The sequence below is a fragment of the Sphaerisporangium rufum genome, assembly GCF_016863395.1.
GTDB classification, from domain to species: domain Bacteria; phylum Actinomycetota; class Actinomycetes; order Streptosporangiales; family Streptosporangiaceae; genus Sphaerisporangium; species Sphaerisporangium rufum.
The window spans coordinates 1-55,252 of the sequence record NZ_BOOU01000025.1; the positions used below are offsets into that span (position 1 = coordinate 1).

Annotated in this window: 46 protein-coding genes; 22 read left to right on the forward strand and 24 right to left on the reverse strand. The window is 73.5% G+C overall.

The window, feature by feature from the left end:
* A partial coding sequence (locus Sru01_RS08435) for a glycoside hydrolase family 65 protein (protein ID WP_203983335.1) occupies positions 1-2,019 on the reverse strand: 2,019 nt, incomplete at its 3' end.
* The gene (locus tag Sru01_RS08440) at positions 2,016-2,765 is read right to left on the reverse strand and encodes an HAD family hydrolase (RefSeq protein WP_239137127.1); all 750 of its coding nucleotides are present in this window, start codon (positions 2,763-2,765) and stop codon (positions 2,016-2,018) included. The genes Sru01_RS08435 and Sru01_RS08440, both read right to left, overlap by 4 nt.
* Positions 2,766-3,111: 346 nt before the next feature.
* Here Sru01_RS08440 and Sru01_RS08445 point away from each other — a divergent pair, with 346 nt between their 5' ends.
* The 3 genes from Sru01_RS08445 (at position 3,112) to Sru01_RS08455 (ending at position 7,362) form a co-directional block, all read left to right on the forward strand.
* Complete coding sequence (locus Sru01_RS08445; RefSeq protein WP_203983337.1) at positions 3,112-5,769, forward strand: bifunctional acetate--CoA ligase family protein/GNAT family N-acetyltransferase; 2,658 nt, start codon at positions 3,112-3,114, stop codon at positions 5,767-5,769.
* A gap of 41 nt (positions 5,770-5,810) precedes the next feature.
* The gene (locus tag Sru01_RS08450; RefSeq protein ID WP_203983338.1) at positions 5,811-6,242 is read left to right on the forward strand and encodes a pyridoxamine 5'-phosphate oxidase family protein; all 432 of its coding nucleotides are present in this window, start codon (positions 5,811-5,813) and stop codon (positions 6,240-6,242) included.
* 265 nt (positions 6,243-6,507) lie between these two features.
* Positions 6,508-7,362 carry a universal stress protein gene (locus tag Sru01_RS08455; RefSeq protein WP_203983339.1) on the forward strand — a complete coding sequence of 285 codons (855 nt, stop codon included), beginning with the start codon at positions 6,508-6,510 and terminating at the stop codon, positions 7,360-7,362.
* Positions 7,363-7,666: 304 nt separating this feature from the next.
* On the opposite strand, the gene Sru01_RS08460 is transcribed toward Sru01_RS08455, so the two are convergent.
* The 5 genes from Sru01_RS08460 to Sru01_RS08480 all read right to left on the reverse strand — a co-directional run bounded on the left by Sru01_RS08460 (position 7,667) and on the right by Sru01_RS08480 (position 12,053).
* Positions 7,667-8,530 carry a universal stress protein gene (locus tag Sru01_RS08460; protein WP_203983340.1) on the reverse strand — a complete coding sequence of 288 codons (864 nt, stop codon included), beginning with the start codon at positions 8,528-8,530 and terminating at the stop codon, positions 7,667-7,669.
* A gap of 137 nt (positions 8,531-8,667) precedes the next feature.
* Positions 8,668-9,156: a universal stress protein gene (locus Sru01_RS08465; RefSeq protein ID WP_203983341.1), complete on the reverse strand. Its 489-nt coding sequence runs from the start codon at positions 9,154-9,156 to the stop codon at positions 8,668-8,670.
* 100 nt (positions 9,157-9,256) lie between these two features.
* A complete protein-coding gene (locus tag Sru01_RS08470; protein ID WP_203983342.1) occupies positions 9,257-9,802 on the reverse strand; it encodes a flavodoxin domain-containing protein in 546 nt (181 codons plus the stop codon).
* Between the two features lie 220 nt (positions 9,803-10,022).
* Positions 10,023-10,958, reverse strand: a complete 936-nt coding sequence (locus tag Sru01_RS08475; RefSeq protein ID WP_203983343.1) for an oxidoreductase — start codon at positions 10,956-10,958, stop codon at positions 10,023-10,025.
* Between the two features lie 105 nt (positions 10,959-11,063).
* Entirely contained in the window at positions 11,064-12,053 is a 990-nt protein-coding gene (locus Sru01_RS08480; RefSeq protein ID WP_203983344.1) for a hypothetical protein, read from the reverse strand.
* Positions 12,054-12,257: 204 nt separating this feature from the next.
* Between Sru01_RS08480 and Sru01_RS08485 the strand changes: the two genes are divergently transcribed.
* From Sru01_RS08485 to Sru01_RS08495, 3 genes are all read left to right on the forward strand, one after another.
* Positions 12,258-12,590: a cupin domain-containing protein gene (locus Sru01_RS08485; protein WP_203983345.1), complete on the forward strand. Its 333-nt coding sequence runs from the start codon at positions 12,258-12,260 to the stop codon at positions 12,588-12,590.
* A gap of 75 nt (positions 12,591-12,665) precedes the next feature.
* On the forward strand, positions 12,666-13,952 hold the full coding sequence (locus Sru01_RS08490; protein WP_203983346.1) for an ArsB/NhaD family transporter: 1,287 nt from the start codon (positions 12,666-12,668) through the stop codon (positions 13,950-13,952).
* 31 nt (positions 13,953-13,983) lie between these two features.
* Positions 13,984-14,430 (forward strand): CBS domain-containing protein, encoded by a 447-nt coding sequence (locus Sru01_RS08495; protein WP_203983347.1) that lies wholly within the window; start codon positions 13,984-13,986, stop codon positions 14,428-14,430.
* 68 nt (positions 14,431-14,498) lie between these two features.
* On the opposite strand, the gene Sru01_RS08500 is transcribed toward Sru01_RS08495, so the two are convergent.
* Complete coding sequence (locus Sru01_RS08500) at positions 14,499-15,602, reverse strand: Gfo/Idh/MocA family protein (RefSeq protein WP_203983348.1); 1,104 nt, start codon at positions 15,600-15,602, stop codon at positions 14,499-14,501.
* The gene (locus tag Sru01_RS08505) at positions 15,599-16,342 is read right to left on the reverse strand and encodes a sugar phosphate isomerase/epimerase family protein (RefSeq protein WP_203983349.1); all 744 of its coding nucleotides are present in this window, start codon (positions 16,340-16,342) and stop codon (positions 15,599-15,601) included. Before Sru01_RS08505 ends, Sru01_RS08500 begins: the two co-directional genes overlap by 4 nt.
* Positions 16,343-16,692: 350 nt before the next feature.
* Here Sru01_RS08505 and Sru01_RS08510 point away from each other — a divergent pair, with 350 nt between their 5' ends.
* Positions 16,693-17,583, forward strand: coding sequence for a methyltransferase domain-containing protein (locus Sru01_RS08510; RefSeq protein WP_203983350.1), 891 nt, complete (start codon positions 16,693-16,695; stop codon positions 17,581-17,583).
* Positions 17,584-17,747: 164 nt separating this feature from the next.
* On the opposite strand, the gene Sru01_RS08515 is transcribed toward Sru01_RS08510, so the two are convergent.
* The 3 genes from Sru01_RS08515 to Sru01_RS08525 all read right to left on the reverse strand — a co-directional run bounded on the left by Sru01_RS08515 (position 17,748) and on the right by Sru01_RS08525 (position 23,164).
* Entirely contained in the window at positions 17,748-21,011 is a 3,264-nt protein-coding gene (locus Sru01_RS08515) for an efflux RND transporter permease subunit (RefSeq protein WP_203983351.1), read from the reverse strand.
* A gap of 279 nt (positions 21,012-21,290) precedes the next feature.
* Complete coding sequence (locus Sru01_RS08520) at positions 21,291-21,983, reverse strand: response regulator transcription factor (RefSeq protein WP_203983352.1); 693 nt, start codon at positions 21,981-21,983, stop codon at positions 21,291-21,293.
* Positions 21,983-23,164 carry a sensor histidine kinase gene (locus Sru01_RS08525; RefSeq protein ID WP_203983353.1) on the reverse strand — a complete coding sequence of 394 codons (1,182 nt, stop codon included), beginning with the start codon at positions 23,162-23,164 and terminating at the stop codon, positions 21,983-21,985. Before Sru01_RS08525 ends, Sru01_RS08520 begins: the two co-directional genes overlap by 1 nt.
* A gap of 329 nt (positions 23,165-23,493) precedes the next feature.
* On the opposite strand from Sru01_RS08525, the gene Sru01_RS08530 reads away from it, so the two are divergent.
* The 5 genes from Sru01_RS08530 (at position 23,494) to Sru01_RS08550 (ending at position 29,370) form a co-directional block, all read left to right on the forward strand.
* On the forward strand, positions 23,494-24,351 hold the full coding sequence (locus Sru01_RS08530) for an MIP/aquaporin family protein (RefSeq protein ID WP_203983354.1): 858 nt from the start codon (positions 23,494-23,496) through the stop codon (positions 24,349-24,351).
* Positions 24,344-25,861 (forward strand): glycerol kinase GlpK, encoded by a 1,518-nt coding sequence (glpK, locus tag Sru01_RS08535; protein ID WP_203983355.1) that lies wholly within the window; start codon positions 24,344-24,346, stop codon positions 25,859-25,861. Before Sru01_RS08530 ends, glpK begins: the two co-directional genes overlap by 8 nt.
* 391 nt (positions 25,862-26,252) lie before the next feature.
* Positions 26,253-26,885 (forward strand): HNH endonuclease family protein, encoded by a 633-nt coding sequence (locus tag Sru01_RS08540; protein WP_203983356.1) that lies wholly within the window; start codon positions 26,253-26,255, stop codon positions 26,883-26,885.
* A gap of 125 nt (positions 26,886-27,010) precedes the next feature.
* Positions 27,011-28,336 carry an MFS transporter gene (locus Sru01_RS08545; protein ID WP_239137128.1) on the forward strand — a complete coding sequence of 442 codons (1,326 nt, stop codon included), beginning with the start codon at positions 27,011-27,013 and terminating at the stop codon, positions 28,334-28,336.
* Positions 28,337-28,542: 206 nt separating this feature from the next.
* Positions 28,543-29,370 carry a DUF4253 domain-containing protein gene (locus Sru01_RS08550; RefSeq protein WP_203983357.1) on the forward strand — a complete coding sequence of 276 codons (828 nt, stop codon included), beginning with the start codon at positions 28,543-28,545 and terminating at the stop codon, positions 29,368-29,370.
* Positions 29,371-29,381: 11 nt separating this feature from the next.
* On the opposite strand, the gene Sru01_RS08555 is transcribed toward Sru01_RS08550, so the two are convergent.
* Positions 29,382-29,690, reverse strand: coding sequence for a hypothetical protein (locus Sru01_RS08555; protein WP_203983358.1), 309 nt, complete (start codon positions 29,688-29,690; stop codon positions 29,382-29,384).
* The gene (locus tag Sru01_RS08560) at positions 29,687-30,226 is read right to left on the reverse strand and encodes an ATP-binding protein (protein ID WP_203983359.1); all 540 of its coding nucleotides are present in this window, start codon (positions 30,224-30,226) and stop codon (positions 29,687-29,689) included. Before Sru01_RS08560 ends, Sru01_RS08555 begins: the two co-directional genes overlap by 4 nt.
* Positions 30,227-30,476: 250 nt before the next feature.
* On the opposite strand from Sru01_RS08560, the gene Sru01_RS08565 reads away from it, so the two are divergent.
* A complete protein-coding gene (locus Sru01_RS08565) occupies positions 30,477-31,298 on the forward strand; it encodes a helix-turn-helix domain-containing protein (RefSeq protein ID WP_239137130.1) in 822 nt (273 codons plus the stop codon).
* Positions 31,288-31,527: a DUF397 domain-containing protein gene (locus Sru01_RS08570; protein WP_203983361.1), complete on the forward strand. Its 240-nt coding sequence runs from the start codon at positions 31,288-31,290 to the stop codon at positions 31,525-31,527. The genes Sru01_RS08565 and Sru01_RS08570 overlap by 11 nt, the downstream gene beginning before the upstream one ends.
* A gap of 143 nt (positions 31,528-31,670) precedes the next feature.
* On the opposite strand, the gene Sru01_RS08575 is transcribed toward Sru01_RS08570, so the two are convergent.
* Positions 31,671-32,975, reverse strand: coding sequence for a hypothetical protein (locus Sru01_RS08575; protein WP_203983362.1), 1,305 nt, complete (start codon positions 32,973-32,975; stop codon positions 31,671-31,673).
* Positions 32,976-33,589: 614 nt separating this feature from the next.
* On the opposite strand from Sru01_RS08575, the gene Sru01_RS08580 reads away from it, so the two are divergent.
* Positions 33,590-33,790, forward strand: a complete 201-nt coding sequence (locus Sru01_RS08580; protein ID WP_203983363.1) for a DUF5302 domain-containing protein — start codon at positions 33,590-33,592, stop codon at positions 33,788-33,790.
* Between the two features lie 132 nt (positions 33,791-33,922).
* On the opposite strand, the gene Sru01_RS08585 is transcribed toward Sru01_RS08580, so the two are convergent.
* On the reverse strand, positions 33,923-34,774 hold the full coding sequence (locus Sru01_RS08585) for an MOSC domain-containing protein (protein ID WP_203983364.1): 852 nt from the start codon (positions 34,772-34,774) through the stop codon (positions 33,923-33,925).
* Between the two features lie 223 nt (positions 34,775-34,997).
* Here Sru01_RS08585 and Sru01_RS08590 point away from each other — a divergent pair, with 223 nt between their 5' ends.
* Positions 34,998-35,441 carry an ATP-binding protein gene (locus Sru01_RS08590; protein ID WP_203983365.1) on the forward strand — a complete coding sequence of 148 codons (444 nt, stop codon included), beginning with the start codon at positions 34,998-35,000 and terminating at the stop codon, positions 35,439-35,441.
* A 201-nt stretch (positions 35,442-35,642) separates the two neighbouring features.
* Here the strand turns inward: Sru01_RS08590 and Sru01_RS08595 are convergent, their stop codons facing one another.
* From Sru01_RS08595 to Sru01_RS08605, 3 genes are all read right to left on the reverse strand, one after another.
* Positions 35,643-36,806: an acyl-CoA dehydrogenase family protein gene (locus tag Sru01_RS08595; protein WP_203983366.1), complete on the reverse strand. Its 1,164-nt coding sequence runs from the start codon at positions 36,804-36,806 to the stop codon at positions 35,643-35,645.
* A 176-nt stretch (positions 36,807-36,982) separates the two neighbouring features.
* Complete coding sequence (gene secA2 / locus Sru01_RS08600; protein WP_203983378.1) at positions 36,983-39,238, reverse strand: accessory Sec system translocase SecA2; 2,256 nt, start codon at positions 39,236-39,238, stop codon at positions 36,983-36,985.
* Between the two features lie 59 nt (positions 39,239-39,297).
* On the reverse strand, positions 39,298-40,827 hold the full coding sequence (locus tag Sru01_RS08605) for an MDR family MFS transporter (protein WP_239137132.1): 1,530 nt from the start codon (positions 40,825-40,827) through the stop codon (positions 39,298-39,300).
* A 235-nt stretch (positions 40,828-41,062) separates the two neighbouring features.
* On the opposite strand from Sru01_RS08605, the gene Sru01_RS08610 reads away from it, so the two are divergent.
* Complete coding sequence (locus Sru01_RS08610; RefSeq protein ID WP_203983367.1) at positions 41,063-41,941, forward strand: alpha/beta fold hydrolase; 879 nt, start codon at positions 41,063-41,065, stop codon at positions 41,939-41,941.
* Here the strand turns inward: Sru01_RS08610 and fxsT are convergent, their stop codons facing one another.
* The 4 genes from fxsT to Sru01_RS08630 form a co-directional block, all read right to left on the reverse strand.
* Positions 41,942-45,862 (reverse strand): FxSxx-COOH system tetratricopeptide repeat protein, encoded by a 3,921-nt coding sequence (gene fxsT / locus Sru01_RS08615; RefSeq protein WP_203983368.1) that lies wholly within the window; start codon positions 45,860-45,862, stop codon positions 41,942-41,944.
* Complete coding sequence (locus tag Sru01_RS08620) at positions 45,859-47,118, reverse strand: TIR-like protein FxsC (protein WP_203983369.1); 1,260 nt, start codon at positions 47,116-47,118, stop codon at positions 45,859-45,861. The genes fxsT and Sru01_RS08620 overlap by 4 nt, the downstream gene beginning before the upstream one ends.
* Positions 47,119-47,365: 247 nt before the next feature.
* On the reverse strand, positions 47,366-49,747 hold the full coding sequence (locus tag Sru01_RS08625; RefSeq protein ID WP_239137134.1) for an FxsB family cyclophane-forming radical SAM/SPASM peptide maturase: 2,382 nt from the start codon (positions 49,745-49,747) through the stop codon (positions 47,366-47,368).
* A 10-nt stretch (positions 49,748-49,757) separates the two neighbouring features.
* A complete protein-coding gene (locus tag Sru01_RS08630) occupies positions 49,758-49,925 on the reverse strand; it encodes a hypothetical protein (protein ID WP_203983371.1) in 168 nt (55 codons plus the stop codon).
* A 616-nt stretch (positions 49,926-50,541) separates the two neighbouring features.
* Here Sru01_RS08630 and Sru01_RS08635 point away from each other — a divergent pair.
* The 4 genes from Sru01_RS08635 to Sru01_RS08650 all read left to right on the forward strand — a co-directional run bounded on the left by Sru01_RS08635 (position 50,542) and on the right by Sru01_RS08650 (position 53,650).
* Positions 50,542-51,423, forward strand: a complete 882-nt coding sequence (locus tag Sru01_RS08635) for a DUF4231 domain-containing protein (protein ID WP_203983372.1) — start codon at positions 50,542-50,544, stop codon at positions 51,421-51,423.
* A 16-nt stretch (positions 51,424-51,439) separates the two neighbouring features.
* On the forward strand, positions 51,440-51,907 hold the full coding sequence (locus tag Sru01_RS08640; RefSeq protein ID WP_203983373.1) for a hypothetical protein: 468 nt from the start codon (positions 51,440-51,442) through the stop codon (positions 51,905-51,907).
* Between the two features lie 153 nt (positions 51,908-52,060).
* Positions 52,061-52,423 carry a VOC family protein gene (locus tag Sru01_RS08645; RefSeq protein ID WP_203983374.1) on the forward strand — a complete coding sequence of 121 codons (363 nt, stop codon included), beginning with the start codon at positions 52,061-52,063 and terminating at the stop codon, positions 52,421-52,423.
* A gap of 333 nt (positions 52,424-52,756) precedes the next feature.
* Positions 52,757-53,650, forward strand: coding sequence for a DMT family transporter (locus Sru01_RS08650; protein ID WP_203983375.1), 894 nt, complete (start codon positions 52,757-52,759; stop codon positions 53,648-53,650).
* Here the strand turns inward: Sru01_RS08650 and Sru01_RS08655 are convergent.
* Positions 53,625-54,782, reverse strand: coding sequence for an FAD-dependent monooxygenase (locus Sru01_RS08655; protein ID WP_203983376.1), 1,158 nt, complete (start codon positions 54,780-54,782; stop codon positions 53,625-53,627). The two genes, Sru01_RS08650 and Sru01_RS08655, sit on opposite strands and share 26 nt — an antisense overlap.
* A 54-nt stretch (positions 54,783-54,836) precedes the next feature.
* On the opposite strand from Sru01_RS08655, the gene Sru01_RS08660 reads away from it, so the two are divergent.
* On the forward strand, positions 54,837-55,252 hold a 416-nt coding region (locus Sru01_RS08660; RefSeq protein ID WP_239137135.1), incomplete at its 3' end, for a TetR/AcrR family transcriptional regulator.

Below are 55,252 nucleotides of genomic sequence, written 5' to 3' on the forward strand. Positions count from 1 at the left end.
GGTGAAGAACCGCCACGAGCCGGCCCGGTCGGAGCGGGACAGCACCCAGGCGTGCACCACCGCGCTCAGCGTGGAGCCGTGGCAGGTGCGGCGCAGGTAGTGGTGCACGGTCCGCGGGATGATCTCCGGGCCGCACGGGTAGCCGAGCCCGGCCAGGATGTCACGCAGCTCGTCCGCGGTGAGCAGGTAGAACAGCATGAGCACGTCGGCCTGCTTGGAGGCCTGGTACCGATTGGGGCTGTCACCGGCCGGTTCCATGGCCCGGTCCAGCCGCCGCACTCCCCGGTAGCGGTCCCAGTCCAGCTCCGGCAGGTCCGCGTACCCGGTGAACTGGCTGATCACCCCGTCATGGAAGTCCACCCGCATCCGGCGGGTGATCTCCGTCCAGCGGGCCGGCTCGTCGTCGCCGAGCGCCAGCCGCGCGGTCAGCTCGGCCCGGTCCCGGGTGGGCAGCCGGCCCAGCGCGTCGCGGGCGCGCATCAGCAGCCACACCGTCATGACGTTGGTGTAGGCGTTGTTGTCCAGGCCGGGGGACGCGGCGCCCGGGTAGGCGTCGTGGTACTCGTCCGGCCCCATCACCCCGCGGATCTCGTACCGCCCGGAGACCGGGTCCGGGCGGGCCAGCGCGGCGAAGCAACGGGCGATCTCCACCAGCAACTCCGCCCCCATCTCGGCCAGGAACGCCTGGTCGCCGGTGGCGACGTAGTACTGCCACACGTTGTAGGCGATGGCCAGCCCCACGTGCCGCTGCAGCCGGGAGTTGTCCGGCAGCCAGTGCCCCGAGGACGGGTTGAGGTGCAGCGACTGGCTCGTCTCCCGCCCGTCGCTGCCGCTCTGCCAGGGGAACAGCGCGCCGGGCAGGCCGAGGGCGGCGGCGGCCGCCCGCGCCTCGGGCAGCCGCCGGTACCGGTACCGCAGCAGGGCCCGGGAGATCTCCGGGAACCGCACGTCCAGCCAGGGCAGCACGAACAGCTCGTCCCAGAACACGTGCCCCCGGTACGCCTCGCCGTGCAGCCCGCGGGCCGGGACGCCCACGTCCAGGTCGGCGGTGTGCGGGGAGAGCGTCTGCAGCAGGTGGAAGGTGTGCAGGTGGATGATCCGGGCCCCGGCGGGGTCGTCCACGTCCAGCCGGGCGCGGGCCCACAGCCGGTCCCAGGCGAGCCGGTGCCGGGCCAGCAGCCCGGCGAAGCCCGGGGCCAGCCGCACCTGGCGCAGCGCGGCCGACCGCGGGTCGGCGATGGCGTGGTCGAGGGACGTGGCCAGCGCGACGATCTTCGTCACCGTCACCGGGCGGCCCTGCCGCAGGTCGACGACGTGGACGGAGACGATCCGCCCGGCCTCGGGCACGACCTCCGAGGCTTCCCCGCCCGTGCCGAGCAGCCGGGCGGCCAGCGCGACGGTGATCTGCGAGGACCGGGTACGGGCGGTCAGCCAGGTGATCTCGCCGTCCCGCCCGGTGGCGTGGCCGGTCAGGTGGTCGCCGCGCAGCCCCCGGTACCGGGCCACCCCCTGGTTGACGACCCGCCCGTCCAGCGCCGCGCGCACCCGCAGCGGCCCGGACCAGTTCTCCGCGGTGAAGGTGGTCTCCAGCGCGGCCAGGTGCGGGTCGGCCATCGAGACCAGCCGGCGCTGCCGCACGGCGGTGACCCGGCCGGCGGCGTCCCGGTAGCGGAGCGTCCGGTGCAGCACGCCATGACGCATGTCGAGCACCTGCCGGTACTCCAGCAGGCCGGCGTCGTCGGGCTGGAACGGGCGCACGCCGGGGGTGGCGAAGTCCAGCGGCAGCCAGTCCGGCAGGTTGACCAGCTCTTCGTTGGTCACCGCGTGCCCGGCCACCTCGGAGGTCAGCCGGTCGTAGCAGCCCGCCGCGTAGGTGCCGGGGTAGTGGACGTCGCCGGCCCGGGTCTCCGGGGCCGCGCCCCGGGTGGCGAAGCGGCCGTTGCCGAGGGTGCACAGCGCTTCGCGGCGTCCCTCCTCGGCGGGGTCGTAGCCGTCGTAGACCAGCGTCCAGGGGTTCATGAGGTGCCGACCGGCACCCGGCCGGTGACCGAGAGCTCGCCGAGGTCGGCGACGACCAGGTCGGCGCCCCGCTCCAGCAGCGCCGCGCCGCCGGCGCCGGAGCGGTCGACCGCCACGACCAGCCCGAAGCCGCCGCGCCGGCCGGCCTCGATGCCGGGCAGCGCGTCCTCGATGACGGCGGTGACCGCCGGGGAACCGCCGAGCCGCCGGGCCGCCTCCAGGAACAGCGCCGGGTCCGGCTTGCCGGGCAGCCCGAGCCGGGCGGCGTCCTCCCCGTCCACCACCGTGTCGAACATGTGGATCACCCCGGCCGCGGCGACCAGCCGGCGGCAGTTGCGGCTGGCCGACACCAGGCCGGAGCGGCAGCCGCGCCGGCGCAGCTCGCGCAGCAGCGCCACGGTGCCCGGGTAGGCGGCCACCCCGTGCCGCTCCACCTCGGTGAGGAAGAACCGGTCCTTGGCCGCCGCCAGCCCGCGCACGGTGGGCGCGCCGGGCGCGTCCCCTGGATGGCCCTCGGGCAGGGTGATGCCGCGCGAGGCGAGGAAGACGCGCACGCCGTCCAGCCGGGGCCGGCCGTCCACGTAGGCCAGGTAGTCGTCGCGGATGTCGAACGGGGCGGCGCGGCCCCGCAGGAAGGTGTCGAAGACGCGCTTCCAGGCCGCCGCGTGCACGCGCGCGGTGTCGGTGACGACGCCGTCGGTGTCGAAGACGACGGCGCGGATCCTGGTGAGGTCGATGACGGGCACCTCGGCACCTCCGACCTCGCACGTTATCGGCGGCGGCCGGCCGGCGGCAGGGACGTCCGGTCCAGCTGCGGCCGCCGAAAGACCTGTTTTCGCCAGACCGGAACCGGTTCCAGCGGCCGGTGCCGCAGGGGGACGGTCCCCGGGGCGTCCCTGGAACCCTTCCGGGACCTCCGCTCCCGGACCTGCCACCGATGCCGCCGCACGGACGGCACCCCCGGCGTGCCGCCGCCGGAAAGGGCGCCGGGACCGCCGCCCGGACGCCGAGAAGCCCGGCGGGGACGAGGGTCCCGGGCGGAAGGGGACTTCGGCCCTGCCCGCGCCGGCCGGCCGGGAGGACCGTGGAGGCATGACACGATCACTGCCCGAGGAGTGCGACGTCCTGCTGCGCGACGGGGGCATCGCCCACATCAGAGCCCTGCGCCGCGCCGACCGGGCGGCGCTGCACGAGCTGGTCGACGCCTCGTCCGAACGGTCGGTCTACCTGCGCTTCTGCACCGGCGGCTCCGGCACGGCCCACGGGCACATGGACCGGATGACCGGGCCGGGCTACCCGGGCCGGGCGATCGTGGCGCTGGTGCGCGGCCGGCCCGCCGGGGTGGCCGAGTACATCCCGGACGGCACCGGCGAGCGCGCCGAGCTCGGCATCCTGCTGGCCGACCGGTCCCACGGCCACGGCCTGGGCACCGTCATGCTGGAGCACCTGGCCGTGCACGCCGCCGACGAGGGCGTCCAGGAGCTGGTGGCCGAGGTGCTGCCGGAGAACCGGACGATGCTTCGGGTGCTGGACGACGTCGGGCTGCCGGCCGAGCGGCGGTACGCCGGCGGCCTGGTCGAGGTGCGCCTGTCCACCGGCCCGACGCCCGAGCTGCTGGACCGGATCGACGCGCGCGACCACGAGGCCGACCGAGGCTCGCTGGCGACGGTGTTCGCCCCCCGCTCGGTGGCGGTGGTCGGGGCCGGCCGCGAGCCCGGCGGGGTCGGCCACCGGGTGCTGGCCAACCTGGTCGAGGGCGGCTTCCCGGGCCCGGTGTACCCGGTCAACCCTAAGGCGGCCGAGGTCCGCGGGCTGCCCGCCTACCCCGACCTGGCGGCCCTCCCCGGGCCCGCCGACCTGGCGGTGGTCGCCACCCCGGCCGCCGCGGTGCTGGACGTCGCCCGGGACTGCGCCGCGCACGGAGTACGCGGCCTGGTCGTGGTGAGCGCCGGATTCGCCGAGGCCGGCCACGGCGGCGACGAGGCCGAGCTGCTGAGGATCTGCCGGGAGGCGGGGATGCGGCTGGTCGGCCCCAACTGCCTGGGCATCGTCAACACCGCCGCCGCGCTCAACGCCAGCTTCCTGCCCGCCGCGCCGGCGCCCGGCCGCCTCGGGCTGATGTCCCAGTCCGGCGCGGTGGCGGTCGCCGTCATCGACCGCGCCGAGCAGGTGGGGCTGGGCATCTCCTCCTTCGCCTCGGTCGGCAACAAGGCCGACGTGAGCGGCAACGACCTGCTGCAGTTCTGGGAGGACGACCCGGCCACCGACGTGATCGCGCTCTACCTGGAGTCGTTCGGCAACCCGCGCCGGTTCGGCCGCATCGCGCGGCGGGTCGGCGCCAAGAAGCCGATCATCGTGGTGAAGAGCGGGCGCAGCGCCGCCGGCGACCGCGCGGTGCGCTCGCACACCGCTGCGGCGGCCACCCCGGACGCGGCCGTCGACGCGCTGCTGCGCTCGGCCGGGGTGATCCGCGAGGACAGCGTCCAGGACATGCTGGACACCGCCCGGCTGCTGGCCTTCCAGCCGCCGCCGGCCGGCCGGCGGGTCGCCATCGTGGGGAACTCCGGCGGCCCGCAGGCCATGACCGCGGACGCCTGCGAGCAGGCCGGGCTGGCCGTCCCCGAACTGTCGCCGGCGACCCGGGAGGTGCTGCGCGGCCGGCTGCGCCCGGCCGCCGCGGTGGGCAACCCGGTCGACCTCACCGCCGACGGCACCGCCGAGGAGATGGCGCACGCCGTGCGCGCGGTGCTCGCCGACCCGGTCGTCGACGCGGTGCTGGTCGTCTACACCCCGCCGTTCGGCTCCGGCCTGGACCGGACCCGCGCCGCGATCGCCGGCGCCGCCGCCGGGTCGGGCAAGACCGTGCTGGCCTGCGTGGCCGGGCACGACGGGATGGTCGGGGAGCGGGTCCCGGGCTACGCCTTCCCCGAGCAGGCGGTGCACGCCCTCGGCCGGGCGGTGGCGCACGCCGAGTGGCGGGCCCGGCCGGCCGAGCCGCCGGTCGCGGTGCCGGCCGCCGACGCCGCCGCCGCCCGGGGCATCGTCCAGGCCGAACTGGCGGCGTGCCCGGCGGGCCGGTGGCTGGACCACCCGACTGCCGCCCGGCTGCTCGGCTGCTACGGCGTGCGGGTGGCCGAGACCGTCGCGGTACGCGACGCCGGCGCCGCGGCCCAGGCCGCCGCGCAGGTCGGGCTGCCCGCGGTGCTCAAGGCGACCGGCCCGGAGCTGGTGCACAAGAGCGACGTGGGCGGCGTCCGGGTCGGGCTGCGCGACGCCGAGGAGGTGCGGCGCGCCTACGCCGAGATGGCCGCCCGGATCGGCGACGCCATGACCGGCGCGCTCGTCCAGCACCAGGCCGGCCCCGGCGTCGAGATGATCGTCGGCGGTGTCGCACACGAGGCCTTCGGCCCGCTGGTGATGGCCGGCCTCGGCGGGGTGACCGCCGAACTGCTCGCCGACCGCGCGTTCCGGGTGCCGCCCATCGGCCGGGCGGACGCCGCCCGCATGCTGGCCGAGCTGCGCTGCGCGCCGCTGCTGCACGGCTACCGGGGCGCCCCGCCGGTGAACACCGCGGAGTTGGCGGCGTACATCATCGGGGTAGGGCGTCTGATGGACGACCTCCCCGAGGTCGCGGAACTGGACCTCAACCCGGTGATCGTCACGCCGGACGGCGCGGTGGCCGTGGACGTGCGGGTGCGGCTGGCGCCGGCCCCGCGGCGTCCCTCGCCCTACCTTCGCCGGCTGCGCTGACGCCCGCCCGGCCCCTGAACGACCTTTCGGAAAGGACCCTGATGAACGACCCCGACGGCCGCCCCGTACTGGAAGACCTGGCGGCGGAGGAGTGCCTGAAGCTCATCTCCGACGGCGGCATCGGCCGGGTCGGCTTCGCCACCCCCTCCGGGCCGATGGTGCTGCCGGTCAACTACACGATGCACGACGGGACGGTGCTGTTCCGGACCGCGTTCGGCGGGCCGATGGACCAGGACCTCAGCACCGGCGTGCCCGGCGTTGAATTCAAGATCGCCTTCGAGGTGGACAGCCTGGACGCCGCGGCCCGCGAGGGCTGGAGCGTCCTGGTGCAGGGCGCGGCGCACCGGGTCACCTCCGAGGAGGAGCTGGCCGCGGTCCAGGGCACCCCGGTCGAGCCGTGGGCCGGCGGCGAGCGCCGGCTGTACATCCGGGTGACCCCCACCCAGATCACCGGCCGCCGCATCACCCGCTGACCGGCCTCCCGCCCCGCGACGGCGCCCGCCCCGGCCCGGGGCGGGCGCCGTCGCCGTCTCCGGGCCCCGCCGGCGGGCGCCACCGGCCCGGTCCGGCCCCCTCGTGCGGCCGCCCGGATGGTCCAAGGTCCGCCCGGGCCGGGGCCGACGGTCCCGGGCGGGCGAGCCGTAGGCCACTGCCCGGCGTGATCGGAAAGCGGTCTGCTTGGAGGAGGACGAACGGTGACCGCGCCGCGGAGCGGGCGGTCGGCCCAGTGGAGGGATCATGTCCGAAAGGATCGTCGTCGGGACCGACGGGTCACCGGCCGGGACGGCCGCGGTGCGCTGGGCCGCGGCGGACGCCGCCCGCCGCGGCGCCCCGCTGCACATCGTCACCGTGGTCGAGCGGTGGCCCTACAGCGTCGCCCGCTGGCCCGCCCCGCCGGAGATCGGCGACTCGCTCGAGGCCGGCGCCGAGCGGGTCCTGGCCGAGGCCGAGGCGGTCGCCCGCGCCACGCTGCCGGACGGCCCGGTGAGCACCGAGCGGATCGACGGCGAGCCCGCCCCGGCGCTGTGCGAGCATGCGGAGAAGGCCCTGGTCCTGGTGGTGGGCAGCCGCGGCCTCGGCGGGTTCACCGGCGCGCTGGTCGGCTCGGTGAGCGGGCACGTGGCCGGCCGGGCCCGCGGCGCGGTGGTCGTGGTGCGCGAGGGTGCCGAACCGCGGCGCGGCGAGGTCGTCGCCGGGGTGGACGACTCGGCCGAGTGCGACCCCGCGCTGGTCTTCGCGCTGGAGGAGGCGCGGCTGCGCGGCGCCGTCCTGCGCGCGGTGCACGCCTGGCAGCCGCCGGTGCACGTGTACGCCCCGGCCATCGCCTACGACATGGACGAGATCCGGCAGGCCCAGCACGACGTGGTCCGCGAGCGGCTGGCCCGGCTCGCGCCCCGCTACCCCGAGGTGACCGTGGTGGAGGACGTCCGGTGCGCCCACCCGGTGGACGCGCTGGTCAAGGCGGCCGACGGCGCCGAGCTGCTGGTCGTCGGCTCGCACGGCCGCGGCGCGGTCGGCTCGGCGCTGCTCGGCTCGGTGAGCCGCTCGGTGCTGCACCACGCGGCCGTCCCGACCGCCGTGGTCCGCGGCTGAGCGGCCATGATCCCGGCGGACCGCCCTTGACCGCCCACCGCGGGCCGCCACCCGGAACGACGAGCCCGAAACCGCCTAGGCCCGGCCCGGGGCGGGCCGGCGGCTCGAGCCGGTCAGCGACCTAATGGACAAGTGCTCACGCCGGCGATCAGCGGGCACGACATCCCATCAGCGATCAAGACCCCTGACCACCGGAGAGGGCACGATCTGACCCTAGGACTCAAGGTCCAGGCGGTTGGAGTGCTCACTCACCAGCGGCTACCAGGCACCGAGTCTGCCAGCGAGACCGACCCGGTAGCTCCCATCAGGCGGGGCGGGGGCGGACGACGGCCACCGGGCAGTGGGCGTGGTGCAGGACGCCGTGGCCCACCGAGCCGAGCAGCGCCGCGGTGAAGCCGCCCAGCCCGCGCGAGCCGACGACCAGCAGGTCGGCCGTCTGCGAGGCCTCGCCCAGCGCGGGCACCGGGTGCCCGCAGATCCCGGTCTCGGTCACCGGCACGTCGGGGAACTTGTCCCGCCACGGGGCCAGCCACTGCCGCATCCCGCGGGTGCCCGCTTCGGAGACGTCGCTCATGATGTCGGTGTAGCCGGCCGCGACCGGCGACAGCGCCGGCATCGGCCAGGAGTGCACCGCCTCCACCTGCCAGCCTCGCGCCGACGCCTGCTCGAAGGCGAAGCCCAGCGCGGCCTCCGAATGCGGGGAGCCGTCCACGCCGACGACCACCTTCCGGTACGAGGCCGGCCGGACGTCGCGCACGATCACGACCGGGCCCGCCGCGTGCCCGGCCAGCGCCAGCCCCACCGACCCCAGCACCAGGCCGGTGAACCCGCCCATGCCGCGGCTGCCCAGCACCAGCGTGTCGGCGTTCTCCGACTCGTGGCGCAGCCGCTCGACGACCGCGCCGGTGATCAGCGCCGTGCTCACCTCCAGGCCGGGGACGTGCTCCCTGGCCCGGCCGGCCGCGGCGTCCAGCACGCCGGCGCAGTAGTCGGTCAGCGATTCGTTGAACCCTTCCATCCGGTGGAAGGGGTACTCGCCCGCCCAGGGCTCGCGCACGTGCACGATGCGCAGCACCGCGCCGGCCCGGGCCGCGTCCTCGGCCGCCCAGTCGACCGCGGCGGCCGCGTGCGCGGAGCCGTCGACCCCCACCGTGATCACACCGAACATCCTGCCTCCCTGCGTGCCTATTCCCATGGGATCGCCCGCGGGCACCTCGCGCAGCGGCCGAAGGTCCCGCGCCCTCGGGACTTCCGCCCGCCCTGGACCATCCGGGTGACACTACACGCGGGGGCGTCCCGGCCCGGTCAGTGGCGGGGCAGATCGACGACGGCGGCCAGCGGGCGGTCGCGCGTCGCCGGCGGGGCGTCACCGGCGTGCACCACGGCGACCGGGCAGCGCGCGTGGCGCAGGCAGGCCAGCAGCACCGGTCCCAGGTGATCGTGGCCGTGCCGGGCGGCGGACCCGAGCACCAGCAAGGTGGCGTCCGCGGTGTGCCGCAGCAGCTCCTTGACCGCGTTGCCCACGATCAGCTCGCGCTGGATGCGCAGCTCCGGGTGCCGGGACTCCACCCGGTCGATCGCCGCCGCCATGGCGGCGCGGTCGCGGGCGTGCCGGCGGACCTCCTCCTCGCGCCGGTGACCGGCGGCGTACGGGGCCTGGGCACAGGTGCGTTCCCAGGCGTGCACCACGACCAGTTCCGCCCCGCGCGTCGCGGCCTCCGCAGCGGCCCACGCCAGCGCGTCGCACGACTCGGGACGCGCGTCGATGCCGACGACGATCCGTTCCCCGCTCATCATCGTTTCCTTCCCTCGCCGCCCGGGGTGTCCCCGCCCCGGCCCTCGGGTGCGGCTCTTCCCCGGGCGGCGCGCTTCCCACCCGATCCGGCCCGGATCTTCACCGGCCCGCCGTCCACCTGCGGTCGCCCGGCGGGGATGGCCGTGATCCGCCCGCCGGCCCGGCCAGCTGGTCGCAGATCCGGCCGGCCCACCCGGTGATCCGCTCGCGGTCACGGTGGTCACCGGACATCGATCGGGCCAGCAGCGCGGCGGCGAATCCGCGCGCGTCCCGGGCCAGCCGGCCACCGAACGTCACGTGCTCCTCGGCCTCCAGGCGGTCCAGCCACCTGCGGGCGCCCGGTACCGGCGGGATGTCCCGCTCCGCCGCGGAGCCGTCCAGCGGCCCGCTGCTGAACAGCCAGACCGACCGGGCCCGGAGCGTGGCGGCGTGCCGGCGGGCGAACCGGCGGGCATCCCGGTGCCACCGGTTGTTGTAAATCGCGCCGCCGATGACCACCGCGTCGTATCCACGCACGTCAACGACCTGGCTCGCCGGGATGAGATCCACCGCCAGTCCCCGGTCGCGCATCGTGCCGGCGATCCATTCGGCGATCTCCGCCGTGGAGCCCCGGCGGGATCCGTACGTCACGAGCATCCGTGCCATCGGAAACCACCTCCGCCGCAAGCGTCCCCCGCCGGGCGGGCCGGCGCGTAGAGCCGCACGGCCGCCGGGCCGATGACCAAGGTCCCGCGCCGCACGTCCACCCGCGGGCGGCCACGGGCGGTGCCGGCCCTATATCCGGAAACCCGGCACGCGGACGGCGTCCGGGCCCTCGAGCGGGCGCCTCCCGGCCCCGTGGCACGGGCGTCGCGCGCCCGGGGGGTCAGGCGGCCCGGCCGGTACCCGAAGAGTCAGGGGAGAACGGGAACGTCACCCCGGTGAGCCGCTCGCTCTCCGCCCACAGCCGCCGGGCCGCCTCGGGGTCCTTGGCGCGCGGCGGGACGCGTACCCGGACCGGCGGCCCGTTCATCCCGAAAAGCCGGCCCGGTCCCCAGTAGCCGCCGTGCTCGGCCGCCGGATCGGTCGCGGCGCGCAGCGTGGTGAGGGCACCCTCCTGCGCCGTCATGGCCAGCCGCGAGGTGAAGAACCGGCCGAGGCCGCCCGCCGTGCGGGCGAGGTCGGTCGCGGTCCACCCCGGGTGGGCGGCGGTCGCCCGGACCTCGGAGCCGGCGGTGGTGAGGCGGCGGGCGAGTTCCAGCGCGAACGACATGTTGGCGAGCTTGCTCTGCGCGTAGGCCTGCCAGGCCGCGTACCGGCGGTGTTCCCAGTTGAGGTCGTCGAAGTCGATCCGTCCGATCTTCTGCATGGAGCTGGACACCACGACGACCCGCGCGTTCGGGGTCCGCTCCAGCAGGGGCAGCAGCCGGCCGGTGAGCGCGAAGTGGCCGAGGTGGTTGGTGCCGAACTGCAGCTCGAACCCCTGGGCGGTGCGCCCGAGCGGCGGCACCATCACCCCGGCGTTGTTCACCAGCAGGTCGAGCCGGTCGTGATCGGCCTGGAAGGCGGCGGCGAAGGCGGCCACCGACTCCAGGTCGGCCAGGTCGAGCGGTGCGACCGTGACGGGTTTCGCCGGGCCGGTCACGTTGATCTTCTGGGCCGCCGCCGCGCCCTTCTCGGCGTTCCGGCAGGCCAGCACCACCTGGGCGCCCTTCGCCGCCAGCATCCGCGCCGTCTCGTACCCGATGCCGGTGTTGGCACCGCTGACGATGGCGATTCGGCCGGTCTGCGGGGGGATGTCGTCGAACGTCCAGTTCGCCATGCGTCGACTCCTTGCCAGGGCCTCAGTGCGCTGCGACGAACTTGGCGCATTCCAGCTATTGCGGCAAATAGCATGATTTGCCCGGCTGTCCGGCCGGTACACCGGTCAGGGCGCCCGGTGCCGGTCGGCGGCGCGGCGGCGGGCCTCGGCGGCCCGGCGGGCGGCGCGCTCGCGTTCCCGTCCGGCCACCCGCAGCCGGGTGGCGGCCGACTCCTCGCGGGAGACGGCGGCGGCGAGGTCCCGGCGCAGCCGCTCGGATTCCGCCACGGCGGCATCGTGCTCACCCTGCGCGGTGGCCAGCTCGGCCTCCCACTCGACCAGCGCGCTCTCGGCCTCGCGCGCCGCGGTGGCGGCCTCTTCGGCCCGGCGGCGCCGGCGCTCGGCCTCCTCCTCGGCCCGCCGCCGCGCCGCCTCCTCCGCCCGCCGGCGGGCCGCCTCCTTCTCCGCCGCCCGGCGCCGTGCCGTCGCAGTGCGATCACCGGTCGTGCCACTCCGGGTCGTGCCACTCCGGGTCGTGCGGCCCCCGGTCGTGCCGTCGCCGGTCGTACCCGTGGCGGTGGCACCGCCGGCATTGCCGCCGCCGGCGGCGGGTGGTGGTGCGTCCGGGGCCAGGAAGCCGGCCGGGCCGAAGCCGGCGTGGGCCCGCGGCGCGGCCAGCCGGCCGGCCCGTACCTCGGCGGCGACGTCCGGATCGGTGGTGGCCGCGAGCAGGGTGTCGGCCACCTCGCGCAGCGCCGGCTCGCGCAGCGGGCGCCCGGCCGCCGCCGCCAGCGCACCGGTCGCGCGCACCAGGCGGGTGACGAGATCGGCACGCCGCTGGTCCAGCGCGGCGACCCCGGTGCCCGACTCCCAGGCCGCGCGCAGCTCGGCGCCGAGGTCGAGCAGCTCGGCCAGCTGCGCCGGCTCGCCCGGCCCGGAACGGGCCAGCCGGTTCACCGCCCAGGCCGACACGGTCGGTCGCCGCAGCGCGCCGATGCGGCGGGCGAGCTCCGCGTCGCCCGCCTTCCGGGCCTCGGTGGCCAGCGCCTTGCGCCGTTCGACGAAACGCTCCGGCTCGATCCCGTACAGCTCGCCGGCCGCGGCGGACAGGTCCACACCCACTCCTTACCCGAAGCGGTGGCGGCGCCCGGCACCGCGCGGCGCCACCGCCAGGATACGGCGGCCCCCGGACCGCGGATCAAGCCTCCACCGTGCGGTGGTGAGGAGTGGGCGGTGCCGGGCGGGTAGGCATGTGGGTGGGCGCGCCGATCATGCCGGTCGGCGGGCCGGCCGTTCCCGACCTCTGAGGAGGAGACCGTGATGGAGAAGTTCTCCCTCATCGCCACCGGACGCACCGTGCTGGAGCGCGCGGCGGCGGGTTCCGCCGGGCACGCCGCCGAGACGGTGGTGGGCGGCCACGAACGGGAGCTGCGGCAGACGGTGATCGGTATCACCGCGGGCGGCGAGCTCGGCGAGCACGACAACCGGGGAGAGGCGACGCTGCAGGTGCTGCAGGGCCGGGTGCGGCTGGTCGCCGGCGACGTCTCCTGGGACCTGCTGGCCGGGGACCTGCTGATCATCCCGCCGGCCCGGCACCGGGTGGAGGCGGTGGAGGACGCGGTCCTGCTGCTCAGCTTCGCCCATTCCCGCTAGGGTGCTGCTTGGTGTGCCGGGAAGTCTGGTCGGCGATGGGGGCGTTCGTGCCCTTCGTCCGTCTTGCCAGGAGGTATGCCGGTGACCGCGATCGCGGCCGTTGTGATCTTTGTCGGGGCCTATGTCCTCATCGCCACCGAACGGATCCACCGGACGGCCGCCGCGCTCGGCGGCGCCGGGCTGCTGCTGCTGATCCACGCCACCGACGGCGGCGCCGCGTTCTTCTCCGAGCACTCCGGCATCGACTGGAACGTCATCTTCCTGCTGCTCGGCATGATGATCATCGTCGGCGTGCTGAAGCGGACCGGCGTGTTCGAGTACGTGGCGATCTGGGCGGCCAAGCGGGCCCGCGGCCGGCCGTTCCGGCTGATGGTGATGCTGGTCGTCATCACCGCGCTGGCCTCCGCGCTGCTGGACAACGTGACCACCGTGCTGCTGATCGCCCCGGTCACCTTCCTGGTGTGCGACCGGCTGTCGCTGCCGGTGGCGCCGTTCCTGATCGCCGAGGTGCTGGCGTCGAACATCGGCGGCACCGCGACGCTGGTCGGCGACCCGCCGAACATCATCATCGCCAGCCGGGCCGGGCTCTCGTTCAACGACTTCCTGGTGCACCTGGCCCCGCTGGTCGTGGTGCTGCTGGTCGTCTTCATCGGCATGTGCCGGTGGCTGTTCCGGTCGGCGTTCACCTATGACGAGCGGCTGGCCGCCGAGATCATGACCCTGAACGAGCGGGAGGCCATCCAGGACCGGCGGCTGCTGTGGCAGAGCCTCGCCGTGCTGGCCGTGGTCATCGTCGCCTTCGTGCTGCACCCGGTGCTGCACTACGAGCCGGCCGTCGTGGCGCTGCTCGGCGCCGGTCTGCTGGTCGCCGCGACCCGGGTCACGGTCGAGGACGCGCTGGAGGACGTCGAGTGGGCGACCCTGGTCTTCTTCATGGGCCTGTTCGTCATGGTCGGCGCGCTGGTGGAGACCGGGGTGATCGGGACGGTGTCCCAGGCCGCCACCTCGGCCACCGAAGGCCGGCTCGGGCTCACCACGATGGGCCTGCTGTGGGGCTCGGCCGGGCTGTCGGCCATCGTGGACAACATCCCCTACGTCGCCACCATGAGCCCGATCGTCGCCGACCTGGTCAAGGCGGGCGGGCCGCAGGCCGACGTGCTGTGGTGGGCGCTCGCGCTGGGCGCCGACCTCGGCGGCAACGCGACCGCGGTCGGCGCCTCGGCCAACGTGGTCGTGCTCGGCATCGCCGCCCGCAACGGCCGGCCGATCAGCTTCTGGGAGTTCACCAAGTACGGTCTGGTGGTGACCGTGGTGACGGTCGCCCTCGCCGTGCCCTATCTGTGGTTCCGCTATCTCGCCTAGCCCGGCGTCCCACGGCCGAAGGAGGCCCCCGGTGCATGCCCGTGATCTCGTCGCCGAGTTCCCCACCGTCACGGCGGACACCCCCGCCGTCGAGGCGGCCCGCCTGCTCGCCGAGCAGCGCCTGCCCGGGCTGATCGTCGTGGACGGCGGCGGGCGGCCGCTGTCGGTGCTGCCCGGCACCCAGGTGCTGCGGCTGGCCGTACCGCGGTACTGCCAGGACGACCCGGCGCTCGCCCGGGTGGTGGACGAGGGGCACGCCGACCGGTTCGTCCGCGCGCTCGGCGGCCGGACCGTCCGCGAGTGCCTGCCCGACCAGCCGCGCGAGCTGCCGATCACCGACCCGGGCGCCACCGCGCTGGAGATCGCCGCGCTGATGGCGCGCACCCGCAGCCCGCTGGTCGCCGTGGTGGAGGCGGACGGCCGGCTGCTCGGCGCGGTCACCCTACAGGACCTGCTGGGCCGCGCCCTGGAGGCGTGACCCGCGCCGTCCCCGGCCGGACGTGCGCCGGCCAGGGACGGCCAGGGACGGCCAGGGACGCGGCCGGGTCAGATCAGGGTGGCCTGGTAGGGGTCCCAGCCGGCCGGCAGCGGCTCGGGGACGCGGGGGGTGCCGGCCAGCGGGCGGAACTCGCCCGCCTCGGCCGCGTCGCTGATCGCGGCCATGCCCTCCAGCACGTGCTGGGCGAGCGTCCCGTCGGTGCGGTGCGGCACGCCGGCCCGCACCGACCTGGCCATGTCCAGCACGCCGAGGCCGCGGCCGGCCGTGGTGCCCTCCACCGGCAGCTCGCGCCAGTCGCCGTCGGCGCGCCCGCGCACCCGCAGCGGGCCCTCGAAGGTGTTGGGGTCGGGCAGCGACAGCACTCCCTCGGTGCCCAGGATGTCGATGCTGGTCACCACCGCCGGGGAGTCGAAGCTGAACGTCGCCGAGGCGCTCGGCCCGGCGGCGTAGTCGATCAGCGCCATGACGTGCGTCGGCACCTCGACCGTGAAGGTGGTGCCGCCCTTGGGCCCGGAGCCGACCACCCGGGTGGCGCGCGCCTGCCGCGCGGTCGCCGCGACCTTCGCCATCGGCCCGAGCATCGTGACCAGCGCGGTCAGGTAGTAGGGGCCGACGTCGAAGAGCGGCCCGGCGCCATGCTGGAAGAGGAACTCCGGGCTCGGATGCCACGACTCGGGTCCCGGGTTCTGCATGACCGCCGTCGCGGCCACCGGGGTGCCGATCGCACCGGAGGACAGGGCGCGCCGCGCCGACTGCAGGCCGGCGCCGAGGAAGGTGTCGGGGGCGCTGCCGATCCGCAGCGACCGCCGGCCCGCCTCGGCGAGCAGCGCCTCGCCCTCCTTGGGGGACAGGGCCAGCGGCTTCTCGCCGTACACGTGCTTGCCCGCGCGTAGCGCCTCGGTGGCCACCTCGACGTGCGCGCGCGGGACGGTCAGGTTGACGACGATCTCCACCTCGGGGACCGCCAGCACCGCGGCGAGGTCGCCGGCCACCGGCACCCCGTGCTCGGCGGCCTTGGCCCGCGCGCGGGGTTCGTCCAGGTCGGCGATGCCGAGCACCCGCACGTCGGGGAAGGCGGTGAGGTTGCGCAGGTAGGCGTCGCTGATCGCGCCGGCGCCGACCAGCGCGACGCCGACCGGGCCGGCCGTCACGCCGCCTCCAGCCCGGCCAGGTGGGCGTGGCTGCGCGCCAGCGCGTCCACCACGTCGGTGGCGCACTCGTCCAGTTCGACGATCCGCCAGGCGCCCGGCGCGGCGGCCAGGATGTCCGGCACCGGCATGACGCCCTCGCCGACCGCGGTGTGCGGCTCGCCTTTCACACCGGGACCGTCCTTGACGTGCAGGGCGAGGACGCGGTCGCCGAGCCGCCGCAGCAGGGCGGGGGCGTCCGCGCCGCCGACGGTGGCCCAGTAGGTGTCGATCTCCAGGAAGACCTCGGGGGCGAGCAGCCCGGCGAGCGCCTCGATGGCGTGGACGCCGTCGATCCGCGGCTCGATCTCCCACCAATGGTTGTGGTAGCCGAGCCGCAGGCCGTACCGCGCGGCCTGTTCGGCCAGCCCGTTGAGCAGGTCGGCGGCGCGGGCCACCCCGTCGCGGGTGGTGAAGTCCTCCTCCGGGATGCCGGCCGGCACGATGACCAGGCCGGCGCCGATGGCGGCCACCGCGTCCAGCACCCGGGCGGGCTCCTGGCCGAGCAGCGCGGAGGCGTGGGTGGCGGGTACCAGCAGGCCGAGGTCGGCGGTCACCCGCCGGAACCCCTCGGGGTCGTCGAGCGGGTCGTACGGCTCGACCGCGCCGTAGCCGATCTCCGCTATCCGGGTCAGGACCTTGTCGCGCTCGGACCGCATCCGGTCGCGGACCGAGTAGAGCTGTACACCGAGCGGCTTCACCATGAGGTACGGATCCTCCTGCGCCTGTCGCGGAGCCCACCGGGCACCGCGGCCCCCGATGATCTCCCTTACTCTCGCTTAAACGGTAAAGCGTGATAAAGGTAAAGACAATGGCTTATTTCCGGTTACAAGTGGGTATCCAGGGCCGCTCCACCCGACCTCCCGGACCGTGCGGCGAGCGGCCGGGAAGCCGCCCGCATGCTCGGCCGGATGGTCCCGCGACCGCCACATCTCCTCTTCCGGCTCGCCGCGCCGCGCAGGCGGTGCGGTAGGTGCGGAGCCCGCCGCCGGTGTGAGCCATCTCTCGCGCCATCGTCGTGGCGTGGCGGCCCGGGGAGGTCGACCATGTGGTGATGACCTCCACTCCCCGCCGGCCGGACGCCGGCGTCCGGCCCGATCCGACCGGCGCGGCCACCGGGCCCGACGGGGACGCACCAGGCCGCGGGTACCTGCTGGACAACGCGCGCGCCGAGGCGGGTGAGCGGTTCGTCTGGCTGGCCGAGCTGTTCGACGGGGTGACGCGCGGGCACTTCGACCGGCTCGGGGTCGGGCCCGGCTCGCGCTGCTGGGAGGTGGGGGCCGGTGGCCGCAGCGTCCCGGAGGCGCTCGCGGCGGCCGTCGGCCCGGCCGGGTACGTGCTGGCCACCGACATCGACCCGTCGTGGCTGGCGGCGGGCGACGGGTACGAGGTGCGCCGGCACGACGTCGCCGCCGATCCGCCGCCGGAGCCGGGGACGTTCGATCTGGTGCACACCCGGCTCGTGCTCGTCCACGTGCCCGACCGGGCCCGGGCGCTGGCGACGATGGTGGCCGCGCTACGGCCCGGCGGCCGGCTGCTGGTCGAGGACGCCGACACCGCGCTGCAGCCGCTGGCGTGCCTGGACGACGGCGGCCCCGCGCAGCGGCGGGCCAACCGGCTGCGCGACGCGGTCCGCGAGCTGCTGGCGCGCCGCGGCGCGGACCTGCGCTACGGCCGGACGCTGCCGCGGGCGCTGCGCGCGGCGGGCCTGGTGGACGTCGCCGCGGCGGGCTCGTTCCCGGTCGGCGGGCCGGCCTGCGACCGGCTGGAGGCGGCGACCATCCGGCACGTGCGCGGCGAGCTGGTCGCGGCCGGGCTGGCCGGCGACGCCGAGATCGACGCGCACCTGGCCGCCGTGCACGCCGGCGAGCTCGACCTGACCCTCGCGCCGCTGATCTCGGCCTGGGGACGCCGGCCGGCGGAGCACGCGCCGGCCCCCGGTTAGGTGCGCTCCGGCATCGACTCGGCCGAAGCGGGTCGCGGCCACAGGTGGGACCCGGAGCCGCCGCCGGCCGAACTCCGCGGATCACGCCGGACGGGTGGGAGGGGAGCCCGCGTGCCCTCAGGGGACCCGGCCCGGCGGTGCGGGCACCGCCGGGCCGGGTGGGGTCAACTCCGTCCGGCGCCGACCGCCGTGTCGTGGCCGGCGGCCCGCTCCTGCTCGCCGGCTCCGGCCGGGTCGCCGCCCTCGCGGCCCTCGCCGGACGGCTCGCCGCCGGCCGGGGTGCCGTGCCGGGCGGCCCGCCGGGCCCGGATCCGCTCCTTGCGGCCCTCGACCATCGTGTAGAGGGTCGGCACCAGCAGCAGGGTGAGCAGCGTCGAGCTGACCAGCCCGCCGATCACCACGATGGCCAGCGGCCGGGAGATGAAGCCGCCCTCGCCGGTGAGGCCGAGCGCCATCGGCAGCAGCGCGAAGATCGTCGCCAGCGCGGTCATCAGGATGGGGCGCAGCCGCCGCCGGCCGCCCTCCACGACCGCCTCGTGCAGCGGCATGCCCTGCTCCCGGTACTGGTTCACCAGGTCGATCAGCACGATCGCGTTGGTGACCACGATGCCGATCAGCATCAACATGCCGATCATCGCGGCCAGCCCGAGCGTGGTGCCGGTGGCCAGCAGCAGCCCGATGGCACCGGTCGCCGCGAACGGGATGGACACCAGCAGCAGCAGCGGCTGCGCGACGCTACGGAACGTCGCCACCATCACGAAGAAGACCAGGGCGATGGCGGCCACCAGGGCCAGGCCCAGGTTGCCGAACGCCTCGGCCTGGTCGGCGCTGGCCCCGCCGATCTCGTACGACGCGCCGGCCGGCAGTGCCAGCGCCGCCAGCCGGCTCTTCAGCGCGGCGGAGGTCGCGCCGAGGTCGCTCCCGGTGGCCTTGGCGGACACCGTGGCGCTGCGCTCGCCGTCGACCCGGGTCACCTCGACCGGCCCGGCCACCTCGCGCACCGTCGCGACGTCGTCCACCGTCACCTTGCCGGCGATCTTCACCTCGCGCAGCGCGGCCGCCGAGGCGGGCCGGTCGCCGCCGCGCAGCACGACGTCGGCGGTGGTGTCGTCGAACGCCAGCTCGGTGATCGTGGTGCCGCGGAAGGCCTGCGTCACGGCCTGGCCGATCGCGGCCTCGGTGAGGCCCTTCTCCGCCGCCTTCTTCCGGTTCACGGTGACCTGGATGCGCGGCACGGTGTCGGCCATGCTGCTGGTCACCTCGGCGACGCCGGGCATGCCGCTCACCGACTGCTGGACCTGCCGGGTGGCCGCGCGCAGCGTGTCCAGGTCGGCCGCCCGCACGTCGACGGCGAGGGAGTTCCCGCCGAACCCGCCGGACTGGCCGACGCTGATTTCCCCCGCGCCGGGCACCCCGGCCAGCCGGTCGGTCAGCCGCCGCTCGACCGCCGCGGTGTCGGTGCCCTCGCGCAGCGTCAGCGCGTGGGAGACCCGGGAGGCGGCGGTGGTGCCGCCGCGGAGCCTGGCGGTGCCACCGCCCACGGTGACCTGGTAGGACTCCACCTCCGGCGTGCCGGCCACCACCTGCTCGACCTTCTTGGCCATCGTGTCGGCGGCGGTCAGCGAGGTGTTGGGCGGCAGCTTCTGGCTGATGCTGAGGGTGTTCTGGCCGGCGTCGTCGATGAAGCTCGTCCGCAGCAGCGGCACCAGCGCCAGGGTGCCCACGAAGATCACCGCAGCGGTGGCGACCGTGATGATCCGGTGCCGGGTGGCGAACCGGATGACCGGGACGTAGGCCCGCTGCAGCAGCCCGCGGCGCTCCTTCTCGTCGGCCGCCCGGCGGATCGCCGCGGCGTCCCCGCCCTTGGGCGCCTTGAGGAACCAGTAACTCAGCACCGGGACGACGGTCAGCGACACCAGCAGCGACGCCAGCAGCGCCACGGTGACGGTGACCGCGAACGGGCCGAACAGCTCGCCGACCAGGCCGCCGACGAAGGCGATCGGCAGGAAGACCGCGACGGTCGTCAGCGTCGAGCTGGTGACCGCCCCCGCCACCTCGCGGACGCCGTCACCGATCGCGCGCCCCTTGGACTCGCCGTAGGAGAGGTGGCGTTTGATGTTCTCCAGCACCACGATCGAGTCGTCCACCACCCGGCCGACCGCGATGGTCAGCGCGCCCAGGGTGAGCATGTTCAGCGAGTAGTCCTGCAGCCACAGCGCGATGAGGGCGATCAGCACCGACAGCGGGATGGACACCGCCGTCACGATCGTCGAGCGCAGCGAGAACAGGAAGACCAGGATGACCAGCACGGCCATCGCCAGGCCGAGCAGCCCTTCGGTGGTCAGGCTGTCGATCGCCTGCTCCACCGACGGCGCCTGGTCGAACACCACGGTGATCTGCGCGCCACCGCCCAGGGCCGCGGCGAGGGCGGGCAGCTTGGCCCGCACGTCGTGGGAGATGGCCACCGCGTTGCCGTCCGGCGTCATGGTCATCGAGACGCCGAGGCTGGGCTTGCCGTTGGTGCGGGTGAGGGTGGTGGCCTCGGCGAGTTCCAGCTCGACCTTGGCCACGTCGCCGAGCCGGACCGGCTTGGGCGCCGCCGCCGGGCGCGCGGCCGCGCCCGCCGCGCCTGCCGCGCCCGGGTTCCGCGCCTGGCCGCCGGCGGACCCGGGTGCGGCGCCGGCCGCCGGCGGGGTCAGGTAGAGGTCGCGGATGTTCTTGACCGAACCGAGCGCGGTGCCCACCTGGACGCTGAGCGACCGGCCGGACCGGGTCAGGGTGCCGGCCGGCAGCGGGGTGCCCGCGGACTGCAGCGCGGTGACGATCGCGGCGGAGCTCAGCCCGCGCTCGGCCAGCTCGTCGTCGTCCGGGGTGATGGACACGACCTGCTCGCGGGTGCCGGTGACCGTCACCTCGCGGACCCCGGCGATGCCGGACAGCTCGGGGACCACCTGCTCGGCCAGCCGGTCGGCCAGCCGCCGCTGGTCCTCGGCCGAGCCGACCGCGAGCTGCAGCACCGGGATGTCATCGGTGTTGCCCGACGCCACCTGCGGCTCGACGCCGTCCGGCAGCCCGGCGCCCAGCCGGGCCACCGCCTGCTGGATGCGGTTCCGCGCGTCCTCGATGTCGCTGCCGAAGTCGAACCCCACCTGCACCACCGCGCTGGAGTCGCGGGAGGTCGAGGTGAGCGAGGTGACCCCGTCCAGGCCGCGGACCGCGTCCTCCAGCGGCCGGGTGACGTTGTCCTCGACGATCTGCGGGGCCGCGCCGGGATAGGAGGCGATGACCGACACGACGGGGAAGGCCAGTGACGGCAGGAGCTGCTGCTTGAGCGCCGGGATGGTGTACGCGCCGAAGGCGGCCACCACCAAGGTGATCATGGCGACGAGCCCGCGGTTGGCGAGGCTCAGTCTGGCGAGTGACGACATCGGTCCACTTCTGCTCGGGCCCGTCCGGGCGGGCACGGTCGGCGGGAGGCGGCCGGCGGGGGGCCGGCACGCTTCCCCAAGCCTGGCCGATCGGCGGGGCCGGTGGATCACGCTTCAGGACGATCCCGCGCGTACGGCGATCGCCGTACCGGGCCGGCCGGGATCCGCCGCCCGCCGGACCGGCTCCCCGGCCTTGCCATGGGCGGCCCACGGGTGGCCTGCCGGAGGCCGCGGCGGGAACGCCGGGCGTCCGCGGCCGGCCCCCGGCGAGGAACGGTCTCAGCCGGAGGGGGCCGGCGGGGCCGGGCGGCGCGGGGTGACCAGCCCGGTCTCGTAGGCGATCACCACCAGCTGGGCGCGGTCGTGCGCGCCCAGCTTGAGCATCGCCCGGTTGACGTGCGTCTTGGCGGTCATCCGGCTGATGCCGAGCCGCCCGGAGATCTCGTCGTTGGTCAGCCCGCAAGCGACCAGCGTCATGATCTCGCGCTCGCGGTCGGTCAGCACCGCCAGGCTCTCCGGCGCCGGGGCGGCCGCCGCGCCGGGCCCGGCCAGGTAGCGGGCGATGAGCTCCCGGGTCGCGGCGGGGGAGAGCAGCGAGTCCCCGCGGGCCACCACCCGGATCGCCTGCTGCAGTTCGGCCGCCTCGACGCCCTTGCCGAGGAACCCGCTCGCCCCGGCGCGCAGCGCCGCGAAGACGTACTCGTCGAGTTCGAAGGTGGTCAGCACCAGGATCCGCACCCCGCGCAGCGCCGGGTCGGCGGTGATCAGCCGGGTGGCGGCCAGCCCGTCCAGGCCGGGCATCCGGATGTCCATCAGCACCACGTCTGCCGCGGTCTCCTTGGCCAGCCGCACCGCCTCCCCGCCGTCGGCGGCCTCGCCGACGACCTCCAGGTCGGGCGCGGAGTCGATGAGCACCCGGAACCCGGCCCGGACCAGCGCCTGGTCGTCGGCGACCAGCACCCGGACGGCCATCAGCCCTCCACCGCCGGCGCGGGCAGCACCGCGCGCACCCGGAACCCGCGGCCGGGGGCCGGTCCCGCCTGGAAGGTGCCGCCCACCGACAGCGCGCGTTCCCGCATGCCGACCAGCCCGTGCCCCGGCGCGGGCCCCGGCGGGCCGCCCCGGCCGTCGTCGGTCACCTCGACGGCCAGGTCCGCCGGGCCGTACCGCAGCCGCACCCGGGTGGTGGCCCGGCCGGCGTGCTTGCCGACGTTGGTGAGCGCCTCCTGGACGATGCGGAACGCGGTCAGCTCCACCGGGAACGGCAGCGGGCGCGCCGGGCCGTCCACCTGGCAGCCGACCGCCATCCCGGCCGCCGCGAACGCGTCGATCAGCTCCGGCAGCCGGTCCAGGCCGGGCGCCGGTTCGGTCGGTGCCTCCTCGGCGGTGCCCGGCTGGCGCAGCAGGCCGACGGTGGCCCGCAGCTCGTCCAGCGCGGACCGCCCGGCCCGCCGGATGTGCCCGAGCGCCTCGCCCGCCTGCCGCGGCTCGCGCGCCAGCACGTGCTCGGCCACCTGGGCCTGCACGTTGATGAGCACGATGTGATGGGCGAGCACGTCGTGCAGCTCCCGGGCGATCCGCAGCCGCTCCTCCATCACCCGGCGCCGGGCCTCCTCCTCCCGGGTGCGCTCGGCGCGCTCGGCCCGTTCCTCGATCGCGGCGACGTAGGCGCGGCGGCTGCGCAGCGCGTCGCCGGCCGCGGCCGCCATGCCGATCCAGGCGATCTGCCCGGCCACCTCCGGACCCCACCAGGCGGCGCCGGAGAACGCGATGCGCACCCCGGCCAGCACCAGCGCCACGATCGCCCCCGCCGTCCAGCCGGCCCGGCGGGAGCCGTGCGCGGCCAGGCCGGCCACCGCGACCGCCGGCACGATGTCGAGCGGCGTATTGCGGGCCCCGCCGATCGCCATGTTGGCGACCACGCCGGCGACGGTGATCGCCACCACCGCGCGCGGCCACCGGCGCCGGACCGCCAGCGCCGCGCACACCAGCACGCCGATGGCCAGGCCGGCCCCGCTCAGCGGCTCCGCGGCGCCCCGGTGCTCCGACGGCGGGCCGAACGCGACCGGGACGAAGACCAGGAGCGCCACGAGGGAGTTCAGCAGCAGCGGCCGGGCCCGCAGGGCGTGCCACAGCTCGGTCAGGCGACGCACGATCCCACCGTACGGCGGCGCGGGCGTCGCGCTCCTCCTCCCCGGGTACCACCAGGCCCGGGTCACGTACCGCGGTCACGGTAGATCCAGGGGAAAGAAGTGTCCCTCGCTGTGGCCAAGCCTGCACAAAAATTTCATAATCGGGGCACGTGTAACAGGCGGTCAGCACCGTTGATCGCCTGGTGTAACAGCCAGGCCCGTGGAACGCGGGAGCGAAGCCCGGCATCAAATCGGACGATTCGGGCAGAAGATCGGGCACCGCCCGGCGGTTCCGGGCGCGGTTCGCCGGACGGCGGGACCGCGCGCGGGGCCGAGAGTGAGGAGACGACATGGTCCGACCAAGGCAGGCCCCCGGCCTGGCCGGCGAGCTGGCCGCGGAGTTCGCGGGAACCCTCATCCTGATCCTTTTCGGCACCGCCGTCGTGGCCCAGGTGGTCGCCGGCGGCATCGGCGACCACGACAGCATCGCCTGGGCCTGGGGCCTGGGCGTCACCCTCGGCGTCTACACGGCCGGGCGGATCAGCGGCGCGCACCTGAACCCGGCGGTGACGCTGGCGCTCGCCGCCTTCAAGGGGTTCTCCTGGCGCAAGGTGCTGCCCTACTCGCTGGCCCAGACCGCCGGGGCGTTCGTCGCGGCGCTGATCGTCCGCTGGAACTACTCCGAGGTGCTCCACCAGGTGGACCCCGGGCTGACCATCAAGACCCAGGGCGTCTTCTCCACCCTGCCCGGCAACGGCACCCTGCCGGTGCACGAATGGGGCGCCTTCCGCGACCAGGTGATCGGCACCGCCATCCTGCTGTTCCTGGTGCTGGCGGTCACCGACATCGCCAACACCTCGCCCGCGGCCAACCTGGCGCCGTTCGTCATCGGCCTCATCGTCGTGGCGATCGGGATGGCCTGGGGCACCAACGCCGGCTACGCCATCAACCCGGCCCGCGACTTCGGCCCCCGGCTGGCCTCCTTCCTGACCGGATACGGCTCGGCCTGGCGAGATCAGTACGGCCAGCTCTATTTCTGGGTGCCCATCATCGCCCCGCTGATCGGCGGCCTGCTCGGCGCCGGGCTGTACCAGGCGCTGGTGGCCCGGTTCCTGCCCGACCCCGACGCGCCGGAGCCGGGTACCGTCCCCACCGAGGCCGCATCGTCTGGAACGTCCGCCGCAAGAGGAGGAACCACGGATGGCTGACTTCGTCGGAGCAATCGACCAGGGCACCACGAGCTCCCGCTTCATGATCTTCGATCACGGCGGCAACGAGATCGCCCGCCACCAGCTGGAGCACGAGCAGATCCTGCCGCGGGCCGGCTGGGTGGAGCACAACCCGGTGGAGATCTGGGAGCGCACCCGCGCCGTGGTGGAGACGGCCCTCGGCAAGGCCAACCTGTCGGCGTCCGACCTGGTCGGCCTCGGCATCACCAACCAGCGGGAGACCGCCGTGGTGTGGAACCGCCGCACCGGCCGCCCCTACTACAACGCCATCGTCTGGCAGGACACCCGCACCGACCGCATCGCCAGCGCGCTGGAACGCGAGGGCAAGGGCGACGTCATCCGCCGCAAGGCCGGCCTGCCACCCGCCACGTACTTCTCCGGCGGCAAGGTCAAGTGGATCCTCGACAACGTGGACGGGGTGCGCGCGGCGGCCGAGGCCGGCGACGCCATCTTCGGCAACACCGACACCTGGCTGATCTGGAACCTCACCGGCGGGCCGAACGGCGGCGTGCACGTCACCGACCCGACCAACGCCAGCCGCACCATGCTGATGAACCTGGAGACGCTCGACTGGGACGACGAGCTGCTGTCGTTCTTCGACATCCCCCGCTCGATGCTGCCGGAGATCCGCCCGTCCTCCGATCCGCGCTCCTACGGGTCCACCCGCGCCGACGGCCCGCTCGGCGGCGAGCTGCCCATCTGCGGCGACCTCGGCGACCAGCAGGCGGCCACCGTCGGCCAGGTCTGCTTCGAGGTGGGCGAGGCCAAGAACACCTACGGCACCGGCAACTTCCTGTTGCTCAACACCGGCGAGGAGCTGGTCCGCTCCCAGCACGGCCTGCTCACCACGGTGTGCTACCAGTTCGGCGACGCCAAGCCCGTCTACGCGCTGGAAGGCTCGATCGCGGTCACCGGTTCGGCGGTGCAGTGGCTGCGCGACCAGCTCGGCATCATCTCCGGCGCCGCGCAGAGCGAGTCGCTGGCCCGCCAGGTGGGCGACAACGGGGGCGTCTACTTCGTGCCCGCGTTCTCCGGCCTGTTCGCGCCGTACTGGCGCTCGGACGCGCGCGGTGCGATCGTCGGTCTTTCGCGGTTCAACACCAACGCGCACATCGCCCGGGCCACCCTGGAGGCCATCTGCTACCAGAGCCGGGACGTGGTGGAGGCCATGCAGCAGGACTCCGGCGTGCACCTGGACGTGCTGCGGGTGGACGGCGGGGTGACGGCCAACGACCTGTGCATGCAGATCCAGGCGGACGTGCTCGGGGTGGCGGTGTCCAAGCCGGTGGTGGCCGAGACGACGGCGCTCGGCGCCGCCTACGCGGCCGGGCTGGCGCTCGGCTTCTGGTCCTCCACCGAGGAGCTGAAGAGCAACTGGAACGAGGACCGGCGCTGGCTGCCCACCTGGAGCGACGAGCAGCGCGCCGAAGGGTACGCCGGCTGGAAGAAGGCGGTGCAGCGCACCCTGGACTGGGTCGACGTCGACTGAGCGACCGGGGAGCGTCCTGACGGCCCGGCGGCCCGAGCACGGCCGCCGGGCCGTGTCATGCCCGGACCCCTGAGCGCCGCGCCCGCTACGCGCTCCGCGCCGTCCGCGCCGATCGCGGCTTTCGCGGCGTTCACCTGATCAGTGGCGGATGTTCATCTCGCCGGGCGGCCGCGCGGTGCCGTGCGCCACCCGGCCGCGGCGCCATCGTGGCTGCTCGCGGTGGGTGCGGCGCGGGGGAGCGGCAGCTTCTGACCAAGCCGTCCACTTTCCGGCAGCAACTACTGATATTTCATGACTTATCCGACAGAGTCATTGTCCTTTCTGTCTCATCAACCCCCCAAGGTCCGGCATCTCATGATGCGCCGGGGCCTGGAGACAGAAGGAGAGACTCGTGAGACGAGTCACCATCCTCGCCGCGGCCACCGCGCTCGCCCTGGCCGCCGCCACCCTGACCAGCACCGCCGCCCACGCGCTCACCCCGCCGGGCATCCCGTCGGCGAGCACCGCCGCCGCCGAACTCGCCGCGATCACCGTCGCCGCCGAGCGCAACGCCGACACCTACGACCGCGCCCTGTTCCCGCACTGGATCACCATCTCCGGCACCTGCAACACCCGGGAGACCGTGCTCAAGCGGGATGGCCGCAACGTGGTGACCAGCTCCAGCTGTGCCGCCACCTCCGGCTCGTGGACCTCGCCGTACGACGGGGCCACCTGGACCGCCGCCGCCGACGTGGACATCGACCACCTGGTGCCACTGGCCGAGGCCTGGCGGTCCGGCGCGTACGCCTGGACCACCTCGCGCCGCCAGGCGTTCGCCAACGACCTGGCCGGCCCGCAGCTGTGGGCGGTCACCGACAACGTCAACCAGGCCAAGGGGGACGCCGACCCGGCGGCCTGGAAGCCGCCGCTCACCTCGTTCTGGTGCACCTACGCCCGGGCCTATGTCGACGTGAAGTACGACTGGGGCCTGACCGTGGACAGCAGCGAGAAGTCCGCCCTGTCCGGCATGCTCGACCGCTGCTGACCTACCGCCACCGACGGTCCGCCGGTGGCGGCCGGAACCGGTCACCGGAGGGCCGGCCGGCCGGGCGGCGGGAAGTTCTCCCGGCGAGCGGGCGGCACCGGGCCGCCCACCGGAGAGGAGGTCCCGTGCCTGACAACGGTGCCCGGCCGGCCGCGCGGCGCACGCCGTGGAAGGCCGTGCTCGGCGGATCGATCGGCAACATGGTGGAGTGGTACGACTGGTTCGCCTACGCCAGCTTCGCCACCTATTTCGCCGCCGCGTTCTTCCCCAAGGGGGACGCCACCGCGCAGCTGCTGAACACGGCGGGCATCTTCGCGGTCGGCTTCTTCATGCGCCCGGTCGGCGGCTGGCTGCTCGGCCGGTACGCCGACCGGCGGGGACGCAAGGCGGCACTCACCCTCACCGTGACCATGATGTCGCTGAGCGCCCTGCTCATCGCGGTCGCCCCCACCTACGCCCAGGTGGGGTACGCCGGAGCGGGGGTGCTGCTGGTCGCCCGGCTGATCCAGGGCCTGTCGGTGGGCGGCGAGTACGCCGCGAGCGCTACCTACCTGACCGAGGCCTCGCATCCGGCCCGGCGCGGGTTCTCCTCCAGCTTCCAGTACGTCTCGATGACCGTCGGCCAGCTCATCGGCCTGGGCCTGCAGATGGTGCTCCAGCGATCCATGCCGGAGGAGGCGCTGCACGCCTGGGGCTGGCGGATCCCGTTCGTCGTCGGCGCGATCGGCGCCGCCGTGGTCTTCTACATCCGGCGCGGGCTGCTGGAGACCGAGGCGTTCGAGGAAGAGGAGCAGGCCACCGCCGCGGGCCGCGGGACGCTGCGCGCCCTGCGCGCGCACAAGCGCGAGTTCCTGCTCGTCATGGCGCTCACCATGGGCGGCACCGTGGCGTACTACACCTACACCACCTATCTCACGAAATATCTCTCCAACAGTGCCGGGCTCACCCGGTCGGACGCCACCCTGGTCAGCTTCCTGGCGCTCAGCGTCTTCTGCCTGCTCCAGCCGGCCGCCGGAGCGCTGTCCGACCGGGTCGGCCGCCGCCCGCTGCTCATCGCGTTCGGCGCCGGCTCGATGCTGGGAACCGTCCCGCTGCTCACCGCGCTGCGGCACGTCACCAGCGTCGGGCAGGCGCTGCTGCTGTCGGTGGCCGCCCTGGTCATCGTCACCGGGTACACCTCGATCAACGCCTGCGTGAAGGCCGAGCTGTTCCCCACCCAGGTACGCGCCCTCGGTGTCGCCCTGCCGTACGCGCTGGCCAACGCCCTGTTCGGCGGCACCGCCGAGTACGTCGCGCTGTGGTTCAAGAACGCGGGCGCCGAACCGGGCTTCTACTGGTACGTCGCCGGCTGCGCGGCGGTCTCGCTCGTCACCTACCTGACGATGCGCGAGACCAGGGACGCGGCCCTGCGCCGGTCCGAGCAGCCCGGCGGGCAGCCGGCCGCCGCCTGACCCTCGCCCGGCCGGCCGCCGGATGGCCCCGGACCCCCGTACGGATGCCGATCCGCCGCACCTTCCGTAACGTAGTCCTCATGGCCGCAGGCACGCGACAGAACGGGAGATCGTGCGGTACGACGGGAGACGTGGCGGATCCTCCGCGTACTACCATCTCGACGGCCGGAGTTCCCTTCGGCGCGGTCCGCGGCGGAACGGTGGAGATGGACGACAGTGAACCCCGGCCACTGCCGCCGGAGCTGCGTTCGCTGTTCGCCGACGGCGGCCGCGGCCGCACCCTGGCCGGCGGGCTCCCCGAAGGGGCGGTGGTGTGGCCCGACCCCACCTACGTCCAGTACCGGACCTACCAGCGTCCGGCGTTCTGGCTGAGCGAGGCGCCCGCCTCCGGCGCGCTGTGGTCCCGGCTGCGCGCCGAGCACCCCCGGTCCGGGCTGTGGCCGGTGCTGCTGGAGGAGTCCGTCCAGCCCTGGTCGGCCGGCCAGGTCGCCCCCGAGGCCGCGGCCGAGATCGACAACTACCACGTCGGCGCCTTCATGGCCGAGGTGTGGGCCGACTGGATCGACCGGGCCGCCGAGGAGCAGGTCACCATGCTCGACCCGTTCGGCGGCTACTGCCCGGGCCCCGCCGACCCCGCCCCGCTGCGCGGCGACCCCGACGAGGTGGCCGACTGGTACGCCGGCACGCTGGCCGCCCAGGGCATGCCGGTCGGGTTGGCAGCCGTCGACCGCGGCGCCGACGCGCTCGCCGTCATGGGCTGGCAGGGCGCGCTGCACCACAACGAGTGGAACGTCCCGCTGTCGGCGGTGGTGCGCAGCTGGGAGGACCGCTTCGGCGCCCGCCTGGTCTGCATGGGCTTCAACACCCTGGAACTCAGCGTGGCCGGGCCGCCGGCCACCGCCGAGCACGCGCTGCACCTGGCCGCCGAGCACTGGGCGTTCTGCCCGGACGCCATCATCCAGGGTGCCGGCTGCCTGGAGGACTACGCCGACCAGATCCGCGACCGCCACACCTGGTCCTTCTGGTGGGACTGAGCTTCCCGCCGTCAGGCACCGGGCGCCTGGTGCTCCGGCGGCCAGATCCGTACCTGCCGCGCGGCACGGTCACCCGGCGTGGCAGGATGCCGCTGCTGCTCCTCGAACTCCACGATCATGGCCAACGCGGCGTGCGCGTCCAGCCGGATGAGGACCTTCGGTTCGCCGGCCCGGTCGACGTACGGCGAGATGACCGGAGTCGAGGCGACGCGGTGCCGGTCGAGCCAGCGCTCCATCCGGGTCCGCAATTCGGCGGCCAACCGCAGCGCGTGCCGGCCGTCGTCCCGGCGTTCCGCGGGCTGCGAGGCCCGGTCGCTCATGGCTCCTCGAGAAGGAACAGGCCCTGCCCGGTCGCGGCGATGGTGTGGTCCACGTCGAACCACACGGCCATCCCGGCCGCGGGCCGGCGGATGATGCCCCACTGCCGGGCCAGCGCGTCGACCAGGCGCATGCCGCGGCCGCTCTCGTCCTGAAAGTCGGTGCTGACCAGCCGGGGCAGGCCGTGCCGCCCTTCGTCGGTGACCCCGATGCGCAGGTGCCCTTCGAAGGTCCGCCGGATCGCGAGGGTGAAGAACCGGGAGCCGCTGTGCCGGACGGAGTTCGACGTCAGTTCCGACACCAGCAGCACCGCCAGGTCGACCGCCGGATGATCCACGAGCGTCTGCCGGGTGACCTGCCGCGCCTGGGACACCTGCTCCTCGGTGGCCGGGAAGGTCTCCTGCCGGACGCTGCGCACCTGCGCCGCGTCGCGAGCCTGTGCCGGACCGGGACCGATGATCAGCCAGTCGAATGGCGAGTACGGCTCCTCGTGCGATGGTTCGCGATACTGGTCGCAATCTGCGTGCTTCGGTGCCATGACTACTCCTCTCCAGGATCGGTGAGCGCCGTCACCCGGTGAAATCGCGGACAAGCACCACTCAGCGTGATGGCTCGGTTACTATCCTGCAAGGGAATCCACGAAACTCTAGAAAGTCGCATCCGGAGTCCTGCAACACCCCGCATCGCGGCCTGCCCATTTCGGGCATTGATTCGATTTGCCGGTACGCACTTTCCGAAAGGTCAGGTAAGTGGCGAAACACGCAAACCCCACCATTCGTCAACGCCGGTTGGCCGGAGAACTGGCCAGGCTCCGGGAGGCGGCCGGCCTGACCCGGGAACAGGTCGCGCACCATCTCGACTGGCACGCGACCAAGACCTGGCGGATCGAGAACGCCCGATCCGGGGTGACGACCGGAGATCTCCGCGACCTGCTCGACCTCTACCAGGTGTCCGGGCCGCGCCGGGACTCCCTGATCGCCTTCGCCCGCCGGGCCCGCGAGAAGGGGTGGTGGACGGAGTACTCCGACATCTTCACCGGCTCGTACAACGATCTCGAAGCGCAGGCCTGCGCCATCCGGACCTTCGAGCCACTGCTGATCCCCGGACTGCTCCAGACCGAGGCCTACGCGCGGGCCATCGTCCGATCCGGGCCGGTCATCGATCCCGCCGAGGTCAAGCGGCGCGTCCAGGCCCGGATGGCACGGCAGCAACTCCTCACCGCCGAAGAGGGGCGCCCTCGACTCTGGGCGGTGATCGACGAGGCCGCGCTTCGCCGCCCGGTCGGGGGAGCCGAGACGATGCGCGAACAGCTACAGCGGCTCATCGATCTCGTCGATCAGCCGCACATCACCCTCCAGATCGTCAAGAACTCGGTAGGCGCCCATCCCGGGCTGACGGGCCCCTTCGTCGTCCTGGACTTCCCGGAACCTGATCTCTTCGCCCCGGTCGTCTATCTGGAACTGGCCCCCGACGGTCTGTATTTGGAGGAGACCGAGGCGATAATGCGATATACCCTGATATTCGACCACCTGCGGGCGATCGCCGTAAGTCCGGTGGAATCGAGCAAGATGTTGAACGAAATCAAGGAAGGGCTAAGCGATGACGAATGAGTCTCAGCGCATCCCCCGGGGCGAGAGTTACATCGAGCCGTCCGCCCTTGTCTGGCAGAAGAGCAGCTATAGCCAGGCCCAAGGGAACAATTGCGTCGAAGTAGCGCGCCCGGCCGGCCTCGTCGCGGTCCGCGACTCCAAGCTGCCGGACGAGCCTCCGCTGCTGCTCGGCAGGGTCCAGTGGCAGGACTTCGTCGGCGCCGTCAAGGCGGACCGGTTCGCGCGCTGACCCGTCTCCCGGGCGAGGAGGGCGATCGCCACTCCAGGTGCGGCGCCGAGCCCGGTGCGCCGTGACCCCGGTCGCGCCCAAGGGTGGTCACGCCCGGGGCCGGGCTTGACCAGGCCGGAGCTCAGGACGGCCCGGGGTGCCGGTCACCTTGGGGACGGTCCGGCCGATCGCTCGGTCTCGGGGGTGCCGTCCTTCCGGAGGGTCAGGCCGGCGGCCAGGCAGGCGAACGGGATGGCGGGGACCACGTACCGGATGTCGAAACCGGGGATGAGCACGGCGGCCGTCAGGCCGGGGAGCAGCGCGTCGTGGCGGCGCCGGACGGCCGCCGCGATCAGAGTCCCGGCGAGCGCGAACACCAGCAGCGGGAACGGCAGGTAGCCGAAACGCTGGTAGGCGCGCAGCGCGCCCGCGTATGGCTCGTGGATGCGGGTGGCACCCGGCCCGCCCTCGTAGGCCTCGACGATCGGGCGGACCGACGACTTCAGCGGCCGTTCCTCCAGCGGGAACCAGTACGGGTTGCGCTGCCTGGCCTCGGCGGGGCTGGTGGTGCGCTCCCAGCGCAGCAGCGAACCCAGGTCTTCGCCGACTGCGGCCAGGTAGTCACCCGGCTGGGCCAGGATGGCGGCGCGGGCGAACTCGCCGGCGGGCCCGTTCCGGTCACCGCGCATCTTGTACATCGGTGACCAGGTGGCCCACAGCCAGAACGGCGGGGACGGCCGGTCGTCCACCGGCGTGACCGGGCAGAGTTTCGCGAGCCGGGCCTCGGGCCGGATCACCGAGCAGTCGGCGAACGTCGTGGTCCGCGCCCACAGGAACATGCCGTCGGCCCGGGTCAGGCCGAAGACCCCGCTGGTGGCGGACATCCAGCCGGCGTACGCCAGCACCGGGACCAGGCCGGCGGCGGTGAAGGTCACCCAGATCCGCCATCCGGTACCGCGCCGCAGCGGCAGCCAGACCGCCGCCAGCGCGAGCACCACCACGCCGATGGTCCGGGTGACCGCGGCCAGGCTCAGCAGGACCCCGGCGGTCACGGCGGCCGCCGGGGTGATCCGCCGCCGGAGCAGCACCAGCACGCCGCCGGCGGCCAGGACCGTGAACAGCGCGTCGGCCATGATCATGTGTTCGAGCAGGATGAGGAACTCGTCATAAAGCAGCGGCGCCGCCAGCGCGGTCGCCGCCCAGCGGGACAGCCCGCGCCGCACCAGCAACGCGTACACCGCCACGGCGAGGCCCAGCCCGAGCAGGTGCTGGACCGCCGTCACCAGCGTCAGGCCCGGGCCCGGGGCGAGGGCGGCGAGGAACAGGGAGTACCCCAGCGGCCGGAACTCGCCGGGCACCGGGTGGGCCGCCGACTCCAGATAGGCGTAGGAGTCGGCCCAGAATAACAACGCCGGCCGGTACCCCAGCATGGCCAGCCCGCGCAGCGCTACCCCGAGCGCCAGTGCCACGACGAACGGAAGATACCGCCATCCGGATGTCCGCTCCGAGACCAGCCTTCGTCGCCCTCCCGGCCCTCGCTTTTCGGGCAGCACAAAAGTAGTGTCGGGTGTCGCCATAAAAGAACTCCTCGGGTGGATCGGCCAGATCCGTGCAGCTCAGATCCGCCGAGCATGATCATGTTTCGTTATTCGCCGCTCAATCGCCCGGTGTTACCGCCTGACGGAACCGGGCGAAATGTCGCCAAGCCCATATCTTGCCGTCAACAGGCAGAGGTTTCACGTCATCGCTTATCCGGATGCCTTGTCCGGCCTGCCTCGCGGTGCGATCTGGCGAGGAAATGCCCTTTATTGCGAAAGCCGTTGAACGGGGACGATGGGCGCGATGATCGGCGTTCTCCGCGAACGATCCGCGAACTGGGCGCCCGAGGCGGCGAACCGCCGTTCTCGATCACGGTGTCCGCCCGGCACCGGGAGGGGTCGCCGGGCGGAGGGGGAGGGGCGGGGCGTGAGATGATGGCGGGGTCCCGCGGCGGGCGTCACCAGGGCAGGGCGGGGCGCATCGCACCGACGTAGGGCCGCCGTCCCGCGCCCGCCGGGCCGGCCGGCCGAGAGCAGGAGGCCGCATGACCGCCGACGCGCCGGAGCCGGAGGACGAGTCCCCGGACGACGAGTTGAAGCGCAAGTTCCGCGAGGCGCTGGAGCGCAAGCGCCAGGGCCAGGCCGATGCCGGCGGCACCGCCCGCGGCCGGGACGGTTCCAAGATTCACGGTACGCACGGCCCGGCCGGTGGCCGCCGGTCCTTCCGCCGCAAGAGCGGCGGCTGACCGCAAGCCCAGAAGAGCCCCGAAGAACCCCGAAGTGCCCGACGTCCCGCCGCCCGCCCCCATGCGGCGGCGGGACGCCCGGGTCCCCGGCCGGCGGCCTGCCCGGCCGCGCGACCGGGGCAGGTGCCGGAATCACCCCGCCGTCGCCGTGCCGGTCGGGTGCACGCCGGCCGCCACCTCGTCGCCCACGCGTAGTTCGCCGGGTGCCTCCGGGACCAGGCGGATGCCGAACCAGACCTTCCCGTCCTGTTTGCGGTGCCGGGACAGCGTGCGGATCGGCTCCTTGCCCTTGCGGTACGTCGCGGGGTCCACGGTCGTCATCGTGCAGCGGTCGCAGCGTTCGGCGAAGCGGAACCAGGTGTCGCCGAGCCGGACCCGGGTCCAGGAGTCCTCCGCGAACGGCTCGGTCCCGTCGACCACCACGTTGGGCCGGAACCGGATGCCCGCGAGCGGGCCGGGCTCGTCCTCGCCGCGCAGCGCGGCCTCTTCGGCGATCCAGGCCGAGAGCCGGTCCAGCGAGGCGGCGGTGGTGAGCAGCAGCGGCGCGTCGTCCTGCAGCACGAAGGTGTCGCCGGGCCGGCCGCCGTGTTCCTCGCTCATCGGCCGGCGGCGGGGGTCGTCCAGCCACACCAGCCGGGCGGGCCGGCCGACGGCGGCCGACACCCAGGCGGCGGCCGTCGTACCGGCGTCGACCGCCCGGTCCAGGCCGCGGAGCCGGATCGCGGCCGGTGGCCCGCCGGCCGGCGGCGGCACCGCCAGGTCCGGCGAGCCGGCGGCCCGCAGCAGCACGCCGCCGTCCTCGCGGGCCTCGGCGGAGATCGCCAGCATGCCGGGCAGGTCGCGGGCGGTGAGCACCTCGCCGTCCGGCCCGGTGACCGCCCAGCGGCGGTCGCCGGCCAGGCCCCACGGGTGCACGGTGGCGGCCGGCACGGACAGGCCGCCGAACGACTTCACCGGGTACACCCGAAGATCGATGATCTGCACAGCCGCAGGTTAGCGCCCGCACTGTTGGGAGCGCTCCCAATAACCTTGTCGCCTGATTCGGCTTCCCTGTGACCCCTGAGACAGAAACGCCGAATGTCCGGTTTGTCGGCTGGATCGCCTTGGCCGGAAGGGGGGTTGCGGCAAGTTTCTGGGGTCATTGGCATTCACATCGCCGACTTGTTGCCGTAATCTGAGTGGGAGCGCTCCCATTAAGGAGGAGCAGGTGTCCCTCACCTTTCGCGCGAATCGTGCGCCCGCATCGGACGTCAGCGACCGCCTCCCGCTCCGGACCGCGGAGTGGGTCCTGGACGCCGACGCCGAGAGCGTTCGTGCGGCGCGCGTACTGGTCCGCAGCTCGCTACGGCGGTGGGGCGCCGGAACGCTCGTCGACGACTGCTCGCTGATCGTGAGCGAACTCGTGACGAACGCCATCCGGCATGGTGGCACCGCCTTCTCGCTCAAGATCGGTTGCGACGGTTCGTGGGTGTACGGCGAGGTCTACGACCACGGCGACGGGCTGCCCTGCGCGGGCGCCGGTGACCTGGACGCCACCGACGGCCGCGGGCTCCTGATCGTCGGCATGCTCGCCGACGACTGGGGCGTCGTACCGGAGCGGGGCGGCGGGAAGACCGTATGGTTCATCACCGGGCACCATGGGAGCCCATGAGCCGACCTCGCGGATCAGGGGTCTGTGAGGTCTCGTCGGGGCATGTTGATCACCGGGCGGTGCGTGCCCCGGCGATCCGGTGCGGCTCGCGCCGCCCGGCCCTCCCCGGAGGGCCGGCCGCGAGCCGCACCGGCGATCGCGTGACGCCGGACCGGACGGGCCCGATGCCGGGCCCGTCCGGCCGGCAGGCGTCCGAGCCGGTCAGCGGAAGGCGTCCAGGCCGGTGAGCGCCCGGCCCAGGGTCAGCGCGTGCACCTCCTCGGTGCCCTCGTAGGTCGCGACCGTCTCCAGGTTCACCATGTGACGCATCACCGGGTACTCCAGCGTGATGCCGTTGGCGCCGTGCACCCCGCGCGCGGTGGCCGCCACCCGCTGCGCCGCGCGCACGTTCGCCAGCTTGCCGAAACTCACCTGGGAGTGGTGCGCCCGCCCGGCGTCCTTGAGCCGCCCGACGCGCAGCGCGGTCATCATCGCGTGGTTGACGTCGACCAGCATGTCGGCGAGCTTGCGCTGGGTCAGCTGGAACGCTCCGATGGGCCGGCCGAACTGCTCGCGCGTCTTGGCGTACTCGACCGAGGCCAGCAGGCAGGACCGCGCCGCGCCCGCCACCCCCCACACGATGCCGTACCTGGCCTCCGACAGGCACGACAGCGGCGCCTTCAGCCCTTCGGCGCCCGGCAGCAGCGCGCCGGCCGGCAGCCGGACCCCGTCCAGCACCAGCTCGGCGGTGATGGACGCGCGCAGCGACAGCTTGCGGTGCACCACGTTCGCGGTGAACCCCGGCGTCGAGCACGGCACCAGGAAGCCGCGGATGCCCTCGCCGGTGCCGGCCCACACGACCGCCACGTCGGCCACCGAGCCGTTGGTGATCCACATCTTGGTGCCGTCCAGCACCCAGTCGTCCCCGTCCCGCCGGGCCCGGGTGCGCATCGACCCCGGATCGCTGCCCGAGTCGTGCTCGGTCAGGGCGAAGCAGCCGAGCACCTCGCCGGTGGCCATCCGCGGCAGCCACTCCTGCTTCTGCGCGTCGGTGCCGTACCGGTGGATCGCGGTCATCGCCAGCGACCCCTGCACCGAGACGAAGCTGCGCAGCCCGCTGTCCACCGCCTCCAGCTCGCGGCAGGCCAGGCCGTAGCTGACCGCGCTGGTCCCCGCGCAGCCGTACCCGGTCAGGTGCATGCCGAAGACGCCGAGCTTGCCCAGGTCCCTGGCCAGCCCGCGCGGGTCGGGGATCGTGCCGGCGTCGAACCAGTCGGCCACGTGCGGCATCAGCTCGGCGGCCGAGAAGTCGGCCACCGCGTCCCGGATCGCGCGCTCCTCGTCGGAGAGCTCGCGGTCCACGTCGAGGAAGTCCTGAGGGTCCATGTCACCGCCGAAACGATCAGGGAGATGCGCGTTGCCGCCGCTCCTGTTACTCAGCAGCCAATCACAGCCGGCCGGCCCCGCCCAACGCGCCCCGCGCGGCGGTCCGACGCCGGCGTCCCGGGACGCGGCGGCCCGCCCCGGGACGCCGCGTCACCGGCACGCCGGGCCGGGCAGGGTCACTCCTCTTCGCCGGACCTGCGCCGGCCGCCGCCGGTCGAGCCGAGGCGGCGCAGCACCCGGTCGAAGGCGTCGCCGAACGGGTTCTCCTGCACCATGTAGGTCCAGGTGGACGTGGGCCGGGCCAACCCGGTGCCCAGGGGGTCCAGGCCGTCCTCGGTGATCACCGCGTTCTCGAACGTCTCGACCGACCGGCGCGCCACCTCGTCCTCCAGCCGGCGGTAGGCGGCGACCGCCTCCCGGTGGAACTCGTCCAGCGGCCGCAGCCGGTGGCCGAGCGCGCGCAGGTGGATGCCCTCGCGCACGTCCGACATGAAACCGAGGTATTCGGTCCAGCAGCGGTCCAGGTGGTACAGCACGATCTGCCGGGCCGCCTCGCCGAGGACCTTCTCGCCGGCGCTCTCGGTCAGCTCCTTCCAGCGCTCGGGGCGGGCCCGGGCCAGCGCGTCGGCGGCGGACTCGCCGTGCAGCACCTTGTCCCGCTGCTCCAGCACCTGCCCGCGCTGCAGCTCCAGCAGCCGGGTGTAGCGCCAGGTGTTGCGGTGGATCTCCAGATTGGCGCCCTCGGCGACCCGCTGGGCGTGCCCGACGATCCAGCCCGCCCGCTTGTGCCGGACGACCCCGTCCTGGTCGGCGGGCGGCAGCGCCTCGCCGGCGGCGTGCTGGGCGATCAGATCGTCCTCCAGGCTGACCAGGAAGACCGAGCCGCCCGGGTCGCCCTGCCGGCCGGCCCGGCCGCGGAGCTGGTCGTCCAGCCGGCTGCTCGGGTGCCGGCCGGCGCCGATGACGTACAGCCCGCCGAGCTCGGCCACCCCCTCGCCCAGCCGGATGTCGGTGCCGCGCCCGGCCATCTGGGTGGACACGGTGATCGCGCCGCGCGCGCCCGCCTCGGCGATGATCGCGGCCTCCTCCGCGTCGTTCTTGGCGTTCAGCACCACGCAGGACAGCCCTTCGGCGCGCAGGCCCTCGGCCAGCCGCTCGGACTCCGAGACGTCCAGGGTGCCGACCAGGACCGGCCGGCCCGCCTCGTGCACCTTGGCGATCTCGTCGACCAGGGCGCGCTCCTTGTCGGTGACGGTGCCGTACACCCGGTCCGGCTCGTCCACCCGCACGCAGGGGCGGTTCGGCGGGATCACCGCGACCTTCAGGCCGTAGAACTCGCGCAGCTGCTCCTCCACCGCCACCGCGGTGCCGGTCATGCCGCAGATCTCCGGGTAGCGGCGGATCAGCCCTTGCACGGTGATCGAGTCGAGGATCTCGCCGGTCTCGCTGGCCGGCAGCGCCTCCTTGGCCTCCACGGCCGCCTGCAGGCCGTCCGGCCACCGCTGCAGGGTCGCCACCCGGCCGCGCGACTGGCTGATCAGCTGGACCCGGCCGTCGCGGACCAGGTAGTCGACGTCCCGGGTGAGCAGCGCGTGGGCGTGCAGCGCCAGGTTGATCCGGGTCAGCTCGTCGGGGGACTCGTACAGGTTGATGCCGCCGAGCGCCTTCTCGACGGCGTCGGTGCCCTTGGTGGTGAGGAAGACGTTGCGCCCCTGCTCGTCCAGCTCGTAGTGGTAGCCCTTGGACAGCCGCCGCACCAGCTCGGCCGCCTCCGGCGCGTCCGCGCCCGGGTCGGCGGCGCCGGCCAGCACCAGCGGCACCCGGGCCTCGTCCACCAGCACCGAGTCCGCCTCGTCGATCACCGCCACCGACGGCTCGGGCACGATGAGATCGGCGGCGGAGGTGGCCATCCGGTCGCGCAGCACGTCGAAGCCGGCCTCGCTGACCGAGGCGTAGGTGACGTCCCTGGCGTAGGCCTCCCGGCGCTCCTCGGGGGTGGAGGACTGGCCGACCCAGCCCACCGACACCCCGAGCGCCTCGTAGAACGGCCCCATCCACTCGGCGTCCCGGCGGGCGAGGTAGTCGTTCACCGAGATGACGTGCACCCGCTTGCCGCGCAGCGCGTGCCCGGCGGCGGCGATCGCCCCCGACAGCGTCTTGCCCTCGCCGGTCGCCATCTCGGCGACGTGCCCGGACAGCAGCGCGAGCGCGCCGACCAGCTGCACGTCGAACGGCCGCATATCGATCGTCCGGCGGGCCGCCTCCCGGGCGATCGCGCAGAAGTCGGCGAGATCGTCCAGCGTGGGACGCGGCAGCTCCGCGAGGTCGCGGAACCGGTCCTCCCGCGCGCCGGCCTGCGCGGCGACGCGCTGGAAGGCGCCGATGCCCACGCTGCCCGGGCGGTCCAGGGCGTTCCTGATGAATCTCGGTATCGAGGCCACGTCCACTCCAACGCCTTACGACGACTCTGACGTTCCCGCCCCCCGCGGCGTCAGGTGCTGCGCGCGGGTACTTCCGGCCGGGCGGAGGCCGGCCGGTCGGAGAGCGGGATCTCCTTGACGAAGAATGCCAGCAAGAACCCCACCGCGACGACCGGCGCCACGTACAGGAAGATCGGCGGCAGCGCGGCGGCGTAGGCGCCGGCGATCGCCTGCCTGGTGGCGGGCGGCAGGTACTGCAGCGCCTGGGGGGTGAGCGCGTTCGGGCCGCCGGGCGGCAGCGCCACCCGGCCGGCGGCGAACGCGTCGGTCAGCCGGTGGATGAACACCGCGCCCACCAGGGAGGTGCCGAGGGAGGCGCCGGTCTGCCGGAAGTAGTTCACCGCCGAGGTGGCCGTGCCGACGTCCCGGTGCGGCACCGCGTTCTGCACGATCAGCACCAGGGTCTGCATCACCAGGCCGAGCCCGAACCCGGTGACGAACATGTAACAGGCGTTCAGCGCCATCGACGACTCGGCGGTCATCCGGGACAGCAGCACCAGGCCGACCACCAGGATCCCCATCCCGGCGATGGGGATCATCCGGTACCGCCCGGTCCGGGTGATGACGCGCCCGGAGCCGATCGAGGTGATGGTCATCCCGGCCACCATGGGCAGCATCAGCAGCCCGGCGCCGGTCGCGCTGGCGCCGTTCACCATCTGCAGGAAGGTGGGCAGGTAGGCGACCGCGGCGAACATGCCGACCCCGACGAACACCCCGATGGCCGCCGGGACGGTGAACAGCCGGTCGCGGAACAGGCGCAGCGGGATCACCGGCTCGGCCGCGGCCCGCTCGGCCAGCACGAACCCGCCGGCCAGCAGCACCGCGCCGGCCGCCAGCGCGATGATCACCGGTGAGTCCCACGGATAGGTGGTGCCGCCCCAGCTGGTGACCAGCACCACGCAGGCCGAGACGCCGGCCAGCAGCGCGGTGCCCGCCACGTCCAGCCGGGGCCGCCCGGCCGGCCGGGGCAGGCGCAGCACGACGGCGGTGATGACCAGCGCGAGCAGGCCGAGCGGCAGGTTCACATAGAAGCACCAGCGCCACCCGGCGTGGTCGGTGAAGTAGCCGCCGATGAGCGGGCCGGCCACCGACGACAGGCCCCACACCGCGCCGATGACGCCGGTGTAGCGGCCGCGCTCCCGGGGCGAGACCAGGTCCGCCACGATCGCCTGCACGCCGATCATCAGCCCGCCGCCGCCCAGCCCCTGCAACGCCCGGAACGCGATCAGCTCCGGCATGCTGCGCGCCATGCCGCACAGCACCGACCCGGCCAGGAAGATCACGATGGCCGCCTGGAAGACGATCTTCCGGCCGACCAGGTCGCCGAGCTTGCCGTAGATCGGCAGGCCGATGGTCGAGGCGAGGATGTAGGCGGTGACGATCCACCCGATGTGCTCCAGCCCGTGCAGGTCGCCGACGATGGTCGGCAGCGCGGTGGAGACGATCGTCTGGTCCAGCGCGGCCAGCAGCAGGGCCAGCATCAGGCCGGCGAACACCACGTTGACCTGCCGGCCGCTCAGCCGCGGCACCTCCACGTTCACGTCGGCCGCCTCTCCGCGTCTCCGCCTGATGAGCGTCGCATGTCGTACCCAGCCGGATCGCGTTCAGGCGTCCGCCGCCGGGCCCGCGCGGCGAAGCGCTGTCCGGAGCAGGGCATCTCGTCCCGGTCTCTTGGCGCGCGGTCCGGTTCGCGGTAAACCCGATGAAAGGCGATTCCTCTGGCCCGGCGAACGATCATACGTTCAACGGGGGTGTCTCGGCCACGGGAGGCGGACATTGACCCACGTCGTGTGCACGGACGACGGCAGACGACTCTCGGTGGAGGAGATGGGCAAGTCGGACGGGGATCCCGTCTTCCTCCTGCACGGCACCCCGGGCAGCAGGATCGGTCCGCACCCGAGGATCTCCGTGCTGTACTGGCTCGGCGTGCGGCTGATCACCTTCGATCGGCCGGGTTACGGCGGCTCCGACCGCCAGGTCGGGCGGTCGGTCGGCAGCGTGGCCGGCGACGTGTCGGCGATCGCGGATCACCTGGGGCTGGACCGGTTCTCGGTGGTGGGGCGCTCGGGCGGCGGGCCGCACGCGCTCGCCTGTGCCGCGCTGCTGCCCGAGCGTGTCCTGCGGGTGGCCGTGCTGGTCGGTCTCGCTCCGCACGCCGCCGAGGGCCTGGACTGGTTCGGCGGGATGACCCCGTCCAACGTCACCGAGTACACCGTCGCGCTCAGCGGACGCCACCGGTTCGCCGACTGGCTCGCCCCGGCCGCCCGGGAGATCCGGGCGGATCCGGCCAGCCTGATCGCCGGGCTGTACGCCGAACTGCCGGAGGCGGACCGCCGGATGGTCAACAATCCCGGCGTGCGCGACATGTTGCTGCGCAACTACGCCGAGGCCCTGCGCCGGTCCGAGGACGGCTGGGTCGACGACGCGATCGCCTTCTGCTCGCCATGGGGCTTCGACCCGGCGGACATCACGGTGCCCACCCTGCTCTGGCACGGCGGCCAGGACCGCTTCTCGCCCATCGACCACTCCCGCTGGCTGGCCACGCGCATCCGGACCGCCACCATGTGGGAGGAGCCGGAGGCCGCGCACTTCGGTGCCCTGGCCGCGCTCCCGGACCTGCTTCCCTGGCTGGTGAACGGCGAGGACGCCGCCTGATCACCAGGGCTGCAGCTCCAGGTCCCGGGTGATCTTGCGCCAGGCCGCGAGATCGGCGATGTAGGGGTGATCGTCGCCGAGGGCGGCGCGCATGGAGTGCAGCACCTGCTCACGCATCCGCCGTCCTTCGGCGGACCGCCCGGCGGCGTTCAGCGTGACCGACAGATTCGCCTCGCACACGAGCGTGTCAGGGTGTTCAGGACCGAGGATGGCCGTCAACCGCCGCAGGGTGTCCTGGAGCAGTTCCTCGGCCCCGGCCAGGTCGCCGGCCTCCGACCGGCCGTTCGCCACGTTCGTCGCGCAGTTGAGCGTCAGCGGGTGGTCGGGCCCCAGCTTGTCGATGAACGCGCGGTAGGTGGACTCGGCCAGCCCGTCATCCGGCGCCGGATCTTCCCAGTGGCGCCGGTAACAGGCGAGATTGATGGCCGCCACCAGCGTGTTGGGATGCTCGTCGCCCAGCGTCCGCCGGTAGTACTCGGTGACCTCGGCGGCGGCGTTCCTGGCGGCGGCCGGCTCCCCGGTCCGCGCCTGGCAGGCCGCGAGTTCCAGGCGGCACAGCACGGCCTCCGGATGCCCGCTGCCGTACCGTTGCACGTACCGCTCGTAGGTCTCCTCGGCCAGCGCGCGCGCCTCGCGCTCCAGGCCGGCCCGCCGCAGCGAGGTGGCCAGGCCGGTGGCCGCCCGCAGGGTCTCCACGAACGACTCGCCGAGCACCTGGCCGTACAGCTCGGCGGTCTGCCGCATCATCTCCACGGCCTCGGAGAAGTGGCCCAGCTCCCGCAGGTCGCGGGCCAGGTGGGTGGTGGTGTGCAGGGTATAGGGATGCCGGGCGCCGATGACCTTGCGGCGATGTTCCACCGTCTCCTGGTCCAGGTCCCGGGCGGCGATGAAGTCCCCGGCGAGCCGCAGGCTGATGCCCAGATTGTGCGCGGCCATCAACGTCCGGGGGTGGTCCTCGTCGAACAGGTCCTTGGTCCGGTCGTAGGTCTGGCGGCCGACCCGCAGGGCCCCCTGGAAGTCGCCCAGCGCGCGCAGGTCGGCCGCCAGGCTGCCGGCGGTGGACAGCGTGTAGGGATGGGTCTCGCCCAGTTCCCTGGTCTGGTGGGTGAGCACCTGGGTGTCCACGTCGTGCGCCTCGGCGTACCGGCCCATCGACCGGAGGGTGTTGGCGATGTGGAACCGGAGATGCACGGTCTGCCGGTCGTCCACCCCGAGCTTGACGTTCCACTTCTCCTCCAGCTCGTTGCCGAGCCGGAGGCTGGCCTCGTACTCGCCGCGCTTCCACAGGTAGCGCACCCGGTCGATGAGCAGCGTGCGGATGGCCTCCTCGTCGCACTCGGCGGCATCGGACGGCCCGAGATGCGGCCAGATCTCGTCGTAGCGCGGCCAGTTCTCCGGGTCGTCGGTGTCGCCGCGCCGGGGTCGCCCGGCCACCAGGATGCGGTGCACCTCGTGGACGGTGGTCTCCCGCTGGTCGGAATCCATCCGGGCGCGCACCACGGCCTGGATCAGCCGGTGGACCTGGATGGAATTCGCCGCCTGGTCGACCCGGGCCAGCGCGTACCGGCCGAGCTGCCGGATGACCGGGCCGAGCATGAGCTTGTCCGACATCCGGCTGTCGAGGGGCCGCAGGCACTCCAGCATCGCGTCGCAGTAGAGCATGTCCAGCGCCACCGGCTCGGGCCCGAAGAAGGCGAGCAGTTCCAGCAGCCGGGCCGAGGCGGGCGACTGCCGGCGCAGCCGGTCGAAGGACAGGTCCCAGGTGGTGACGACGGACGTCGGATAGTCGGTGGGCTGCTCGGCCTGCTGCAGCATCTTGGCCGCCTGCTTCTCCAGCAGCACCACGTACTCGTCGGAGGGCATGCCGGTCTGCTGCAACCACGCGCCGGCCTGCTCGATGGCGAGGGGAAGGTCACCGAGCGCGGAGGCCACCTTGTCGGCGTCGGAGAGGCTCAGCCCGGGCGCCCGGCGGCGCAGGTGCTCCACGCTCTCCTCGCGGGTGAAGACGTTGATCTCGAGCGGGTCGGCGACCTGCGACCACGCCGGGTTCCGTGAGGTGATCAGGATGTGCCCGGTGCCGCTCGGCAGGTACGGCTCCAGGTCCTTGGGGTCGTCGGCGTTGTCGAAGATGAGCAGCCATCGGCCGTGCGGGCGGCCCAGCCGCAGCGCCTCCTTCGCCGCCTTGGCGGCATCGGCCACGGTGTCCCGCGTCGGCAGGTCGAGCGCTTCGGCCAGCTCGGCCAGCCGTGGGTTGATCTGCTCCAGGTGCTCGGCCGCGATCCACCAGATGACGTCGTAGTCGGCCATGAAGCGGTGGGCGTACTCCAGCGCGACCTGGGTCTTGCCCACGCCGCCCAGGCCGTAGAGCGCCTGGGGAAGCACCACCGTCTTGCTGCCGCTCACGATCTGGTCGCGCAGCTTCTCCAGTACGGCGTTGCGACCGGTGAAGGCGGCGTTGCGGGTGGTGACATTCCACACCACGGGCCGGATACCGGGGAACCGCGGGCCGGCCACGTCCTCGGCGACGGTGTCGCCGGACGCCTGGGCCGGGCGTCCGAGCGCGCGGAGCAGGGACTCGATGGCCTCGGACTCCGACAGACCGGCCCTGGTGAGATCCACGATCGTGCGCTCGCCCCCGGCGGTGGTGACCCGCGCGTCCCCCACCCGGGCGGTCACCTCGCGCAGCCGGCCGCCCTGACCGGACGAGGCCGCGATCAGCCGGCCGAGCGCCTGCGCCTGGACCGAGCGCAGGTAGGCGGGGGAGTGCACCGCGACGACGTAACCGACGCCCGCCGGCTTGTCCTTGGCGGGAGATCCGGTGGGCACGTGCGGTGCCACCCGGAAGCCGGCCCGCTCCAGGACCGAGGTGATCCAGTCGGCCCACATGCGGTCTTCGGGCACGTAGCTGAGCAGGACGTCCTGTGACACGGTGGCCTGCCGGCGGATGAAGGCGTCCCGCACGCGCAGGCGCAACTCCTCGGGCATCACCGGCAGGGACACGATCTCACCCTGGGTGATCGCGCCGGCCAGGCGCTCGAACGCGGCCAGCAGCGAGGTGGGGGAGCCGGGCGCGTCACCGAACGCGGCCAGCGTCTCCTCGAAGGCGTAGAAGCGCTTGTAGGGGATCTCCACCCGCCCCCAGTAGTCCCGGCGCTGCTCGGCGGTCAGGCCCCGGGGCAGGCCGTCGAACCGCTGCCGGGCCAGCGCGCGCCCGGCGTCCAGCTTCTCCTTCTCTCCGTCGTCGATCCGCATGGGCACCGGCAGGATCCGGATGTTCTGCTGCCGGTAGCGCGTGTCGATCTGCTGGGCCACGCCGGCCGCGCCCTCGATGCTCTGGTCGCTCAGCGTGAAGCAGACCGCCACGGTGTCCGGGAAGTGCACGGTGCAGATGTCGGCGATGTCGCTCAGTCCGGTGCGGCTGTCGATGAGCACGTAGTCGTAGTTGCTTCGCATGTCGGCGCGCAGCGCGTCGAGGAACTGGCCGCCGTTCAACCGGGTGTAGAAGGTGTCCCAGTTGAAGGTGGAGATCAGCGACGAGTAGTCGCGGTTCTGCTTGCCGGCGGAGACGAAGTCCAGCCTGCCGTGCCCGGGGAAGCCGCTCCAGTCGATTCGGGCCACGTTCCGGCGGACCTGGGCGTAGTCCCGGTGCCACCCCTCCGGCCGGGGCGTGGTGCGCAGCGTCGCCATCGTGTAGTGGTTGATCATGTCGATGACACCCTCCATCGCGCCGACGGAACCGGCGGGGAGGAAGGGGTGGAAGAACTTGTGCAGGCCCGGGGATTCCAGATCCCAGTCGAGCATGAGGACGCGCTTGCCGTTCGCCGCCAGGATCCAGGCCGTGTTCGCCAGGGCCATGGTGCGCCCGGTTCCGCCCTTGTAGGAGTAGAACGTGATGATGTGGCCCTCGGGGGCATCACTCATGGCCGCACCTCCGGGGCGTTGCCAGGGGATGGGAAAACGGGACTTTGCAGTCGTGGGCGTCCGATCGACGGGACGCCCGCCGGTGGGTTGGTCGACGCCTGCTCCAGGTACCGGGACATCACCGCGCGGGCCAGCTCGGGCACCGTCCGGCAGAACTGGTCGAAATCGTGGACGTCGTTGGCGAGGGAGCGTTTGGCGGGCAGCCCTTCGGAGAGTTTCCGCGGCAGCGCCTCCCAGAGCCGTTCCCGCAACCGGGACTGCACCGCGGAGCTCTGCGGGTCGTCCTTGTTCCAGGCCACCATCACCGTGATCCACGGGCGGTCCGCCGCGTCCAGGCGGCGCAACCGCTCGAACACGTGGTCTGAGGTGACGGCCCAGGCGTCCAGCAGGACCAGCCCCGGACTGTCGGCCGTGGCGCCGCCGAACAGGTGGTCGGCGTGCTCGTCCAGTGACCCGATCTCCGGCCGGTACCCGACGGTGCGTACCAGGTCACCCGCGTGATCGGCGAGTGACCTGGTCATCGTCGGCCGGTAGGGATTCCACTCCCGGGCGGCGAGACCGTAGTAGTAAGGGCTGCAGTCCTTCGGCAGGTGGCCGAGATCCGGGGCCACCACGGTGACGCGCAACCGGCCCCCCTCGTAGGGGCCGAACGCGCTTTTCAGCGAATCGTAGTCGGGCGGGTCGCCGGGCGGGAGCCGGGTAGACTGGCCCACCTCGACGATACGCTGGGCGAGGTTGTACACGGCCGTTTGGTAGTCTTTTTTATATTGCTGGACTATTATCCCGTAAAGTCCTTGATCCGCATACCGCGGGCCGACGCCCGCGTGGTTGAAATGAATCGACCTCGCCACCTCCGGCATCTCGTCGACCGGGACCGGTACCCAGAGCGCCGGAATGATCGTTTCGGCTCGTTCGGAAACGCGCGCCCGGTGTAACAGCACACGCTCATAGAAGGCCGCCCACTCCTTGCCGCAGTGTTCGCTCTCGAAGTACCGGCGGGAGTAGAGCGGGACGAAGACCCGGCAGGTGGCCAGACTCTCCGCGAGCCGGTCGGGCCAGTAACTTCCCGAATGGAGTTCACGATCCATGAACCCGGGCTTGCCGTTCAGTCCGCCCAGGACCATCACATGCCGGCACAGTTCTGTGAAGAACTTCTCGACCGCCTGGTCCGGATCGTAGGGATCGGCGAGGTCATGCCGGGGCGTGTGTGCGTAGCTGAAGAAGAAGTAAGGGCCGGTACGCGTATCATCCGACACTCGCAGACGCACCTCCAGCCGCGATCCGGTGCGGAAACATGACTATAGAAGCGCACCTTAGGTCCCGGCAATGTCGGCGAGCAATGTGAAAGCGAAAAACAGCCGCCGGCCCTGTTTTGTGCCGGATTTAATTCGGTGAATCGGCCATCCGGACCGTCCGGCGCGCACGCCGGACGGGCATGGCGTCGAAGGGCGGTGATGAGCGCCCGGGCGACCGGCCGGACCGGGCGTCGTACCGGGCGGGCGCCTACAGTTGAGGTGCGACGTCCGGGGCGGCGGCCCGCCACGCGCGCCGGTGTGCGGCCGCCGCCTCCTGGGCCTCTCGCTCGGCCGCCGCCGGCACCTGCTCGGCCAGCCAGGGCCGGACCGTCTCCCGCATGCGGCCGACGAACCGGGTCCCGATCTCGGTCAGGCCACCCGAGCGGGAGAGGGTCTCGACGGCCTCGGCGGTCAGCGTCCGCCAGCGGGCGAAGCGCACCGCCGCCGTGTGCGCGTCCACACCGTGGTCCACCAGGCGGCGGACCCGCCAGAAGTCGGTCACCGCCAGATGGGCGTAGGTCCCCTGCAGCAGACCTTCCAGCGGACGTGGATCCGGGCGCCAGGGGGCGTAGTACAGATTGGCGTCCTTGGGGTCGAACAGCGGATGGATGTCCAGGATCGCGCCCAGCTTGACGTGCTGGAACTCGTGGATGAGCAGCAGCGCGAGCGAGACGGCACCGGACGGCAGCGCGGCGGCGACGGCACCGAAGGCGTCCCGCGCGGTCGAACTGGTCTCCGAACCGTCGGAAGCCGGCCGGAGCGGCACCACCACCCCCAGCCCGGCGGCGAGGCCCGGCGCGTAGTCCCGGTGGTCGTTGACGATCAGCCGCCAGGCGTCGCCGAGCATCGCCGTCCAGCGGCCGAACTCCGCGCCGGACAACCGTCCGGAGGCCGGCCACTGGTGGCAGTCGCGATAGAGGTCGACATCGTCCACCGCGACGGTCCATCCGTCCATGGCGACCCGGCGCACCGGCCACCACTCCGGCGTACGCTCGGGCCGGTCCAGGTCCACCACCAGACGGCGCGCGCCGTCGTGCACGCTGAATCCCCGGCCGTCGACCTCTATCTCCACCTCGGTCCGGCCCGGCAGATCGAGCCTGCCCAGCGAAGGCAGGTGAAGCGCCTCGGATGAGAGCGGCACGCCGATGGACGCTCGTGCCCCGGCGGTGATCGCGGTGGCCGCCGCGATCGACGCCAGGTGGCCGGCGTGGGACCGGTCGGCCAGGCACCGGACCGCCCACACCCGCACGTACGGGTGGGCGAGCACCCGGTCCAGCGCGGGCCGGGCCTCCTGGTCCAGCCGGGTGAGCAGGCGCCAGGCGTCGGATTCGGCGGATTCGGCGGATTCGGCGCCCGCCTCGGCCAGCAGGGTGCGGCGCAGGCTCTGCTGTGCCTCCTCCAGCCGGAGCACGGCCCGCCGCGCCCCGTACCCGGCGGCCAGCGCGTCGAACTCGGTCGGCGGCAGGGCGTGCGTGGTGTGCTCGACGGCCTCGACCGTGTCACGGACGTGGCTCACCAGCCGGAGCAGGTCGGCACAGTAGACACTGGGATTGTCGAACCCGGTTCCGGTGCGGTAGCGGTGGGCGTACAACCCGCCGCCGCAGGACGAGACGACCGGGCAGGCGCGGCACTCCTCGGCCAGCCCGGCCAGGCCGATCTGCCGGTTGCGGATGCCGGGGTGGCCGGCCACCTCGTCCAGCGAGTGGTGCCGGACGTCGAAACCGGTGGCCGGTGCGCCGTCATAGGCGGTCTTGAGGGAGTCGGCCTGCTCGTAGGACCCGTCGGTCTCGATGACCACGAGATCGCTGGGCTCCAGGCCGAGCGACTCGGTCAGGCTGCTCCGGTCGGCCAGGGTGCGCAGCGCGGAGTCGAAGAGCCGCACCGCCATGGGGCGGCCGTCCGACCACCAGCGGTCGAAGACCTTCACCAACCACTCGCCGTGCGCGCCGGTCGCACCGGAAGGCGGGGCGTCCCAGGTGGCGTGCGGCAACAGCAGGTCGATGCGGGGTGGTTCCAGCGCGGCCAGCGCCTCGTACACCGCGACGGGATCGTTGGCGATGTCGACCGTGCAGAGCAGTCCGGAGTACAGCTGGGGGTACCTGGTGCGCAGCAGGTCGATGGCGGCGATCACCTTGTCGTAGCTGCTGCGGCCGCTCGCGTATCTGCGATGCCGGTCGTTGGCGATCCGGTCGCCGTCGAGCGAGATGCCGACCTTGATGCCCTTGGCCGCGAACAGGTCGCAGAACCTCGCGTCCAGCAGGACACCGTTGGTATGGATCTTGATGGTGAGCCGGCTCGTCCCGGAGAGGGCCGCCGCCAGGACGTCGGCGGTGCGGGCCAGCCGGTCGGGGCCGGCGAGCAATGGCTCGCCGCCGTGCAGGACGACCTCCACGCTGGAAAGGGCGTGGAGGCGCGCGTGCTCGGCGATCCGCTCGGCGATCCGGACGACCGTCTCATCGGACGGGTAGGCCGGCTTCGTCCGCCACGACCTGTCGGCGTGTTCGTAGACATAGCAGTGGTCGCAGGCGAGATCGCACCGAGTCGCGACTTTGATCACGAACTGCCGGAAGGGGGTGGCGGAAGAGTTCACGGAGGGTGGATCAGATGGAGGAGTTGAAGGCCGCCACATCCACCTTGGTGCCGGGCCGCTGCGTGTCACGGTCGAGGTGGCCGGCCGCGGCGAGGGAGCCGAGGCGGGACAGCGGCAGGTCGCGGACGTCCTTGCGCCCGGCCTCGGACCGTAGGTGTTCGGTGTTGTCGTTCTTCATCGGTGTCTCCTACGCGTCCGATACTGCTGGGTTATATGAAGCCTACCTGACCATGCGTCATCGCGCGGTCACGCTTGGTGAAAAGCTGCTGCAGGGCTCGCGCGCTACGGTACGCCAGTAACGCCGCAGGTGTCGCGCTGTTCGACAAAATCGGCAATGCGCAATAAGGCATTTCCGGGCCGCCTTGCATAACCTCTCGATCCGCTTATCGAATGACGCTTAGCATTTATGCTGATTTGTTGAACAATAAGCTGTTTCATGCTTTATGGACAGAGTGGACTATCTGTCCGAGATATGAATGAGTGTCCGATCTGTCGGGTAAGCGGCGGGCGTTGCTCCCCTCCCGGAGGGAGCGGATCGATCGATGGGCGGGAACGGGTTCGAGTGATCCCACCGCTCTTCCGGGACGTCCGCGGCGGGCGAGCGGACTCGGGAGCCGGTGTGCGGGCGCCGAAATCGAGATTACGGCAATCCTTATCAGTGAAAAATATAGCGAGATAGTAGCGTTTGTCGTATTTGCGGTTCCCGGCATGCCGGCCTGACCGCCCCCCGGGTAGCCGAGACAGGCCGGTTGGTGCCTTGACAGCCGGCGAGGCGGCCATTGCAGTGAGTGGATATGGCCATCTCTCCGGAGACCGCGTTTCCGGCGCTTTATCACGCCGCCGATCGGGGAGCCATCGTCGGGCAGCGCCGGCTGCTGATGGCGACCGGGGTCCGGCTGGCCTCGCTGGTGGCCGCGGCCATGTTCGGCGCGGTCAGCCTGGACACCGGCCGGCTGGACGCCGCGGCGGTCGGCGCGGCGGCGGCATTGGCGACGGCGCTGGTCACCGAGGTCTACCTGCTCAGCGTCCGCCCCGACCGGCAGTGGTACGAGGCGCGGGCCGCGGCCGAGTCGGCCAAGACCCTCGCCTGGCGGTACGTCGTGGGCGGCGAGCCGTTCGGCCGGGAGACCGGCGGGGACGAGCATGTCGACCGGCTGCTGATGCACCGCTACTCCGAGATCATCCGCGGCATCCATGGATTCGCCCCGATTCCGCCGCTGGAAGAGGAGTCGCAGGTGACCACGGTGATGCGCACCATCAGAGGGCTGTCGCTCGCCGAGCGCAAGCGGCACTACCTGACCGGGCGGATCAACGACCAGCGCATCTGGTACGCCCGGAAGGCGGGGTTCCACGAACGCCGGTCGGCGCGGTGGTCGGTCGCGCTGGCCGCGCTGGAGGCCGGCGGCCTGATCGCGGCGGTGCTGACCGCGGTCCAGGTCGTCGATCTGGACCTGCCGGGCATCGTGGGCGCGGTGGCCGCGGCCGGCATCGCCTGGCTGCAGACCCGGCAGCACCAGCAGCTCGCCACCTCCTACTCGATCGCGGCGCTGGAACTGGCGGATATCTTGTCGCGGGTGGAAGGGCCCAGCACCGAGGCGGAGTGGGCGCACTTCGTGGACGAGTCGGAGGAGGCCATCTCGCGTGAGCACATGCTCTGGTGGGGGTCGCGCAGCTGACCACGGCACGCCACGGGTGGCGATCTCGGGGCATCGCGGCCTGCCCGCGGACACCACGGCCCTGGTCGACGAGGCGATTCGCAAACTACTGGTGGAGCGGGGCCGGCCGGTGCGGGGCATCTCCTGCCTGGCCGACGGCGCCGACCAGATCTTCGCCCGCGCGGTGCTCGACCTCGGCGGCACGCTGGAGGCGGTGATCGGGTCGGCGGGTTACCGGGCCGGCCTGCCGGCGCCGGCCCGCGGCGAGTTCGACGCCCTGGTCACCGCCGCCCGCCGGGTGCACCGGCTGCCGTTCGCCGAGCCGACGAACGAGTCCTACATGCAGGCGAGCCGCCACATGCTCGACCTGGCGGGCGAACTGTTCGCGGTGTGGGACGGGCGGCCGGCCCGCGGGTACGGCGGCACCGCCGACGTGGTCGCGGAGGCGCGCGGTCGCGGCATGCCGGTGCTGGTGATCTGGCCGGACGGTGCCCGCCGGGAATGACCGCCGGGCCGGAGCGAGCGCCGCGCCGGGCGGACGCGGGCCGGGCGGACGCGGGCCGGGCGGACGCGGGCCGGAGGCCGCCGCGGGCCGCCAGGGACGGCGTCTTTCCGGTACCTGACACGAGATGGCAGGTATGGCGGCGACGATGGTGGCATGACCACGAAAGCAAAGCTCCTCGCCGTCAGCATCGACTGCGCCGAGCCGCAGAAGCTGGCCCGGTTCTACGCGGAGATCACCGGCTTCGAGGTGACCTTCGCCGAAGGCGACTACGCCGCCATCGGCGACGGGACCACGAACATCTACTTCGGGCGGGTGCCCGAGCGCCGGCCGGCCGAGTGGCCGGGGCCGGACAAGCAGTTCCACCTCGACTTCCGGGTTCCGGACGTGGAGAAGGCCGTGGAGGAATACGTCGCGCTCGGCGCCACCCGGCCCGACCACCAGCCCGGGGACGGCTGGGTGGTGCTCGCCGACCCCGAGGGCCACCTGTTCTGCGTGTGCCCGGAACCCGCAGGCTGACCTGGCCGGCGGGGCCGCCCGCACCGCTCGCCGCGCCGGGACCGGCGCGGCGCCCCGGCGGGGACGGCGCGGTCACCGGGGGGCGCGACGTCCCCGCTCCCCGGCGGTCCGGCCGGTCCACGGCGCGTGCCGGCCTCGCCCGCCCGGTCGGCCCCACCCCGGTCCGGCGACCGGCGCCGCCGGGTGCGCCGGCCTCGCCCGCCCGGTGCCGGCCCCTGGCAATGACCAGGATCCGGCGCAGAGCCGGGTGGTTTGTCCCTAAGCTTGCTGGGTGCTCCCTCTGCGACCCCCGTTGCCGGCCCGTGCCGCCTCCCGCCCGGCCGGCGGCCGGCCATGATGTGGCTCGGTGTGCTGATCGCGCTGCTCGGTGCCTTCGGGTACGCGGGCGGCGCGGCCCTGCAGCAGTACGAGGCGGTGCACGGCGGCGCCACCCTCAAGCTGATCCGCCGGCCGCGCTGGTTGATCGGCGGCGTCATCGGCTTCGCCGGTGCCTCCCTGCACGCGGTGGCGCTGAGCTTCGCGCCGCTGGTGCTGATCCAGCCGGTGAGCGTGACGACGCTGGTCTTCGCGGTGCCGCTGGCGGCCGTGCTGCACGGCCGGCGTCCCCGGCGGGCCGAGGTGCTCGGCTCGATCGCGGTGTCCGCCGGCCTGCTCGGGCTGATGCTGCTCATCCCGCCCACCGCCAAGCCTCCGGAGCTGTCCACCCCGGCCGCGCTGGCGTTCCTGGGCGTGGTGGCCGGGGTCGCGCTGGCCTGCGAGATCGCCACCCGGCGCTTCCGCGGCGGCGTGTCCCGGGCCCTGCTGCTGTCGATCGGCGCGGGCGCGGTCACCGCGTCGGTGTCCACGTTCGTCCGGGTGGTGGGCGGCGGCCTCGGCGGTGACTGGTCGCGGCTGGTGCACTGGTTCACCCTGGCCATCCCGGTACTGCTGGTGTGCGCGGTCGTCCTGCTGCAGCGGTCGTACGCGGTCGGCCACTTCGGCATCGCGTACGCGACGGTGCAGGTCGTCGACCCGGTGACCTCCGTCCTCGCCGGGGCAGTCCTGCTCGGCGAGCCGCTGCCGAGCGGAGCGGGCGCCGTGCTGCCCGCCCTGCTGTCGGCGGCGGTGCTGATCGCCGGCACCGTGACGCTGGGCCGGCTGGCCCCGGACACCGCGGCGGCGGCGCCGGCCGGCCCGCCGGACGTCCCGCTGCCCGCCCCGGTCAGTTCACGGGCGGGCGCCAGTTGAAGACGTCGTCGAACTGGCGCAGGGTGACGTCGCCCAGCCGCCCGGCGGTCGCCATGGCGGCCTCGCGGAGCCGGACGGCGACCGGGTTCGACCACTGGGTCAGCCGGCAGAAGGTCTTGGACCGGCGCATGATGGCCGCGGTGCGGGGCTGCCGCGCCGCGCTGTAGGCGGCCAGCGCCGGCCCCAGGGCGGCCGGGTCGGCCAGGGCCGGGCGCAGTTCGGCGGCGAGCACCACCGCGTCCTCGATCGACTGGCAGGCGCCCTGGCCCATGTTCGGCGTCATGGCGTGCGCCGCGTCGCCGAGCAGTGCCACCCGGCCGGAGTGGAAGGCGGGCAGCGGCGGCTCCAGCGACCAGATGTCGTTCTGGATGACGTTCTCCTCCTTCAGCTCGGCCAGCAGCCGGGGGATCGGGTCGTGCCACCCCGCGAACAGGCGCCGCAGCTCGGCCCGGTGCCCGGGGAGGATCCCCGGCCGGTGCAGCGGCGCGGTGGCGTAGCAGTAGACGCGCTCGCCGGCCAGCGGCGTGATCCCGAAGACCTGCCCGGCGCCGCCCCAGCTCTCGCTGCCGCCCAGCGTCTCGCCGGGGGTCTCCACCAGCATCCGCCAGCCGGTGACGCCGGAGGGCACCGGGCCGGGGTGGGCGGGGAACAGGGCGCCCCGGATCGGGGAGCGGATGCCGTCCGCGGCCACCACCACATCGCCGCGCAGCTCGCCGGCGTCGGTGGTCACCGTGCCGGTCGCCGGGTCGACCGCGCGCACGGTGGTGCCGAGCCGCAGCGTCCCGTCGGGCAGGTGGTTCGCCAGCAGGTCGACCAGGGCGGCGCGCATCATCAGCACGGTGGGCTCGCCGAACCGGGCGAGTGACGCCTCGGCGCTGGTGCGCAGCAGCCAGCGGCCGGACGCGGCCCGCACGCCGGCCGGGCCCTGCAGCGCGGCCAGCCGGCGCACCTCGCCGGCCAGCCCGATGGTGTCGAGCGCCTTGACGGCGTTCGGGGCCATGGCCAGGCCGAAGCCCACCTCCGTCAGCGCGGGGGCGCGCTCGCATACCGTGACGGTCCATCCCGAGTGGATCAGCGCGCAGGCGGCGGTCAGGCCGCCGATCCCGCCGCCGACGACGACTGCGTGGGACATGTGTCCTCCTTCACTACACCTGTAGTGAGCGTACTACGGCGGTAGTCTGGTCCGGTGCGCAGGGAGGAAGTCATCGCGGACGCGGCCATATCGCTGCTGGTCGAGCGAGGGATGCGCGGGCTCACCCACCGCGCGGTCGACGAGGCCGCCGGGCTGCCGCCGGGGTCGACGTCCAACCTGGCCCGCACCCGCGCGGCGCTGCTGTCCCTCACGCTGGCCCGGCTCAGCGCGCTGGAGGAGGGCTATTTCACCCCGCCCGCCGGTCCCGCCGTCCCCGGCGCTCCCGCCGCCGGCCCGGGCACTCCCGCCTCGCCGGACGAGGTCGCCGGCCTGCTGGCCGGGATGCTGCACCATCAGCTCACCACCGGCCGGCGCGCCACGCTCGCCCGGTACGAGCTGGCCCTGGAGGCGACCCGGCGTCCGGAGCTGCGCCAGGTGTACGACGCGGCGGGCCGCCACTGGCGGGAGGT

Bases quoted from the DNA above. Each gene is read 5' to 3' on its own strand.
- Sru01_RS08445 (WP_203983337.1), top strand. From the start codon at position 3,112: ATGACACGATCACTGCCCGAGGAGTGCGACGTCCTGCTGCGCGACGGG.
- Sru01_RS08450 (WP_203983338.1), top strand. From the start codon at position 5,811: ATGAACGACCCCGACGGCCGCCCCGTACTGGAAGACCTGGCGGCGGAG.
- Sru01_RS08455 (WP_203983339.1), top strand. From the start codon at position 6,508: ATGTCCGAAAGGATCGTCGTCGGGACCGACGGGTCACCGGCCGGGACG.
- Sru01_RS08460 (WP_203983340.1), bottom strand. From the start codon at position 8,530: ATGTTCGGTGTGATCACGGTGGGGGTCGACGGCTCCGCGCACGCGGCC.
- Sru01_RS08465 (WP_203983341.1), bottom strand. From the start codon at position 9,156: ATGAGCGGGGAACGGATCGTCGTCGGCATCGACGCGCGTCCCGAGTCG.
- Sru01_RS08470 (WP_203983342.1), bottom strand. From the start codon at position 9,802: ATGGCACGGATGCTCGTGACGTACGGATCCCGCCGGGGCTCCACGGCG.
- Sru01_RS08475 (WP_203983343.1), bottom strand. From the start codon at position 10,958: ATGGCGAACTGGACGTTCGACGACATCCCCCCGCAGACCGGCCGAATC.
- Sru01_RS08485 (WP_203983345.1), top strand. From the start codon at position 12,258: ATGGAGAAGTTCTCCCTCATCGCCACCGGACGCACCGTGCTGGAGCGC.
- Sru01_RS08490 (WP_203983346.1), top strand. From the start codon at position 12,666: ATGCCGGTGACCGCGATCGCGGCCGTTGTGATCTTTGTCGGGGCCTAT.
- Sru01_RS08505 (WP_203983349.1), bottom strand. From the start codon at position 16,342: ATGGTGAAGCCGCTCGGTGTACAGCTCTACTCGGTCCGCGACCGGATG.
- Sru01_RS08510 (WP_203983350.1), top strand. From the start codon at position 16,693: ATGACCTCCACTCCCCGCCGGCCGGACGCCGGCGTCCGGCCCGATCCG.
- Sru01_RS08515 (WP_203983351.1), bottom strand. From the start codon at position 21,011: ATGTCGTCACTCGCCAGACTGAGCCTCGCCAACCGCGGGCTCGTCGCC.
- Sru01_RS08520 (WP_203983352.1), bottom strand. From the start codon at position 21,983: ATGGCCGTCCGGGTGCTGGTCGCCGACGACCAGGCGCTGGTCCGGGCC.
- Sru01_RS08530 (WP_203983354.1), top strand. From the start codon at position 23,494: ATGGTCCGACCAAGGCAGGCCCCCGGCCTGGCCGGCGAGCTGGCCGCG.
- glpK (WP_203983355.1), top strand. From the start codon at position 24,344: ATGGCTGACTTCGTCGGAGCAATCGACCAGGGCACCACGAGCTCCCGC.
- Sru01_RS08550 (WP_203983357.1), top strand. From the start codon at position 28,543: ATGGACGACAGTGAACCCCGGCCACTGCCGCCGGAGCTGCGTTCGCTG.
- Sru01_RS08555 (WP_203983358.1), bottom strand. From the start codon at position 29,690: ATGAGCGACCGGGCCTCGCAGCCCGCGGAACGCCGGGACGACGGCCGG.
- Sru01_RS08560 (WP_203983359.1), bottom strand. From the start codon at position 30,226: ATGGCACCGAAGCACGCAGATTGCGACCAGTATCGCGAACCATCGCAC.
- Sru01_RS08570 (WP_203983361.1), top strand. From the start codon at position 31,288: ATGACGAATGAGTCTCAGCGCATCCCCCGGGGCGAGAGTTACATCGAG.
- Sru01_RS08580 (WP_203983363.1), top strand. From the start codon at position 33,590: ATGACCGCCGACGCGCCGGAGCCGGAGGACGAGTCCCCGGACGACGAG.
- Sru01_RS08595 (WP_203983366.1), bottom strand. From the start codon at position 36,806: ATGGACCCTCAGGACTTCCTCGACGTGGACCGCGAGCTCTCCGACGAG.
- fxsT (WP_203983368.1), bottom strand. From the start codon at position 45,862: ATGAGTGATGCCCCCGAGGGCCACATCATCACGTTCTACTCCTACAAG.
- Sru01_RS08630 (WP_203983371.1), bottom strand. From the start codon at position 49,925: ATGAAGAACGACAACACCGAACACCTACGGTCCGAGGCCGGGCGCAAG.
- Sru01_RS08635 (WP_203983372.1), top strand. From the start codon at position 50,542: ATGGCCATCTCTCCGGAGACCGCGTTTCCGGCGCTTTATCACGCCGCC.
- Sru01_RS08645 (WP_203983374.1), top strand. From the start codon at position 52,061: ATGACCACGAAAGCAAAGCTCCTCGCCGTCAGCATCGACTGCGCCGAG.
- Sru01_RS08650 (WP_203983375.1), top strand. From the start codon at position 52,757: ATGATGTGGCTCGGTGTGCTGATCGCGCTGCTCGGTGCCTTCGGGTAC.
- Sru01_RS08655 (WP_203983376.1), bottom strand. From the start codon at position 54,782: ATGTCCCACGCAGTCGTCGTCGGCGGCGGGATCGGCGGCCTGACCGCC.